Annotated in this window: 49 protein-coding genes, 2 tRNA genes, 2 pseudogenes and 1 riboswitch (1 of these 54 running past the window's edge); of the genes and pseudogenes, 14 read left to right on the top strand and 39 right to left on the bottom strand. The window is 68.7% G+C overall.

Annotated elements, in window-relative coordinates; genetic code table 11:
- The 6 genes from AC37TH_RS15630 to ribH all read left to right on the top strand — a co-directional run.
- Positions 1-391: the 3' end of a sugar-binding transcriptional regulator gene (locus tag AC37TH_RS15630; RefSeq protein WP_490765275.1), read on the top strand. It extends 587 nt beyond the left edge of the window; the window shows 391 of its 978 coding nt (coding positions 588-978); its start codon lies beyond the left edge, outside the window; it ends in the stop codon at positions 389-391.
- Between the two features lie 4 nt (positions 392-395).
- A complete protein-coding gene (locus AC37TH_RS15625) occupies positions 396-1247 on the top strand; it encodes an SDR family oxidoreductase (RefSeq protein WP_490765274.1) in 852 nt (283 codons plus the stop codon).
- 52 nt (positions 1248-1299) lie between these two features.
- A riboswitch (FMN riboswitch) is annotated at positions 1300-1457 on the top strand.
- A gap of 90 nt (positions 1458-1547) precedes the next feature.
- Positions 1548-2570: a bifunctional diaminohydroxyphosphoribosylaminopyrimidine deaminase/5-amino-6-(5-phosphoribosylamino)uracil reductase RibD gene (ribD, locus tag AC37TH_RS15620; RefSeq protein WP_490765273.1), complete on the top strand. Its 1023-nt coding sequence runs from the start codon at positions 1548-1550 to the stop codon at positions 2568-2570.
- 2 nt (positions 2571-2572) lie between these two features.
- On the top strand, positions 2573-3253 hold the full coding sequence (locus tag AC37TH_RS15615) for a riboflavin synthase (RefSeq protein WP_490765272.1): 681 nt from the start codon (positions 2573-2575) through the stop codon (positions 3251-3253).
- Complete coding sequence (ribA, locus tag AC37TH_RS15610) at positions 3250-4518, top strand: GTP cyclohydrolase II (RefSeq protein WP_490765271.1); 1269 nt, start codon at positions 3250-3252, stop codon at positions 4516-4518. Before AC37TH_RS15615 ends, ribA begins: the two co-directional genes overlap by 4 nt.
- Positions 4515-4991 carry a 6,7-dimethyl-8-ribityllumazine synthase gene (gene ribH / locus AC37TH_RS15605; RefSeq protein ID WP_490765270.1) on the top strand — a complete coding sequence of 159 codons (477 nt, stop codon included), beginning with the start codon at positions 4515-4517 and terminating at the stop codon, positions 4989-4991. Before ribA ends, ribH begins: the two co-directional genes overlap by 4 nt.
- A 41-nt stretch (positions 4992-5032) precedes the next feature.
- Here ribH and AC37TH_RS15600 read toward each other — a convergent pair whose 3' ends face one another.
- Positions 5033-5527 (bottom strand): DUF2269 family protein, encoded by a 495-nt coding sequence (locus tag AC37TH_RS15600; protein ID WP_490765269.1) that lies wholly within the window; start codon positions 5525-5527, stop codon positions 5033-5035.
- A gap of 193 nt (positions 5528-5720) precedes the next feature.
- Between AC37TH_RS15600 and AC37TH_RS15595 the strand changes: the two genes are divergently transcribed.
- Complete coding sequence (locus tag AC37TH_RS15595; RefSeq protein WP_490765268.1) at positions 5721-7103, top strand: MFS transporter; 1383 nt, start codon at positions 5721-5723, stop codon at positions 7101-7103.
- 223 nt (positions 7104-7326) lie between these two features.
- Positions 7327-9324, top strand: coding sequence for an ABC transporter ATP-binding protein (locus AC37TH_RS15590; RefSeq protein ID WP_490765267.1), 1998 nt, complete (start codon positions 7327-7329; stop codon positions 9322-9324).
- A 124-nt stretch (positions 9325-9448) separates the two neighbouring features.
- Here the strand turns inward: AC37TH_RS15590 and AC37TH_RS15585 are convergent, their stop codons facing one another.
- Entirely contained in the window at positions 9449-11284 is a 1836-nt protein-coding gene (locus tag AC37TH_RS15585; RefSeq protein ID WP_490765266.1) for a phosphoenolpyruvate carboxykinase (GTP), read from the bottom strand.
- A 114-nt stretch (positions 11285-11398) separates the two neighbouring features.
- Between AC37TH_RS15585 and AC37TH_RS15580 the strand changes: the two genes are divergently transcribed.
- Positions 11399-12841, top strand: coding sequence for a helix-turn-helix domain-containing protein (locus AC37TH_RS15580; protein ID WP_490765265.1), 1443 nt, complete (start codon positions 11399-11401; stop codon positions 12839-12841).
- 56 nt (positions 12842-12897) lie between these two features.
- Here AC37TH_RS15580 and AC37TH_RS15575 read toward each other — a convergent pair whose 3' ends face one another.
- The 21 genes and pseudogenes from AC37TH_RS15575 to topA all read right to left on the bottom strand — a co-directional run bounded on the left by AC37TH_RS15575 (position 12898) and on the right by topA (position 37085).
- Complete coding sequence (locus tag AC37TH_RS15575; RefSeq protein WP_490765264.1) at positions 12898-13659, bottom strand: 3-hydroxyacyl-CoA dehydrogenase; 762 nt, start codon at positions 13657-13659, stop codon at positions 12898-12900.
- 26 nt (positions 13660-13685) lie between these two features.
- Positions 13686-14873 (bottom strand): thiolase family protein, encoded by a 1188-nt coding sequence (locus AC37TH_RS15570; protein WP_490765263.1) that lies wholly within the window; start codon positions 14871-14873, stop codon positions 13686-13688.
- Position 14874: 1 nt separating this feature from the next.
- Positions 14875-16341, bottom strand: a complete 1467-nt coding sequence (locus tag AC37TH_RS15565; protein ID WP_490765262.1) for an NAD-dependent succinate-semialdehyde dehydrogenase — start codon at positions 16339-16341, stop codon at positions 14875-14877.
- A 65-nt stretch (positions 16342-16406) separates the two neighbouring features.
- Positions 16407-16887: pseudogene (locus tag AC37TH_RS15560) on the bottom strand (Lrp/AsnC family transcriptional regulator).
- Between the two features lie 49 nt (positions 16888-16936).
- Positions 16937-17698, bottom strand: a complete 762-nt coding sequence (locus tag AC37TH_RS15555) for an alpha/beta fold hydrolase (protein ID WP_490765261.1) — start codon at positions 17696-17698, stop codon at positions 16937-16939.
- A gap of 5 nt (positions 17699-17703) precedes the next feature.
- Positions 17704-18027 carry a biotin/lipoyl-containing protein gene (locus AC37TH_RS15550; protein WP_490765260.1) on the bottom strand — a complete coding sequence of 108 codons (324 nt, stop codon included), beginning with the start codon at positions 18025-18027 and terminating at the stop codon, positions 17704-17706.
- Positions 18020-19045 (bottom strand): alpha-ketoacid dehydrogenase subunit beta, encoded by a 1026-nt coding sequence (locus AC37TH_RS15545; protein WP_490765259.1) that lies wholly within the window; start codon positions 19043-19045, stop codon positions 18020-18022. Before AC37TH_RS15545 ends, AC37TH_RS15550 begins: the two co-directional genes overlap by 8 nt.
- Complete coding sequence (locus AC37TH_RS15540; protein ID WP_490765258.1) at positions 19038-20069, bottom strand: thiamine pyrophosphate-dependent enzyme; 1032 nt, start codon at positions 20067-20069, stop codon at positions 19038-19040. Before AC37TH_RS15540 ends, AC37TH_RS15545 begins: the two co-directional genes overlap by 8 nt.
- 143 nt (positions 20070-20212) lie before the next feature.
- Complete coding sequence (locus AC37TH_RS15535) at positions 20213-22450, bottom strand: MMPL family transporter (protein WP_490765257.1); 2238 nt, start codon at positions 22448-22450, stop codon at positions 20213-20215.
- Positions 22451-22548: 98 nt separating this feature from the next.
- The gene (locus AC37TH_RS15530; RefSeq protein WP_490765256.1) at positions 22549-23463 is read right to left on the bottom strand and encodes a hypothetical protein; all 915 of its coding nucleotides are present in this window, start codon (positions 23461-23463) and stop codon (positions 22549-22551) included.
- 71 nt (positions 23464-23534) lie between these two features.
- Positions 23535-24116 (bottom strand): isochorismatase family protein, encoded by a 582-nt coding sequence (locus AC37TH_RS15525; RefSeq protein WP_490765255.1) that lies wholly within the window; start codon positions 24114-24116, stop codon positions 23535-23537.
- 11 nt (positions 24117-24127) lie between these two features.
- On the bottom strand, positions 24128-25066 hold the full coding sequence (locus AC37TH_RS15520) for a D-alanyl-D-alanine carboxypeptidase (RefSeq protein WP_490765254.1): 939 nt from the start codon (positions 25064-25066) through the stop codon (positions 24128-24130).
- Positions 25063-25752 (bottom strand): D-alanyl-D-alanine carboxypeptidase, encoded by a 690-nt coding sequence (locus tag AC37TH_RS15515; RefSeq protein WP_490765253.1) that lies wholly within the window; start codon positions 25750-25752, stop codon positions 25063-25065. Before AC37TH_RS15515 ends, AC37TH_RS15520 begins: the two co-directional genes overlap by 4 nt.
- A 51-nt stretch (positions 25753-25803) precedes the next feature.
- A complete protein-coding gene (locus AC37TH_RS15510; RefSeq protein WP_490765252.1) occupies positions 25804-28359 on the bottom strand; it encodes a PKD domain-containing protein in 2556 nt (851 codons plus the stop codon).
- A 264-nt stretch (positions 28360-28623) separates the two neighbouring features.
- A complete protein-coding gene (locus AC37TH_RS15505; protein ID WP_490765251.1) occupies positions 28624-29736 on the bottom strand; it encodes an acyltransferase family protein in 1113 nt (370 codons plus the stop codon).
- Positions 29737-29824: 88 nt separating this feature from the next.
- A tRNA-Thr gene (locus AC37TH_RS15500) sits at positions 29825-29900 on the bottom strand.
- 84 nt (positions 29901-29984) lie between these two features.
- A complete protein-coding gene (locus tag AC37TH_RS15495; RefSeq protein WP_490765250.1) occupies positions 29985-30665 on the bottom strand; it encodes a TetR family transcriptional regulator in 681 nt (226 codons plus the stop codon).
- A 51-nt stretch (positions 30666-30716) separates the two neighbouring features.
- Entirely contained in the window at positions 30717-32306 is a 1590-nt protein-coding gene (locus AC37TH_RS15490) for an alpha/beta hydrolase (RefSeq protein ID WP_490765249.1), read from the bottom strand.
- A complete protein-coding gene (locus AC37TH_RS15485) occupies positions 32303-33523 on the bottom strand; it encodes a DNA polymerase III subunit delta' (RefSeq protein ID WP_490765248.1) in 1221 nt (406 codons plus the stop codon). Before AC37TH_RS15485 ends, AC37TH_RS15490 begins: the two co-directional genes overlap by 4 nt.
- Before the next feature lie 59 nt (positions 33524-33582).
- Positions 33583-34227, bottom strand: coding sequence for a dTMP kinase (tmk, locus tag AC37TH_RS15480; RefSeq protein ID WP_490765247.1), 645 nt, complete (start codon positions 34225-34227; stop codon positions 33583-33585).
- Positions 34224-37085 carry a type I DNA topoisomerase gene (gene topA / locus AC37TH_RS15475; RefSeq protein ID WP_490765246.1) on the bottom strand — a complete coding sequence of 954 codons (2862 nt, stop codon included), beginning with the start codon at positions 37083-37085 and terminating at the stop codon, positions 34224-34226. Before topA ends, tmk begins: the two co-directional genes overlap by 4 nt.
- 209 nt (positions 37086-37294) lie before the next feature.
- Between topA and AC37TH_RS15470 the strand changes: the two genes are divergently transcribed.
- Complete coding sequence (locus AC37TH_RS15470) at positions 37295-37540, top strand: hypothetical protein (protein ID WP_490765245.1); 246 nt, start codon at positions 37295-37297, stop codon at positions 37538-37540.
- A 33-nt stretch (positions 37541-37573) separates the two neighbouring features.
- On the opposite strand, the gene AC37TH_RS15465 is transcribed toward AC37TH_RS15470, so the two are convergent.
- The 5 genes from AC37TH_RS15465 to AC37TH_RS15445 all read right to left on the bottom strand — a co-directional run bounded on the left by AC37TH_RS15465 (position 37574) and on the right by AC37TH_RS15445 (position 40771).
- The gene (locus tag AC37TH_RS15465; protein ID WP_490765244.1) at positions 37574-37924 is read right to left on the bottom strand and encodes an Rv3654c family TadE-like protein; all 351 of its coding nucleotides are present in this window, start codon (positions 37922-37924) and stop codon (positions 37574-37576) included.
- Between the two features lie 44 nt (positions 37925-37968).
- On the bottom strand, positions 37969-38268 hold the full coding sequence (locus AC37TH_RS15460) for a TadE family type IV pilus minor pilin (RefSeq protein WP_490765243.1): 300 nt from the start codon (positions 38266-38268) through the stop codon (positions 37969-37971).
- Between the two features lie 16 nt (positions 38269-38284).
- Positions 38285-38464, bottom strand: a complete 180-nt coding sequence (locus tag AC37TH_RS15455; protein ID WP_490765242.1) for a DUF4244 domain-containing protein — start codon at positions 38462-38464, stop codon at positions 38285-38287.
- Between the two features lie 110 nt (positions 38465-38574).
- A complete protein-coding gene (locus tag AC37TH_RS15450) occupies positions 38575-39723 on the bottom strand; it encodes a type II secretion system F family protein (RefSeq protein WP_490765241.1) in 1149 nt (382 codons plus the stop codon).
- On the bottom strand, positions 39701-40771 hold the full coding sequence (locus tag AC37TH_RS15445; RefSeq protein ID WP_490765240.1) for a TadA family conjugal transfer-associated ATPase: 1071 nt from the start codon (positions 40769-40771) through the stop codon (positions 39701-39703). Before AC37TH_RS15445 ends, AC37TH_RS15450 begins: the two co-directional genes overlap by 23 nt.
- 352 nt (positions 40772-41123) lie before the next feature.
- On the opposite strand from AC37TH_RS15445, the gene acs reads away from it, so the two are divergent.
- The gene (acs, locus tag AC37TH_RS15440) at positions 41124-43073 is read left to right on the top strand and encodes an acetate--CoA ligase (protein WP_490765239.1); all 1950 of its coding nucleotides are present in this window, start codon (positions 41124-41126) and stop codon (positions 43071-43073) included.
- 82 nt (positions 43074-43155) lie between these two features.
- Here acs and AC37TH_RS15435 read toward each other — a convergent pair whose 3' ends face one another.
- The gene (locus AC37TH_RS15435; RefSeq protein ID WP_490765238.1) at positions 43156-43626 is read right to left on the bottom strand and encodes a RidA family protein; all 471 of its coding nucleotides are present in this window, start codon (positions 43624-43626) and stop codon (positions 43156-43158) included.
- Positions 43626-43793, bottom strand: a complete 168-nt coding sequence (sp36, locus tag AC37TH_RS15430) for a Sp36 family protein (RefSeq protein WP_490765237.1) — start codon at positions 43791-43793, stop codon at positions 43626-43628. Before sp36 ends, AC37TH_RS15435 begins: the two co-directional genes overlap by 1 nt.
- A gap of 52 nt (positions 43794-43845) precedes the next feature.
- Between sp36 and AC37TH_RS15425 the strand changes: the two genes are divergently transcribed.
- The 3 genes from AC37TH_RS15425 to AC37TH_RS15415 all read left to right on the top strand — a co-directional run bounded on the left by AC37TH_RS15425 (position 43846) and on the right by AC37TH_RS15415 (position 47530).
- Positions 43846-46389 (top strand): transglycosylase domain-containing protein, encoded by a 2544-nt coding sequence (locus AC37TH_RS15425; RefSeq protein ID WP_490765236.1) that lies wholly within the window; start codon positions 43846-43848, stop codon positions 46387-46389.
- Positions 46389-47372 carry a metallophosphoesterase gene (locus tag AC37TH_RS15420; RefSeq protein WP_490765235.1) on the top strand — a complete coding sequence of 328 codons (984 nt, stop codon included), beginning with the start codon at positions 46389-46391 and terminating at the stop codon, positions 47370-47372. Before AC37TH_RS15425 ends, AC37TH_RS15420 begins: the two co-directional genes overlap by 1 nt.
- An 84-nt stretch (positions 47373-47456) precedes the next feature.
- Positions 47457-47530, top strand: a tRNA-Pro gene (locus AC37TH_RS15415).
- A 73-nt stretch (positions 47531-47603) separates the two neighbouring features.
- Here the strand turns inward: AC37TH_RS15415 and msuE are convergent.
- The 9 genes and pseudogenes from msuE to AC37TH_RS15370 all read right to left on the bottom strand — a co-directional run.
- Positions 47604-48200: an FMN reductase gene (gene msuE, locus AC37TH_RS15410; protein ID WP_490765234.1), complete on the bottom strand. Its 597-nt coding sequence runs from the start codon at positions 48198-48200 to the stop codon at positions 47604-47606.
- Positions 48200-49624: an LLM class flavin-dependent oxidoreductase gene (locus tag AC37TH_RS15405; RefSeq protein WP_490765233.1), complete on the bottom strand. Its 1425-nt coding sequence runs from the start codon at positions 49622-49624 to the stop codon at positions 48200-48202. The genes msuE and AC37TH_RS15405 overlap by 1 nt, the downstream gene beginning before the upstream one ends.
- Before the next feature lie 4 nt (positions 49625-49628).
- On the bottom strand, positions 49629-51380 hold the full coding sequence (locus AC37TH_RS15400; RefSeq protein WP_490765232.1) for a dipeptide ABC transporter ATP-binding protein: 1752 nt from the start codon (positions 51378-51380) through the stop codon (positions 49629-49631).
- On the bottom strand, positions 51380-52261 hold the full coding sequence (locus tag AC37TH_RS15395) for an ABC transporter permease (RefSeq protein ID WP_490765231.1): 882 nt from the start codon (positions 52259-52261) through the stop codon (positions 51380-51382). The genes AC37TH_RS15400 and AC37TH_RS15395 overlap by 1 nt, the downstream gene beginning before the upstream one ends.
- Positions 52258-53280, bottom strand: coding sequence for an ABC transporter permease (locus AC37TH_RS15390; protein WP_490765230.1), 1023 nt, complete (start codon positions 53278-53280; stop codon positions 52258-52260). The genes AC37TH_RS15395 and AC37TH_RS15390 overlap by 4 nt, the downstream gene beginning before the upstream one ends.
- The gene (locus AC37TH_RS15385; RefSeq protein ID WP_490765229.1) at positions 53258-54904 is read right to left on the bottom strand and encodes an ABC transporter substrate-binding protein; all 1647 of its coding nucleotides are present in this window, start codon (positions 54902-54904) and stop codon (positions 53258-53260) included. The genes AC37TH_RS15390 and AC37TH_RS15385 overlap by 23 nt, the downstream gene beginning before the upstream one ends.
- A 172-nt stretch (positions 54905-55076) precedes the next feature.
- Positions 55077-56102 carry an LLM class flavin-dependent oxidoreductase gene (locus AC37TH_RS15380; RefSeq protein WP_490765228.1) on the bottom strand — a complete coding sequence of 342 codons (1026 nt, stop codon included), beginning with the start codon at positions 56100-56102 and terminating at the stop codon, positions 55077-55079.
- A 170-nt stretch (positions 56103-56272) separates the two neighbouring features.
- A complete protein-coding gene (locus tag AC37TH_RS15375) occupies positions 56273-56755 on the bottom strand; it encodes a hypothetical protein (RefSeq protein WP_490765227.1) in 483 nt (160 codons plus the stop codon).
- Positions 56756-56814: 59 nt separating this feature from the next.
- Positions 56815-57446 (bottom strand): annotated as a pseudogene (locus AC37TH_RS15370) (DUF4012 domain-containing protein); the annotation flags it as partial.

Genomic DNA, 57446 nt, shown 5'->3' with positions numbered 1-57446 from the left:
CGAACGCAGCACCCGGCGCATCCTGGACATCCAGGAGCGGATGGACGTGGCGATCTTCGGACTCGGCTCCCCCTTCTCCGAGGTGCGCTCGCACGTCTACGCCGGCGGGTACCTCGATCAGGCCGACTACGCGTCGCTCGACGACTCCGGCGTGGTCGGCGACGTCGCCACCGTGTTCTTCCGCGAAGACGGCAGTCACCACGGCATCCCGCTCAACGAGCGCGCTAGCGGACCGGACATCGACTTGATCAAGCGCGTGCCGCGTCGGGTCTGCGTCGTCTCGGGCCCGTCGAAGGTGCACAGCCTCCGCGGCGCCCTCGCCGCCGAGCTGATCACCGACCTGATCGTGGACGAGGGTACTGCGCGCGCACTGGTGTCACTGCGAGACTGAGCGCATGACAGCATCCGTTCTCCTCATCACCGGAACCTCGACGGGGATCGGCCGCGTCGCCGCGATCGCCGCCGCCCGCGCAGGGCACACCGTGGTCGCCACGATGCGCGACCTCGCCAAACGAGGGCCCCTCGACGACGCAGCACGGGATGCGGGCGTCGCCCTGGACGTGCACGCGCTGGATGTGACGGACCCCGCCTCCATCGAGGCCTGCTTCGCGCACATCCGGTCGGCGCACGGACGACTGGATGCGCTGCTCAACAACGCGGGCTCCGGTCATGTCGGCACGATCGAGGACGAGACCGTGCAGGACGTGCGTGACGTCATGGAGGTCAACTTCTTCGGCGTCGTCGCCGTCAGCAAGGCCGCGCTGCCGCTGCTGCGCGAGAGCGGCGGCAGGCTGCTGACCGTCTCCAGCGTCGGCGGCGTGGTCGGCCAGCCGTTCAACGAGGCGTACTGCGCCGCGAAGTTCGCGGTCGAAGGCTTTCTCGAATCGCTCACGCCGGTCGCCGCAGCGCTCGGCGTGCGGGTGACGGTCATCGAGCCCGGCGCCGTGACGACCGAGTTCGTCGCGAACGTCGGCGCTGACAGCTCCGCCTCCGCGGAGGACTCGCCGTACCGCCCGCTGTTCGATGCGTACCTGGCGCGCACCGCCGCTGCGTTCGATCCGGCCAACGCGCAGACCCCGGAGGGCGTGGCCGACGTGATCGTCGGGCTGCTCGCCGACGAGCATCCCGCCGCCAGGGTGCAGACGTCGGAGGCTGCCAGGCGGTTCGCCGCCGTCAAGCTCGCCGACCTCGACGGCTCGACCGTGCAGCACGTCACCTCTGGATGGATCTCGGCCCAGACGCCGTAACAAACAGGCGGGAATAGTCTGCGCACAGGGGCGTTGACTAGACTCAGAACACAAACGTGCTCCGGGGTCGGTGAAAGTCCGAACCGGCGGTGACAGTCCGCGAGCGGGGCTGCGTGAGAGCGCAGCACTGTTGAGCCGGTGAAACTCCGGCACCGACGGTAATGGGGTCAGGCAACTGACAACTCAGTCCGGATGGGAGGCAGCACGGGTGGCGGTCGCCTGCGACCGTCGGCCACGCGACCCCGGCACACGTCTCGCTTCGAGAGACAGGACCGATCTGGGATGACGTGGGACGCGGCGATGAGAACCGCCATCGAGCTCGCTCACAACGGGCCGGCAACGGGTGTGAACCCGCGGGTCGGCTGCGTGATCCTCTCCGCCGACGGCTCGACCATCGCGGAAGGCTGGCACCGCGGCGTCGGCACCCCGCACGCCGAAGTGGATGCGCTCTCCAAGCTCGGAGAGGGAGAGGCCCGCGGCGCGACCGCGGTCGTGACCCTCGAACCGTGCAACCACTGGGGCCACACCGGCCCGTGCTCCGAGGCCCTGATCGACGCGGGCGTCGCTCGCGTCGTCTACGCGGTCAGCGACCCAGGCCACGCCTCCGGCGGCGGCGCAGAGCGGCTCCGCTCCGCCGGCGTCGAGGTGCACGGCGGCGTCCTCGCGGACGAAGTCGGCGCCTTCTTGGACGACTGGCTCACCGCCGCACGCCTCGGCCGCCCGCACATCACCGTCAAGTGGGCGAGCAGCCTCGACGGCCGAGCGGCCGCCGACGACGGCACCAGCACCTGGATCACCGGAGCCGCCGCCCGGCAGCGCGTGCACGAGCAGCGCGAAGCCTCTGACGCGATCGTGGTCGGCACCGGCACCGTGCTCGCCGACGACCCCAGCCTCACCGCCCGCGGAGACGCGGGAGAGCTGATGCGTACGCAGCCGACGCCCGTCGTCGTCGGGATCCGCGCGGTCCCCAAAGACGCGGCGGTGTTCCGCCACCCCCACCCGGTGATCTTCGAGGGAACGCACGACGTGCACGAGGTCGTCGCCGACCTCTACCAGCGCGGCTTCCGCCGGGTCTACGTCGAGGGAGGCCCGACGCTCGCGAGCGCGTTCGTCGAAGCCGGACTCGTCGACCGATTCGCGATCTACCTCGCGCCGACGCTCCTCGGCGGCAGCAAGCTCGCACTGGGCGACATCGGGGTCGCGACCATCGGCGAGCAACGGCTGCTGCGCATCCAGTCGGTGGAACGCCTCGGGGCAGACCTGCTGATCCTCGCCATTCCCGAAACGCCACAGGGCGAACAGCCCCAGAAAGAAGGCAACTGAGCATGTTCACCGGAATCATCGAAGAGCTCGGCGAGATCGTCGCCGTCGACCTCACCGACGACGCCGCCCGTATCACCGTGCGCGGCCCGCTCGCGGTCAGCGACGCGAAACACGGCGACTCGATCTCGGTCAGCGGCGTCTGCCTCACGGTCATCGACCAGGACGCGGAGACGTTCACGGCCGATGTGATGGCCGAGACCCTCGCGATGAGCACGCTCGACGGCGTCCAGCCCGGCCGCACGGTGAACCTGGAGCGGGCGGCGCAGGTGGGCGACCGCCTCGGCGGGCACATCGTGCAGGGCCACATCGACGGCACCGCCCGCGTACTCGCCGTCACCGACGGCAGCGCCTGGCGCGTCGTGCGCCTCAGCCTCGACCCTGAGCACGCCCCGCTGGTCGCCCGCAAGGGCTCGATCGCCATCGACGGCGTCTCCCTCACGGTGAGCGATGTCGGAGGAAGCATCGACGACGGCTGGTTCGAGGTCTCGCTCATCCCCGAGACGCTCACTGCCACCACGCTCGGCGCCCGCGTCGTCGGCGACCTCGTCAACATCGAGACAGACATCCTGGCCAGGCACGTCGAACGGATGCTCGGCCTCGGCTACGCGGGACGCGAGACCGTCCTCCCGTCCTCCATCGCAGAACCACTCATCGCAGCAGAATCCGAACGGAGCGCATCATGAGCCTCGCCACCATCCCCCAGGCTCTCAGCGAGCTCCGCGCCGGTCGTCCGGTGATCGTCGCGGACAACGAGAGCCGCGAGAACGAGGGCGACGTGATCCTCGCCGCCGAGCTGGCCAGCCAGGAGTGGATCGCCTGGACAGTCAAGAACTCGTCCGGCTTCATCTGCGCGCCGATGACCAACGAGATCGCCGACCGGCTCGACCTGCCGGTGATGGTCGCGAACAACGAGGACTCGCGCGGCACCAACTACACGGTCAGCGTGGATGCGGCGGACCGGCTCAGCACCGGCATCAGCGCCGCCGACCGCGCCCACACGCTGCGGGTGCTCGCCGACCTCGACTCCGTGCCCTCTAGCCTGCACCGGCCGGGGCACATCCTGCCGTTGCGTGCGGTAGACGGCGGAGTGCGGGAGCGCGACGGGCACACGGAGGCGGCCGTCGACCTGCTGAAGCTGGCCGGCCTCACCCCCGTCGGCGCCATCGCGGAGATCGTCGCCGACGACGGAGAGATGATGCGTCTCCCCGGGCTGATCGAGCTGGGCGACCGCGAAGGCGTGCTCGTCATCACGATCGAGGCGCTGATCGCCTACCTGCAGGAGTTCCATTGCGACCAGCAGCTGGAGACGGTGACGCCCATCCCAGAGACGTCGCGCGTGATCTTCGAGGTGGAGACCACCGTGCCGACCACCCACGGGTCGTTCCAACTGCGCGCATACCGCGACAGGATGACGGGCGCCGACCACGTGGCGATCGTGTCCGGCCGGGTGGAGGCACAGAGCACCCTGGTGCGCGTGCACTCGGAGTGCCTGACCGGCGAGGCTTTCGGCTCGCTCAAGTGCGAGTGCGGTCCCCAGCTGGACGCGGCGCTCGACACGATCCAGCGCGAGGGCGGCGTCGTCGTCTACCTGCGCGGGCACGAGGGCCGCGGCATCGGACTCATCAACAAGCTCCGGGCGTACAAGCTGCAGGAGGAGGGCCTCGACACTCTGGATGCGAACCTCGCCCTCGGCCTGCCGATCGACGCCCGCGACTACGGGGCGGCCTCGGCCATCCTGCAGGATCTCGGCATCGAGTCGGTGCGCCTGCTGACCAACAACCCGGAGAAGGTGCGCCAGCTCGAAGAGCACGGCATCGGGGTGGAGGAGCGCGTGCCGCTCGTCGTCGGCGTCGGAACTTTCAACGAGGGCTACCTCGAAACCAAGCGTGACCGCATGGGTCACCTCTTCACCCCTGCTGAGCAGACAGCGGAAAGGACAGCACGATGAGCGGAGCGGGAGCCCCGAACGCCGAGGAGACCGTCGACGGAAGCGGCCTGAACGTCGTGATCGTGGCGGGGACCTGGCACGACCAGATCACCGACGGCCTGATCGCGGGCGCGCAGCGCACCCTGGAGGCGTCCGGAGCCCGCTTCTCGCTGGTGCGCGTGCCCGGCAGCTTCGAGCTTCCCGTCGTCAGCAAGGTCGCGCTCGACTCCGGCGCGGACGCGGTGGTCGCCCTCGGCGTCATCATCCGCGGTGGAACACCTCACTTCGAGTACGTGTCGTCGGCTGCGACCGACGGGCTCACCCGGGTCGCCATCGACACAGGCAAGCCGGTCGGCTTCGGCGTGCTGACGCTCGACGACGAGGCGCAGGGCATCGACAGGGCCGGGCTGCCCGGCTCGCGCGAGGACAAGGGTGCAGAGGCGGCGCACGCCGCGCTCAGCACCGCGGTGACCCTGCGGGCGCTGCGGGGCTGACAGCCCCGCAGCCGGCAGGCGGATGGCGGATGGTCTGGAAGTTACGGCTTCCAGACCATCAGCACGACCACGAGCACCAGCAGCAGGGAGGCGACTCCCGAGCCGGCCGCGATGGCCGGGTAGCCGCGCGACGACAGGTCGGCGGCCTCGCCGGCCGGGGTCTGACCAGCGGCGACGGTGGCCGGTGCGCCGGAGGCGCTGCGCACTTCGAGCGCCTCTGCCGCCCTCTTCATCGCGGGCACGACCACGAAGAGCGTCAGGCCGAGGGCGATGACGTACGCGATGATCGACCACAGGATCCAGGGCGTCGTGACCGACATCTTGTACTTGGGGTCGGCCATGCCCATCACGCCGAACCCGAACACCACGACGAGCAGCGACAGCAGCGAGAAGAGGTTGGTCGACTTCGCCAGCGTGCTGACCTGACCGGCGTTTCCTGCGCGGACGGCGCGCATCGCGGTCATCGGCAGAATGGCCATCGGGCCGACGATGAAGACGGCCGACACGACGTGCAGAACTGCGAACAGAGTATCCATGTATCCAGCGTAGCGATGGGCGACGTCTGCCCCGGATTCGGGGCTGCCCCTAGCGCCGACGTATGGTGTTAGAGCGCCACAAGCGCCAACCACACCACCTTCTTCTGCTCACGAGTCCGCGAGACGCCCGACCGACGCCCGCCTCCATCAGCATCGTCCTCTGTTCGTCCTGCACCCCGGAAGTAGCACTCCCATGTCTTCGACGGCCTCCGTCACCCCACCGACCGCACCCGTGAACACTCGCGGCCGCGTCATCCTCGCCAGCCTCATCGGCACCTCGATCGAGTTCTACGACTTCTACGTCTACGCGACCGCCGCCGTCCTGGTGTTCCCCTCCCTGTTCTTCACGAACGCCGACCCGACAACGGCGCTCCTCGCCTCGTTCGCGGTCTTCGGCGTCGCGTTCATCGCACGCCCGGTCGGCTCGATCCTGTTCGGGCATTTCGGCGACCGCATCGGCCGCAAGGGCACCCTCGTCGGCTCGCTCCTCACCATGGGCGTCGCGACTGTGCTGATCGGCTGCCTGCCGACCGCGCAGGTTCCCGGCTGGGAGTTCTGGGCGCCGTTCCTGCTCGTGGTGATGCGGTTCTGCCAGGGCCTCGGGCTCGGCGGCGAGTGGAGCGGAGCAGCGCTCCTCGCCACCGAGAACGCCCCGGCAGGCAAACGCGCGATCTACGGCACGTTCCCGCAGCTCGGTGCGCCGATCGGCTTCATCATCGCCAACCTGCTCTTCCTCGCCCTCAACCTGTCGATGAGCCCGGAGGCGTTCACCGCGTGGGGCTGGCGCGTCCCGTTCCTGCTCAGCGCCATCCTGGTCATCGTCGGACTCTACGTGCGACTCAAGCTCGTCGAGACGCCGTCGTTCCAGAAGGTCGTCGACACCGGCGAGGTCGCCAAGCTGCCGCTCGCGCGTGTGTTCAAGACCAGCTGGCGCCAGATCGTCCTCGGCACGTTCATCATGCTCGCCACCTACGTGCTGTTCTACCTGATGACCGCGTTCACCCTCACATACGGCACGACGGCCGCGAACGAGGCCAGTGCCCGCGCCGCCGCGGAGAAGGCCGGCAAGGCGTTCGACCCGAGCACGTTCGTGCCAGGGCTCGGGTACAACCGCAACGAGTTCCTGATCATGCTCATCGTCGGTGTCGTCTTCTTCGGGATCTTCACCCTCGTCGCCGGGCCGCTCGCCGAGCGCTACGGGCGCCGCAAGACGCTGATCTGGGTGACACTCGGGATCATCGTCTTCGGGCTGCTGTTCGTGCCGCTGTTCGGCGGCGGCTTCGTCGGCACGATGGCGCTGCTCATCGTCGGCTTCACGCTGATGGGGCTCACGTTCGGGCCGATGGGCGCCGAACTGCCCGAGCTGTTCCCGACCAACGTTCGATACACCGGCTCGGCGATCAGCTACAACCTGTCGAGCGTGCTCGGCGCCGCCGTCGCTCCCACGATCGCCGTGTGGCTCTGGACGGTGGCGAACGGCTCGACCCTCTGGGTCGGCATCTACCTGTCCGCCGCCGGTGTGATCACCCTCATCGCGCTGCTGCTGAGCAAAGAGACGAAAGACGTCGACTTCTAGCGCGGCACGACTCGTGTGAAAAGTGCGGTCCGGCCATCCCGGACCGCACTTTTTGCACGAGTGGCGCTCGTTGCCAGGGCAATTCGGGACCACTGGATGCGCTGGGCGGGGTGAACACGCAGCCCGCAGGAAGTACGGTCGAAGTAGCATTCCTGGGGCCGCGCCTCCCGAAGACGCGCGCGATGCACCCGACCCCGAACGAACACGACGAACGAAGACGGCCATGACCACCGAACAGACCAGCCAACCGCGCCGACGCTTCGGCCGAAGGGGCGCCGAAGCCGACGACGGCCCTCGCGCGAAGTTCAGCCAGCTCCTGCCATACCTGTTCGAGCACAAGGCCGTGCTCAGCGTCGTGATCGTGCTCAGCATCCTGGGTGCCGCGGCGAGCCTCGCCCAGCCGCTGCTGGTCAGCCAGGTGATCAACGTCGTCGGCAAGCAGGAGCCGCTCGGCGGGCTGGTCTGGCTGCTGGTGATCCTCGTCGTCGTCTCCGCGCTCATCTCCGGCTACCAGCACTACCTGCTGCAGCGCACGGGCGAAGGCGTCGTGCTCTCCTCCCGCCGCCGCCTGGTGGCCAGGATGCTCAACCTCCCGATCAGCGAGTTCGACACACGCCGGACAGGCGACCTGGTCTCCCGCGTCGGCTCGGACACCACCCTGCTGCGCGCGGTGCTCACCCAGGGCCTCGTCGAGGCCATCGGCGGCGCGCTCACGTTCGTCGGTGCGCTGATCGCCATGCTCATCATCGACCCCGTGCTGCTCGGGCTGACCGTGCTGGTGATCGCGGTGTCGATCATCGTCGTCACGCTGCTGTCGGGGCGCATCCGGGTCGCCAGCCAGCGGGCGCAGACCAAGGTCGGCGACCTGGCCGCCTCCGTCGAGCGGGCCATCAGCTCCGTGCGCACCATCCGCGCCGCCAACGCGACCGAACGCGAGATCGCGGCCATCGACGCCGACGCGACCGGCGCGTGGAAGATGGGCATCCAGGTCGCGAAGATCTCGGCGCTCGTCGTGCCCGTCGCGGGGATCGCGATGCAGGTGTCGTTCCTGGTCGTGCTCGGCGTCGGCGGATTCCGCGTGGCGAGCGGCGCGATCACGGTGGCGAACCTGGTGGCGTTCATCCTGTTCCTGTTCATGATGATCCTGCCGCTCGGCCAGGCGTTCGGCGCCATCACGGCCGTCAACTCCGCGCTCGGTGCGCTGGGGCGCATCCAGGAGATCATCGACCTGCCGACCGAAGACCAGCACGACCGCGAGATCGCGCCCCTCGGCATGACCATCGGCGCCGCCAACGAAGGCCTCGCACCGGATGCGCCGGCGATCGAGTTCGCGGGTGTGCACTTCTCCTACCCTGACTCGTCGGTGAAGGAGGAGCCGACGCCCGGCTCGTCGGCCGTGGGGGACGCCTCCACGGAGGGGGCAGCCAGCATGGAGCGGCTCGCGTTCGAGGCGATGGGCGGAACCGACATCGTCGCCGAGGCGGAGGTCGCTGCCGGCCGCGGAGACGGCGACGGTGATGCCGCAGGCAAGCACCGGATGTCCGGGGTGCTGCACGGCGTGAGCTTCTCGGCGCCGCGCGGCAAGCGCACGGCGCTCGTCGGGCCGTCCGGCGCAGGCAAGTCGACCATCCTGGCCCTGATCGAGCGCTTCTACGACCCGACGGACGGCGAGGTGCGCTTCGGCGGCCTCGACGTCCGCACTCTCGACCGCACCGCCCTGCGCGGCCAGATCGGTTACGTGGAGCAGGACGCGCCCGTGCTCGCCGGCTCGCTGCGCGACAACCTCAAGCTGGCAGCACCGGATGCGACGGACGCCGCCTGCATCGAGGTCCTGCACGCCGTCAACCTCACCGAGGTACTCGAGCGCGACGACAAGGGCCTGGATGCGCCGGTCGGCGAAGACGGCATCATGCTCTCCGGCGGCGAGCGTCAGCGCCTCGCCATCGGTCGCGCGCTGCTCGCAGCCCCTCCCGTGCTGCTGCTCGACGAGTCCACGTCGAGCCTCGACGGCCGCAACGAACAACTCATGCGCGAGGCCATCGACGCGGTGGCGGAGGACCGGACGCTCATCGTCATCGCCCACCGCCTCTCGACGGTCGTCGACTCCGACCAGATCGTCGTCCTCGATCACGGCCGCGTCCTCAACACGGGCACCCACTCCGAGCTCGTCCAGTCCACGCCGCTCTACCGCGACCTGGCCAAGCACCAGCTCCTCGTCTGAAAATCATCGAGTCCGGACTTATGCACGCGACACGCCGGGGAGCGGTGTGCACAAGTCCGGACTCGATTTTGTACCCGCGGTCAGGCGCGGGGGTCCGGGGGCTGGAGCGGGCTGAGAGGCCCGGTCAGTCGCGCAGGTGGTAGCGGAGCGAAGCGAGCTCGGCGCGCAGCGCGGGAGGAACGCGGTCTCCGAAACGGGAGAAGAACTCCTCCGTGAGGTCGCACTCGGCCAGCCAGGAGTCCCTGTCGACGTCGAACAGCGCATCCACGTCGGCGTCGGGGATGTCGAGGCCGTCGAGGTCGAGCTCTGCCGTGATCGGGAGGCGCCCGATCGGAGCGTCGACCGCTCCGGCGCTGCCATCCACGCGGCGCACGATCCACTCGATCACGCGCGCGTTCTCGCTGAAGCCTGGCCAGAGGAACCGGCCGCCCTCGCCCTTGCGGAACCAGTTGACCTGGAAGATGGCGGGAGCGTTCGACCCCAGCTTCTCCCCCATCTTGAGCCAGTGGCCCCAGTAGTCGGCCATGTTGTATCCGCAGAACGGCAGCATCGCGAACGGGTCGCGGCGCAGCTCGCCGACGGTGCCCTCGGCCGCGGCCGTCTTCTCGGACGAGATGGTCGCACCGAGGAAGACGCCGTGATTCCAGTCGCGGGACTGGGCCACCAGCGGCACGTTCGTGGCGCGGCGGCCGCCGAACAGGATCGCGTCGATCGGCACACCGTCGAACGCGTCCCAGTCGTCGGAGATCGCCGGGCACTGCGCGGCCGACACCGTGAACCGGGAGTTCGGGTGCGCGGCCGGTCGTCCGCTCTGCGGCGTCCAGTCCTCCCCGCGCCAGTCGATCAGGTGCGCCGGCGGCTCGTCGGTGAGGCCCTCCCACCACACGTCGCCGTCGTCACGCAGGGCGACGTTCGTGAAGATCGTGTTGCCCCAGAGCGTGTCGACGGCTGTGGCGTTCGTGGACGGACCCGTGCCGGGAGCGACACCGAAGAAGCCGGCCTCCGGGTTGATCGCCCGCAGGCGCCCGTCCGGTCCCTGGCGCAGCCAGGCGATGTCGTCGCCGACCGTCTCGACCGTCCAGCCCGGGATGCTCGGACGCAGCATGGCGAGGTTCGTCTTGCCGCACGCCGACGGGAACGCCGCAGCGATGTGGAACGCCTTGCCCTCCGGCGACGTGACCTTGACGATCAGCATGTGCTCGGCCAGCCAGCCCTCGTCACGCGCCATCACCGAGGCGATGCGCAGTGCGAAGCACTTCTTGGCCAGGATCGCGTTGCCGCCGTAGCCGGAGCCGTACGACCAGATCTCCCTGGTCTCCGGGAACTGCACGATGTACTTGGTCTCGTTGCACGGCCAGGCGACGTCGTCGTGGCGGGTGCCCCGCGCATCCACCAGGGGGGCGCCGACGCTGTGCACGGTGGCGACCCACGGCTGGCCGGCCTCGATGAGGGTGAGGACCGTGGAGGTGACGCGGGTCATCATCCCGAGGCTGACGGCGACGTATGCGGAGTCGGTGAGCTGAACGCCGACCTGCGAGATCGGGCCGCCGACCGGGCCCATCGAGAACGGGACGACGTACATCGTGCGGCCGCGCATACTGCCGGTGAAGACCTCGCGGAGCTCGGCGCGCATCCCCTCGGGTTCGCGCCAGTTGTTGGTGGGGCCGGCGTCGGTCTCGTCGACGGAGCAGATGAAGGTGCGGTCCTCGACCCGGGCGACGTCGCCGGGGTCGGTGCGGGCCAGGAAGCTGTTCGGGCGCCATTCCGGGTTCAGGCGGATCAGCTTGCCCTCGGCGACGAGCTGCTTGGTGAGGCGGTCGGACTCTGCGAGGGAGCCGTCGCACCAGACCACGTCGTCCGGCTGGGTGATGGCGGCGATGTCGTCGACCCAGGCACGCAGGGCGTCGAGGCCGTCACGCTGGTCGTCGAGGTCGGAGAGCGGGAGTTCGGCGAGTGTCATTCCGGAGTCCTCTCGGTTGAAAGTTTGGGTGTGAATCCAGCATCTGAGAGTTTTCGGGCTTAAACATCCGGAAAGGGCTGGAAAGAATCGCGATTCTTTCGCTATCGTGAAGGGATGGAGCAGTCCACCGCCGACGTTGCGACACTCGGCCACCGCATCAGGCATTTCCGCACCCAGCGCGGGCTCACCCTCGACGAACTGGGGACGGCGACCGGCGTGGCGGCGAGCCAGCTGTCCCTGATCGAGAACGGCAAACGCGAGCCGCGCATCACACTGCTGACAACGCTCGCGAGCGCGCTCGGCGTGCAACTGGCCGACCTGCTCTCCGCCGAGCCACCGGATGAACGCGCCGCCCTCGAGATCGAACTCGCCAGGGCGCAGCGCGGCACCCTCTACGGCTCACTCGGGCTGCCGACGGTGAAGCCGACCAAGGGCACGCCGACCGAGACGCTGGAAGCCCTGGTCGGGATGCACAGGGAGCTCGGCCGGCGCGCGACGGAGGCCATCGCGACGCCGGAGGAGGCCCGCCGCGCCAACACCGAGCTGCGCGAGCGGATGCGCGCGCAGAACAACTACATCCCGGAGATCGAGGAGCTGGCGGAGGCGCGCGTCCGTGCGTCTGGCCACACCCACGGCGCGCTCACGCACCGCGAGGTCAGCATCATGGCCGAGCAGCTCGGCTTCGACCTGATCTACGTGAACGACCTGCCGCACTCGGCCCGCTCCATCACCGACCTCGCGAACGGGCGGATCTACCTGCCGCCGGCGAGCATCCCGGGCGGGCACGGCCTGCGCTCGATGGCGTTGCAGGCGATGGCGCACCGGCTGCTCGGGCACGAACGCCCGCAGAGCTACGCCGACTTCCTGCGGCAGCGGCTGGAGATCAACTACTTCGCCGCCAGCTGCCTGATGCCCCGGGACGCGGCGGTCGGCTTCCTGCAGCAGGCCAAGCAGGACAAAGACATCGCCGTCGAGGACTTCCGGGACGCGTTCGGCGTCACCCACGAGGCGGCGGCGCTCCGGCTGACCAACCTGGCGACCACACACCTCGACATGACGCTGCACTTCCTCCGCGTCGGCGACGACGGCGCGCTCTACAAGGGCTACGAGAACGACGGTCTTCCGCTGCCGACGGACGTGACGGGCTCCATCGAGGGCCAGATCGTCTGCCGCAAGTGGGGAGCGCGGTCGGCGTTCACACACACCAACCGCACTACGGAGATGTACCAGTACACCGACACCCCGGCAGGAACGTACTGGTGCGCGACGCAGACAGGGACGACGTCGGCAGGCGGGTTCTCGATCAGCGTCGGCGTGCCGTTCGACCAGGCCAAGTGGTTCCGCGGGCGCGAGACGGCGGCGCGGGCCGAGTCGCGCTGCCCGGACGAGTCGTGCTGCAAGCGTCCTGCAGCCGGCCTGGAGTCCCGCTGGGCCGGCCAGGCCTGGCCGAGCGCGCGGCTGCACGCGCACATCCTGTCGCCGCTCCCCTCCGGCTCGTTCCCCGGCGTCGACGACTCCGACGTCTTCACGTTCCTCGAGGCCCACTCCGCCTCCTGACCCGTCGTCCGATAGGCGGCTGCGGGCGAGGGCGATGGCGACGGCGACGGCGACGGCTAGCGGGGCTGCATGCGGATGGCCCCGTCGAGGCGGATGGTCTCGCCGTTGAGCATGGGGTTGGCGACGATGTGCAGGGCGAGGGCCGCGTATTCGGACGGGCGGCCGAGGCGGGAGGGGTGCGGCACCTGGGCGGCGAGCGAGTCCTGGGCCGGCTGCGGGAGCCCGGCCATCATCGGCGTCTCGAAGATGCCGGGTGCGATCGTGACCACCCGGATGAGGTCGCGGGCGAACTCGCGCGCGAGCGGCAGTGTCATGGCGGCCACCCCGCCCTTCGACGCCGAGTACGCCGACTGCCCGATCTGCCCGTCGAATGCGGCGACGGAGGCGGTGTTCACGATCACGCCGCGCTCCTCGCCCACCGCGTCGGTCTGCACCATCGCTGCCCCGGCCAGCCGCACCACATTGAATGTGCCGATGAGGTTGACCCTGATCACCCGCTCGAACTGCTCCAGCGGCAGCACGCCGTCGCGCCCGAGCACTTTGGCCGCCGTTGCGATCCCCGCGCAGTTGACGACCACGCGCAGCGGACCGAGCGACGCGGCGACGTCGACCGCCGCCTGCACCTGGTCCTCATTGGCGACGTCCGCCGCGACGAACCGCGCCGTCGGGCCGAGCGCCGTCGCCGCTTTCTCGCCCTCCGAGCTGGGCAGATCGAGCACGACGACGTGCGCGCCCGCCTCGGTGAGTGCGCGCGCGGTGGCGTTGCCGAGCCCGCTGGCGGCGCCGGTGACGATGGCCGAGCATCCGTCGATCTGCATGGTGTTCCCTCTCGAAATGGTTGCGGTCAGTGGAGGACTTCGATGATGGTCGCGTTGGCGGTCCCGCCGCCCTCGCACATGGTCTGCAAGCCGTAGCGGCCACCGGATGCTTCCAGCTCGCTCAGCAGTGTGGCCAGCAGCCGGGTGCCGGACGAGCCGAGCGCGTGCCCGAGCGCGATCGCGCCGCCGTGCGGGTTGAGCTTGGCCGCGTCCGCGTCGAACTCGCGCTGCCACAGCAACGGGATGGGCGCGAACGCCTCGTTCACCTCGTACGCGTCGATCTCGTCCAGCCGCAGCCCGCTGCGGTCGAGCACCTTCCGCGTCGCCGGAAGCACCCCGGTGAGCATCAGCAGCGGATCGCTCCCGGCGACCGCAAAGGTGTGGAACCGCGCACGCGGCCGCAGCCCCAGCCGCTCCGCCGCCTCCGCGCTCATGATGAGCGCGGCGGACGCCCCATCGGTGAGCGGGGACGAGTTGCCCGGCGTGATCCGCCAGTCGAGCTGCGGGAAGCGCTCGGCGAGCGCGCCGGTGCGGAACGACGGTTTCAGGCCGGCCAGCGCATCCACTGTCGTTCCCGGCCGGATGGTCTCGTCGGCCGTGACGCTGCCGCTGTCCGGGGTCGGCACGGCCACCAGCTCGCCCGCGAACGCGCCCGACGCCGCCGCCTCCGCGGCGAGAGCGTGCGAGCGCGCAGCGAAGTCGTCCAGCTCCGCCCGCCCGATCCCCCACTGCTGCGCGATCAGCTCGGCCGACACGCCCTGGTTGACCAGCCCGTCCGGGTAGCGCTGTTTCAGCAGTGCACCGCCGATGGATGCGTCACCCACGTTCGACCCCATCGGCGCGCGGCTCATCGACTCCACCCCGCATGCCACGACGATGTCGTACGCCCCGGAGAGGACCCCCTGCGCCGCGAACGCCGCCGCCTGCTGGCTCGACCCGCACTGCCGGTCGACAGTCACCGCCGGGACGCTGTCGGGGAACCCGGCGCTCAACACGGCCGTCCTGGTGATGTTCCCCGCCTGCTCTCCGGACTGGGTGACGCAGCCGCCGATCACGTCGTCGACGAGCGCAGGGTCGAGTCCGTTGCGGTGCAGGAGTTCGGCGAGCACCCCGGCGAGGAGGTCGGCCGGGTGGATGTCCGAGAGCGCGCCGCCCGGCTTGCCGCGCCCCGACGGAGTGCGGATGACGTCGACGATGACCGCTTCGGTGGCCATGTCAGGCTCCGAACGGGTCGGGGGTGAGCGTGTACTTGGTCGACAGGTATTCGTGGATGCCCTCCAGGCCGCCTTCGCGTCCGAGCCCGGACTGTTTCACCCCGCCGAACGGCGCCGCCGCGTTGGAGACGACGCCGACGTTCAGCCCCATCATCCCGGTCTGCAGCCGGTCGATCATCCGCTGGCCGCGCGCGAGGTCCTTCGTGAAGACGTAGGAGACCAGCCCGAATTCGGTGTCGTTGGCGATCCGCACGGCTTCGTCCTCGTCGCGGAAGCGCACGATCGAGAGGACGGGTCCGAAGATCTCCTCGCGCAGGATGTCGCTGCCCGCCGCAACATCGGTGACGACGGTGGGCTCGAAGAACGTGCCGACCCCCTCCACGCGGTTGCCGCCCGCGAGCACCGTCGCGCCGCGGGAGACCGCATCCTGGAGCAGTGCAGCGGCCTTGTCCACCGCATCCTGGTCGATCAGCGGCCCGATGGTCACGCCCTCCTCCGTGCCGCGGCCGACGCGCATCCCGCGCACCCGCTCCGTGACACGGGCGGCGAACTCGTCGGCGACGGCCTCGTGCACGATGAACCGGTTGGCGGCCGTGCACGCCTCGCCGATGTTGCGGAACTTGGCGAGCATCGCGCCCTCGACCGCCTTGTCGAGGTCGGCGTCCTCGAACACGACGAACGGCGCGTTGCCGCCGAGTTCCATCGAGGTGCGCAGCACGTTCTGCGCCGACTGCTTCAGCAGCGACCTGCCGACTTCCGTCGACCCGGTGAACGACAGCTTCCGGAGGCGCGGGTCGGCGATGATCGGCCCGGACACCTTCCCCGAGGTGGAGGTGGTGATCACGTTCACCACGCCGGCCGGGAGCCCTGCGTCCTCCAACATCTTGGCGAAGTAGAGCGTGGTCAACGGCGTGAGCGATGCGGGCTTCACGACCACCGTGCATCCGGCGGCCAGGGCGGGCGCGATCTTGCGCGTCGCCATCGCTAGCGGGAAGTTCCACGGCGTGATCAGGAAGCACGGACCCACCGGATGCTGGGACACGATCATCCGTCCGGTGCCTTCCGGGCTGGTCGCGTACCGCCCGGAGATGCGCACGGCCTCCTCGCCGAACCAGCGGAGGAACTCGCCGCCATAGGTCACCTCGCCGTTGGCCTCCGCCAGCGGTTTGCCCATCTCCAGCGTCATCAGCAGCGCGAACTCGCCGCGGCGCTCCTGCAGCAGGTCGAACGCTCGCCGCAGGATCTCCCCCCGGACACGCGGTGCGGTGGCCGCCCAGGCGTCGGCGGCCGCGACCGCCGCATCCAGGGCAGCAGCGCCGTCCTGCTCGGAGGCGTCGGCGATGGTCTTGATCGTGTCGCCGGTCGCGGGATCGGTCACCGCGATGGTGCGCCCGGAGGTGCCGTCCCGCCACTCGCCGCCGATGTACAACCCGCCCGGCACCTTCGACAGCAGTTCCTGCTCGTTCATGCGCGTCTCTCCCACGTCACAGCCCTCTCATCCGTCGTCACTCGCTGCCCGTTCAGCCGAAACCGTCAGCCGACGGCCTCTTCCACCGATGCCACCACGAGCGGCACCGCACGATGGTCGATCCTGGTCGCCAGCGCGATCACGGTCGACGTCCTGGTGATCCCCGGATCGCTCACGATCCGGTCGATCACCCGTTGCAGGTCGGCGTTCGACCGGGCGACGGCCCTGATCATCAGGTCGCCAGCTCCGGTGATCGTGTGGACCTCCAGCACTTCGGGGATCGCCTGCAGGTGTTCGAGCACCGACTTGTCGCTGTCGCCCTGCGAGATCTCCGCCGTCACGAACGCCGTCACCGGATAGCCGAGCCGCTCACTGTCGATGGTCGGTGCGAAATCCTTGACGATGCCGGAGCGCTGCAGCCGGTCGAGCCTGGCCTGCACCGTGCCCCTGGCGACGCCGAGCCGGCGGGACGCCTCGAAGACGCCGAAGCCTCGGCTCGGCGGTGAGCAGCGCGATCAGCTCGGCATCCAGCTTGTCGATCGACATCCGGCCTCCTTCGGTCCCCGCACATCGTACGACTGGAAAGTGCGATCGCCTACACGCTGACGACAGCTCCCAGGAACGGCAGAGCAGCCTGCTTGAACGCGCGCGCGCTCAAGGTCGTCACGTGGTTGCGTCGGGGCAGGACCACCAGTTCGGCGCCGAGCGCCTCTGCCGCCTCGTCGCGTCCCTCGGTCACCGGATCGACCTCGCCGACCACCAGCATCGTCGGCGCACTCGACGCCAACGGCAGCGGATGCGCGGCCATCCCGGACACGCACGCGGCGAGCGCCACCGTGTCGACGCCGGGCGCCTGGCGGAGTGACGACAGCAGCGGCGCGAGCGGCGACTCCTGCGGCACCGAATCCGCGTCGTCGAGCAGTGCGGAGCGGACAGCGTCCACGCCCCAGCGGGCGAACTGTTCCACCGTGCCGATGCCGCCGACGACCACCCGGTGGATGCGCTGCGGCGCCATCCCGACGAGCGCGAGCGTCACCCAGCTGCCCATCGAATAGCCGACGACGTCCACACGGTCGAGACCCTCCGCATCCAGCACGGCCAGCAGGTCGCCGGCGAGCAGCTGCGGCGAGTACGCAGCGGGATCGTGCGGCGCGGAGCTCGCACCGTGACCGCGCAGGTCGGGCACGATGGCGCCGCGGCCGGCCTCGGCGAGCGCCCGCACCCACCCGGTGGCCTCCCAGGTGAGGGAGCCGGTGGTGGCGAAGCCGTGCACCAGGAGCACCGGGTCGTCGCCGGGATGGCGTTCGTATGCGATGCGCATCCCGGTCGGTGTCGTCGCGGTGCTGATGCTGGTCACGGGTGTCAGTCCTCCGGCAGTTGCAGGCGCACGCGGCGCGCTGGCGCCTCCTCGACAGGCACGGTTCCGACGATACCCGCGGTGTCGTCGGCGACGGTGAACGTGATGAGCGACGCCCCCACCTCCAGGGTGTCCCCCTCCGCCGCGTGGAACCGGGTCACGGTCCCCGCCTGCGGCGACGGCAGTTCGACGGCCGACTTCGTCGTCTCGACCTCGACCAGCGGCGCGTTGCGCTCGACGAAGTCCCCTTCGGCGACCAGCCATTCCAGCACGGTCGCTTCCTGCAGGCCCTCGCCCAGGTCGGGCAGGGCGAACGTGATCTCAGCCACGGCGGTACTCCAAGGTCTTCTGGACGGCGTCCAGGATGCGGTCGATGCTCGGCAGGTACTCGTCCTCCAGCACCGGGGACGGGTACGGCACGTCCCAGCCGGTGACGCGCTGCACGGGGGCGCGCAGGTCGCCGAAGCAGCGTTCGGTGATGAGCGTGCTGACCTCGGCGCCGAGACCGGCGGTGAGCGGGGCCTCGTGCACGACGACGGCGCGCTTTGTCTTGGCGACGGAGGCGGCGAGCCCGTCGGCGTCGATCGGCTTCAGCCAGCGCAGGTCGACCACCTCGATCTCCACGCCGTCCTCCGCGCCGAGTTCGGCGGCCTGCAGGCAGCGGGAGACCATCGCACCCCACGCGACGAGAGTGACGTGCTTGCCCTGCCTGACCACCCGGGATGCGCCGACCGGCAGCCGCTCGGACAGCTCGGCCTCCTGCACGGCGGCCTTGTGCCAGTAGCGCGACTTCGGTTCGAGGAAGATCACGGGGTCGGGGTCGTCGATGGCTTGGCGCAGCAGCGTGTACGCCTCCGCCGGGGTGGACGGGGAGACCACCTTGAGCCCCGGCACGTGCGCGAACAGCGCTTCCAGGCTCTCGCCGTGGTGCTCAGGGGCGCGGATGCCGCCGAAGCTGGGGAGCCGCAGCGTGATCGGCATGGTGAACGCCCCGCGGCTGCGGTAGTGCATCCTGGCGACCTGGTTGACGATCTGGTCGATGGCCGGGTACGAGAACCCGTCGAACTGGATCTCCGGAACCGGACGCCAGCCTGCCATCGCGAGGCCGACGGCCATGCCCATGATCCCCGACTCCGCGAGGGTGGTGTCGAAGACGCGGTCGTCGCCGTACTTGGCGTTGAGCCCGTCGGTGACGCGGAACACGCCGCCGAGGGTGCCGACGTCCTCCCCGAAGACCAGGGTGCGGTCGTCGGCGGCGAGGGCGTCGTCGAGCGCGCGGTTGAGGGCACGCTGCATCGTCGTTAGTGTTGCCGCTCCGGTTGCCGTGGCGGTTGCAGTGTCAGACATGGCGCGACTCCTCCCAGGCCCGCTTCTGCCCGAGCAGGGCGGCGGGTGCATCGGCGAACACGAAATCGAACATCTCCTCGCCCGGCCGGCCGCCGAGCGCCGCGACATCGGCGCGGACGCGGTCGGTGAGCTCGTTGGCGGTGTCGGAGACTTCGGCGAAGAAGTCGTCGCCGACCGTCCCTGTGGCACGCAGCCGCTCCTCGCACAGCGACAGCGGGTCGCGGGCGAGCCAGCTCTGCTCCTCGTCCAGGCTGCGATAGCGTCCAGGATCGTCCGAGGTGGAGTGCGGGCCGAGCCGGTAGGTCATCGCCTCGATGACCGTCGGGCCTCCGCCTGCACGAGCGCGGTCGAGGGCGTCGCGGGTCGCTTCGTAGACGGCGACGACGTCGTTCCCGTCGATGCGCACCCCTGGCATTCCGTAGCCGGCCGCACGGGCGGCGACCGAGCCGCCCGCGACCTGCTTGGCGGTCGGCACGGAAATCGCCCAGCCGTTGTTCTGGCAGAAGAAGACGACCGGCAGCTGCGAGACGCCCGCGGTGTTCATCGCCTCGTGGATGTCGCCCTGCGAACTGGCTCCGTCCCCGAAGTATGCGATCGCGCATCCGCCGTTGCGGTCGAGCTTCGCGCCGAGCGCCCAGCCGACCGCGTGGGTGACGGCTCCGCCGACGACAGCGTTGATCGGCGCGAGCCGCGCGGCTGCCGCATCCCAGAGCCCGCCGTGCCAGGCGCCCTGGTGCGATGCGAGGTAGGCGACGGGGTCGACGCCCATGGCGACGGCGACGCCGAGCTCACGGTAGGTCGGGAAGGCGAAGTCACGCTCCAGGTCGAGCGCGGCGGCACTGCCCACCTGGGCGGCCTCCTGCCCGCGCATCGGTGCATAGCCGGGCACGATGCCCTGCCGCTGCATGGCGACGCCGTCGAGGTCGAGCCGCCGAACGGTCACCATCGTGCGATACAGCCGCCGCAGAAGGGCGGCATCGTCGCCGCGCGCGCTCACGGCGCTCTCGGAAGTGGTCAAGGTCATCTCGCCACTGTCGCAGGGGTGGATGCGGTGGGCAACACGCACAGCACAGGCTACTCACTCTGCTCATGGCGACGGTGAGCGCGACACCTTCACTGTGCATTCTGTGCAGTGAAGCGGCCGAGTGCGCGGCGGCCTGCTGGGTGCTACTCGACCGGCTCCACGACCGGCGCCGCCGCTTCCGCACCGCGCCGCTCAGGATGCGACGCATCCCGCCACAGCTTCGACGGCCACCAGATCGCACGCCCGATGTCGTAGGCGGCTGCTGGCACCAGCAGCGAGCGCACGATCACCGTGTCGAGGAGCACGCCGAACGCCACGATGAACGCGATCTGCACCAGGAACAGGATCGGGATCACCGCGAGCGCGGCGAAGGTCGCCGCCAGCACGACACCGGCTGAGGTGATGACGCTTCCCGTCACGCCGAGTCCGCGCAGGATGCCCGGCCGCGTCCCGATGCGGATGGACTCCTCCCGCACGCGCGTCATCAGGAAGATGTTGTAGTCCACCCCGAGCGCGACCAGGAACACGAACCCGAACAACGGAACCGACGCATCCGCCCCTGGGAAGTGGAACAGCCCGTTGAAGACGAGCGCTGAGACGCCGAGAGCGGCGGTGTATGACAGCACCACACTCGCGATCAGCAGGATCGGCGCAAGGATCGAGCGGAGCAACAGCATCAGGATCAGCAGGATGACCGAGAGCACGATCGGGATGATCTTGATCAGGTCGCTCTGCGCCGTGTCGTTGGTGTCGAGCGCGATGGCGGTGACACCGCCGACGAGCACGGTCGAGTCGGTCTTCGGCAGCGTCGCCCGCAGAGCGCGCACGGTCTGCTCGGCCGCGTCGGAGTCCGCCTCGGACGACAGGATCGCGTTGATGAGGACGCGGCCGTCCTTGACGATGGGGTCGGGCGAGAGCGAGCCCACCTGCTCACCGGGAAGGGTCGGCCTCGTGTTCCCGATGAAGATGGTCGCCCCGGCGATGCCATCAGTGCCCTGCACCGCCGAGAGCACCGCGTAGTCTCGGCCCTCCTTCGCCACGATGACGACGGGGCTGCCGGAGCCTGCATCGAAGTGCTTGGCGAGGATCTTCTGGCCGTCTGCCGCGTCCGACTGGGTGAGCACCAGCTGCGACTGCTCGACGCCGTTCGCCTTCAGTTGCGTCACACCGGCCGCACACGCGGCGAGCACGACGAAGGCGACGATCCAGGTCGCGCGCGGCCTGGTCGCGATGAGCGTCCCGACCCGGCGCCAGAGCCCTCCGATGCCTTCGAGCCCGGCGATCCGTCGCCCGTCCCGGTGAGTGTGCTCCATCGGTCGTTCGCCGACGAATTTCGGACGGAACGGCCAGAACGAGGCGCGGCCGAACACCACGAGCAGCATGGGCAGCAGTGTGAGAGCTGACAGCAGGGAGAACACGATGCCGATGGCCGCGATCGGGCCGAGGCTCTTGTTGGAGTTGAGGTCGGAGAACAGCAGGCAGAGCAGCGCCAGGATCACCGTGGCACCGGAGGCCGCGATGGGCTCCCACGCGGCACGCCAGGCGCGCCCGATGGCCGCCCAGCGCGATTCGACGTGTTCGAGCGACTCCCGGTAGCGGGCGACCAGCAGCAGCGAGTAGTCGGTGGCGGCGCCGATCACCAGGATCGACAGGATGCCCTGGCTCTGCCCGCTGAGCTTGATCCAGCCCCACAGCGCGAACAGATAGACCACCAGGATCGCGGCGCAGAGGGCGAAGATCGAGGTGAACAGCACGAGGAACGGCAGCACCAGCGACCGGTAGACCAGCAGCAGGATGACGAACACGGCGCCCACGGCCACGAGCAGCAGGATGCCGTCGATCCCGCCGAACGCGTTGACCAGGTCGGCGGTGAGACCGGCCGGCCCTGTCACCCAGCCCTGGGTGCCGTCCGGCAGGTTGTCCGCGACCACCGTTCGCAGATCGGCGACCACCGTTTTGACGTTGTTGGAGTCGGCGATCGGCACGATGAACTCGACCGCCTTGCCGTCATCCGACGGGATTGGGCCGGCGACGCTGGTCTGCGCAACCCCCTCCGGCTTCTGGACGCCGTCGACCTGGCCGAGCTTCACGCCCAGCGCGGCGTACTCCGCCAGCTGCGATGACGGGATGCTCGCGCCGGACTGCACGACGACGATCGCCGGGATCGCGTTCGAGTCCGTGAACTTCTGCTGCCAGTCCTGCACCTCGGTCGACTCCGCGCTCGCGGGGAGGAACGCGGCCTGGCCGTTCTCGGAGACGGACGAGAGCTTGCCGAACGTCGGCCCGCCGACGCCGGCGGCGATCAGCCAGATCACGATGACAACGGCGGGCAGCACGATCCGCAGCCAGCGCGCCGGAGTCCAGTCGGATCGGGTCTTCATCTGCGCCTCCGCGAATTAGCTAGCTAAGTTAGTAATCAGCTTAGCGCGGATAGCCTCCGCGACACCACCGGACCGTGGCTAGTCAATATCCTTGAAAACTACTTGACCTCGACCTTGCCGTCGACGATCTCCGCGCGCAGAGACGAACGGTAGGGCTTCACATCGACGGTTTCGCTCACCGGAGTGCCCTGATAGTTGAAGCCCGTGAGCGCTGCGCTCATCGCTCCTCCCTCGACAGTGAAGTCCTTCAGCGAGCCATCCACCGTCGGGATCACCGCGGGGTATTCAGCAATGGTGACTGCGAGGCTTTCGGTATCGGAGGACACCCACGCCTCGGGATAGTCGGCCGCGAGCCCGCAGTCCCGCAACGCGTCGCGACTCGTATTGACCCGGCATTCGTCGATTCGCGCCTTGAGCACTGCGGCGACAGCGTCGAGGTAGGCCCGGCTGGGGGTAACCTTCACGCCCTTTGGCTGCCCGGCACCGGATGCGACGGTCAGCCAGGCACCCTCCGAAACCGTGAGGAATTCGGTCGCGCTGTCGAGCTTGTACACAGCGGGATACGCGACCTGGGTGAACGTGCTTGGATCAAGGCTTCCTTCGAGTCCTGGCACGCTGAATTCAGCCCCGGACGCGTACGGCACGGAAACCCGGGGCGTCAGAGCCGTGGCCACATACCAACCATGGTCGTCCTTTTCGAGCGCGATGTATTGCTGGTAGCCACGTGAACCCAATTTGAACCTGACTTGAGCGCTCGCTGCGTCGCCGCGGCCCACCACGCCCCTGACGGAGAACTCCCGGATGCGTTCCGCCTTCGACAGCACCGCCTCAGTCAACATGATGTTGTTCTCGTCGGTCATATCGGTCCGCGCGATTTCGTTCGCGCGCTTCGCGTCGCCGTCTGCGATCGCCTGCACGTACTCTTTCGCAAGTGATTCCGCACCGCTGACGTCGCCGCTTCCACCCCCATCGTCGTCCCGCGCCGAGTTCACGAGCAGGACGACGGTGATCACCGCACCGCCCCAAATCTTGTGAACAGATAGCGTCAAGCCTACCGCACAAGAATGAAGGATCTAAAATACAGTCAGTCGGTCTCGACCAGCTCTGCCCCCGCGTGCGCCAGCTCGGCCAGCGCCGCTTCCGACGACTCCGGTGCGACCCCGGCGACCAAATCGGTGAGCACGCGCACGCGCTGACCGTGACCGAGCGCGTCCAGTGCCGACGCACGCACGCAATAGTCGGTCGCGATGCCGACGACGTCGATCTGGTCGATGCCGTGCTCGTCGAGCAGGTTGTGCACGCTCGACCCGGCCTCCGTATGCCCCTCGAAGATCGAGTACGCTGGCACGCCCTGCCCCTTCCGGATGTGGAACGTCACCGCGGAGGTGTCGAGCGCCGGGTGGTACTCCGCACCGGTCGTCCCCGCGACGCAATGCCGCGGCCAGGTGCTGACGAAGTCCGGAGCAGCATCCGTCGCGAAGTGGCCGCCGTTGTCGTTGCCGGCGTCATGCCAGTCGCGGCTGGCGAAGATCTGCGCGTACTCACCGGCGTGGGAGGCGAGATACCGGCTGATCCCCGCCGCGACCGCCGCGCCTCCTGTGACACCGAGCGCACCGCCCTCGGTGAAGTCGTTCTGCACGTCGATGATGAACAGGGCCTTGCCCATGGTCGCCTCCGTCACTGATTGGAGAGGTTGCCACCGCAGTTGTAGAAGCCGGTGACGAGCGTGTCGATCGCCTGCTTGGCATTGTCCCCCACATTGCCGAGAGCGAACACGGCGAAGGTCAGCGGAGTGCCGTCCGCGGCGTTCACGATCCCGGACAGCGTGTATCCGTTGTTGATCCAGCCGGTCTTCGCGAGCACGGCGCCCCTGGCGACCGCGTTGGCTCCGGTGAACCTGCTGTAGCCAGGGCCGAGTGTTCCAGACTGCCCGGAGACGGGCAGGCCGTCGTAGACGACGCCGAGGCCGTTCTGTTTGTTGAGAACCTTGATGAACAGCTGCGTCAGATACGACGGCGGCACGGCGTTGTCGCCGCTCAGCCCGGACCCGTCGGCGATGTGGATGCCCGTGGTGTCGATCCCGTACGGCTTCAGCGCAGCGAGCACCCCGGCGTTCTCGGCGTCGAAGGTGTTGCCGGCGCCCGTCTTGATCGCGACGAGCCTGGCGAGCTCCTCCATGATCGTGTTGTCGGAGACGCTCATCGCCTGGTCGATCAGCGTCGTGACGGGCTGGGACTGCACGGCCGCGAGCTGCTGGGCGCCAGCAGGGGCCGTGCCGGAGCTGACAGGGACGTTGGTGCCGAGGTACTGCTGGAAGTACTGCACGGCGCGGGCGACGGGGTCCGTGCTGCGCGGGGACTCGACGGCAGTGGGATCGTCCCTGTCGCCGTCGACCTGCAGCGCCGTCATGTACGGCGTCGAACCCTCGACCACGCGCTCCTCGCGTTCGTCCCAGCTCGGCTGCCAGACCGGTCCGCCGAACAGCGACGTGTCTGTGACGATCGAGGTGATCGGCTGGCCGCCCATCGCCTGGGTGACCTGAGTGGCGAGATCCTGGATCTTCGGGGCGTCCGTGTAGAAGGAGGCCTGTCCGTCCGGAAGGCGGGACAGTGTCACGTCCCCTCCCCGACGAGCACGATCTGGCCGGGAACACTGCCCTTCACGACAGTCGTGGACACGCGGTAGTCGGGTCCGAGCACCTGCAGAGCCGCGGCGGAGGTGAGCGTCTTCAGCACGCTCGCGGTCGGGCCCGGCGTGGTTCCATTGCGGTCGAACAGCACCTCGCCGGTGCGCGCATCCACCACCTGCGCTTCGAGGTTGCCGAGTCTGCCATCCTGCGAAAGCGAGGCGACCGAACAGGTGCGCACGCGGCTCGCGGCCGGTTGATTGGCCGGGACGGGACGAACGGGATCGGCCGTCTTGATCGGTGTCGGAGTGGGCGACGGGCTCGCGCTGTGAGTCGGAGCGCCTGCCGCCTCGGCCGGCGAGCCGACGGTCGCACCGAGAGCGACCGAGCCGGCGCCGAGGATGACGAACGCGGCGGACGCCCCGGCGATGATCCACGCCTTGGGGTGCTTCCTGATGGCCGTCAGCACTCCGCCGAGGCCAGCGCCCAGGCCAGCACCGAGTCCGGCACCGCCGCTCGTGCGCTCCTCCGACCGGCGCGCGGCGCGGGTCGACGAGGTGGCGGGCTCGCTCGTGTCGAGGGAGTCCGTCCGGGGGACGATGGTGGCGGGGGTGTCGGTCGAGTCAGGCTCAGAGCCGTTCGACATGCCAATATCGGGCTGGTCCGATTCGCGCATCCGGGTATATTACCTGCGTTTACTGGGAGCGCGACATCCGGCCGCCCTCGATCACGGCACGACGACCACCAGGTAGTCGTCGAATTTCACCGTCACCGGCGTGAGCGTCGCCGACGCCGACACGTACGAGCGGAGCCCGACGGAGCCGGATGCCTGCAGCGCGGCGGTGGCGTCTGTCACGCTCACCTGCCATGCCGCCGGTTCGGCCTGGATGGCCGGCCAGACCTTGGCGCTCACGGTGGTCGGCGACGTGCCGGACACCTGGACGCGCAGGTTCAGCTGCTGACCGGCCACGTACGTGAGTCCGGAGACGGGTACGGCTGCGATGGCGTTGCCGCTCTGCAGAAGCTGGACCTGCACAGCCCCGCTCGCGCTGATCCAGGCGCGTCCCTCGTAGCCGACCGATCCCACCTGCCGCCCGATCGCCGAGACGAAGATCCCGCCTCCGGATGGCGCGACATCGGTGGTGAAGGTCACCGTGGTGTCCGTGCGGTTCGCCGACACCGCGTTCAGCGTCTCCGTCTTGGTGAGACCGGCCGGGTCGATCATCTGACCCGTCCCCGATCCGACGACGTACGCCGTCGCGACCCCGGCGCCGGTCCACGCTCCCCCGGTGACCGCCGACCCCCAGCCATTCGCGACCGATCGCTCGAAAGCGTCTTTCGCCACGGTGCTGCCCGTGGTCGCAGTCACGGTGACCGGCTTGCTCGTGGTGGCTTGTCCACCGCGGTTGTCTGTGACATTGAGGGTGACGGTGTATGTGCCGGCCGCCGCGTATGCGTGACCAGCGGTGGCTCCCGTCGCCGTCCCTCCGTCGCCGAAGGTCCACGCATATGCCGCGATCGACCCGTCCGGATCACTGGATGCGCTGCCGTCGACAGAGACGGACAGACCGCTCGGCGTCGCCACGAACGAGGCGGTCGGGTTCTGGTTCGCCCCGCCGCCAACGATGGTGACGGTGTTGCCCGCGCGGTTGATCTGGTTGCCGTCCGGGTCCGTCACGTACAGCCGATAGGTGTGCTGGCTGCCTCCGGCGAGCCCGCTGTCTGTGAAGCCCATGGCCGGAGTGTTCCAGAAGGTGGAGAGCTGATTGGCCTGGTAGATCGGGCTGGCGGTGTTGCCGTCACGGACCAGCTTGTATGTGAGGTTCGTGTTGTCCTGGTCGTAGGTCGACGTCCAGGTGACCCTGGCCTGGCCTGCCGTCGTCGACGTGGCATTCGGTGTCATGGCCGTGTTGTTGTTCGGCCCCACCGTGCTGCGCACGACGTTGTCGAATGCGTACCGGGCGAGCCCGTATTGCGCGACCCCGTTCACGAACGGGAACTCGCCGCCGACGACGAGGTACTGGCTGTTGCCCGCCAGACTCCAGGCCGCCTGCCCCTGACCCGTGAACGACCCTGTCACGTAAGCGGGGTACCAGTTGAGCTGTGTCGGCGACGGCTGTCCGCTGAAGTTGAAGTAGCTACGGTTGCCGTCGTTCGTGAGCCTGCCGGTCGTCGCCTTCGAGAAGGCGATGGAGTGGTGGTACGAGCGCGGATTCGTCTCGGGGAAGGCGCCGACGTTGCGGCAGTCGTGCGGATGGCCGACCGCATAGAGCGCGTTCCCGAGCGGATAGACCGAGTACGTGTCGCCGTGGCAGTCTTCGAGCCAGATCAGCGCCCCCGTGTTCGCGTCCGCCGAGAAGCTGCCCTCCAGATTGCCCCCGGAGCCGTAGACGTATCCGGCGCCGTAGATTCGGTCGGATGTTGCAGCGAGCGTGGTGATGCCGGCCTGAACGCCCGCATCCCGGACGACCGAGTTGGCGGGGAACGGCAGGTTCGCCCCTGTCGTGCCGTTCAGCATGGCGAGACCGTAGTGGGCACTGCCGTTCATGTTCTGGAATCGACCCCCCGCGTACACCTTGGTGCCATCGGGGCTGACGGCCAGTGCGTCCACGACGTAGTCCGCACTGGCGGCCCACGTGGTGATCAACGACCCGGTGGCCGCATCGATCTTGGCGATATAGCCGCGGGTCGTTCCGTTCACGCTCGAGAACGTTCCTCCGGCGTAAACGGCTGTGTTGGTCGCTGCGAGCGCGCGCACTTCGCTCTCCATGATCGGCCGGAAGGAACTCACCACCTGCCCGGTCGCCGTACTGATCGCGACGATGCGGTAGTAGTTGCCGCCACCGGCCGTGGTGAAGTCACCCCCGACGTAGACGCGCGAGCCGTCCGGGGTGGCCGCGATGGCCAGTCCCTGCGCGTTCAGCGGCACATTGAAGCTGGAAAGGAGGGCGCCGGTGGTGACGTCGTACGCGAGCAGGTTGCTGCGCGGCGTGGTGTTCGACCCTGCCGGTGATCCTGCGGGTCGCGCCGTCGTGAACTTGCCGGCGACATAGACGGTGTTGCCGACCACGACCTGCGCCCAGGCGACGCCGTCGATCTGCGTAGTGGGGAGGGCGGCTGCGCTGACCGTCGGAGGGGTGGCCGGGTTGTTCGGATCGGGCGGCATGGTGTCGGCGCTGGCCGGGCCGGCGATCGCCAGTCCTCCGAAGACGAGACCGATGGCGGCCGCGATGGACGCAGCGACGCCGAGTCCACGGGACCGTGACAGGCGGAAAATACTCATGACAACCTCTGGCAGGCACGTCGTCGCACGGAATACGTGCGGGATGCGCGCCGAGGGCTCTGCGCTGCGGGTCACTGGTGTGCTGCGTGTCGCAGGCCTCAGGCGCTGTGTGAAGTTCCGGTTCGCGCTGTGGTCCCCGCTCCTGCTTACGAGTTCCGGCCGCGAGTCCGGCCGGTGTCAGCCCGACCAAACCTGAATGATTCTCAACTTGTGACCAGAGTACGCCTCAGACCGCCCTGTCGACCCCGTGCTGGCACGGATTAATCATGAGCCGTCGGGCGAGGGCGCGAGACGCGCTGGAGCCGCCACCGCCGGTGACGCCGTGACGCGCCCCCTGTTCCTCAGCCGCATTGCGGGCTTCTCGATCGCGTACCAGCTTCCCGTTGCGACAGCGAGGGTGATCACCGTTGCGACGATCGCGAACACGGGCACACCGACGACGGCGAGGCCGGCAGAGGCGAGTACCTGCTGGACAGGAAACGCGTAGATGTACGTGCCGTACGACACATCGTTCTGAAGACGCAGTCGGCGGATCTTCGTCAGAGCGCCGGCACCGATCAACCCGAACGCCAGTGGAATGGCGGCAACCACGCGATAGTCGGGCAGGAGGGCGGCCAGGGCGACGACCACGAACGCCCCGCCGATCAGCCACCCGTTGACGGGTATCAGGCGCCTGAACTGGTAGACCAGCGCACCGGCCGCGAACATCAGACCGAAGCGGGCCCCGTTCACCAGATAGAAGTTGCCTGCGGCGCCCAGATCCGTGGCGACCACCACGGCGAGACAGGCGAGGAAGACGGCCGGGATGGTGAGCCTGAACCTGAGCAGCCGCGTGAGCCCCAGCGCGAGAACGCCGAGATAGCACAGGAACTCCCACCACAGCGTCCAGAGGGAACCGTTCCAGACGCCCGGGTACGGAACGCCGGTCGGCGTCTCGCCGATGCCCGTCTCCGTGATGAGCAGCCCAGCGTTGTGCGTCACGTAGGTCACGGCGTCGGCGACGTAGCTGTCCGGGAACTGCTGCCTGGCCAGCAGGATGCCAAGGGGCGCGAGACCGACCGCGGTCACCAGAAGGCACACCCAGAACGCCGGCACGATGCGCAAGAACCGGGCCTTCAGATACGGCCACCAGCGCGGGCGGCGCATCCAGCTGGAGACGATCAGGAACCCTGAGATGGCGAAGAAGCCGTCCACGCCCCCTTCGCCCAGCAGTTGCGTGACAACAGTCCCCGGATGCGGCGCTCCCGTGATCGGGAAGGAGTGCCAGACGATGACACTGATCGCGAGCGTCAATCGGACAGCATTGAGAGCGTTCAGTTTCGGGTCGAACGCCTGGTCGAGTGTGCGCCCCGATCCTCTGAGGTGAGTAATGCTCATGTTGGCTGAGAGTACTCTCAATCAGTCCAACCGTTCTACCCCTTCCGAGGATGGAAACGAGAAAAGCCCCGTCCGGAGACGGGGCTGATGGAGCCGCCCAAGGGAATCGAACCCTTGACCTTCTCATTACGAGTGAGATGCTCTGCCGACTGAGCTAGGGCGGCGTGGGCCTTGCCCGAGGGGCGTGACGCACAGTCAGATAGCTTACCCGATCCTGGAGGGTGCCACTGACCATCTGAGATTGTCTGTCAGCGAACCTGGTTCCCGAGCGCCTGAAGCTGAGCGAACGAACTGCGGAGGCGATCGGCAAGCGGTTCGACGCCGCCGTGGTCCGCCCAGCACGACCAGGCGTGACGCATCCCGGCGAACGAGACATAGGTGACCAGGCGCGCACGCTGGTGAAGCGATTCCTGGTCTTCGGCGAGTTGCGGGTCGTCGTGGGCGAGGCGGCGCTGCACGATGGCGCTCAGGGCGTCCTCGAACTGGTGCATGCTCGCCATGCGCTGCGCGAAGAGCTCCGGGTTGTCTTTGAGGAGGGCACGGCGCAGGTTGTGGAGTTCGTGGACGCTCCTGCCGGAGTCTGCGGCCGCCGTCGGGTCGTCGTCCGTCAGCTCCACCGTATCGATCGCCGCCACGAGCAGTTCGCCGATGCCGTCGAGGATGGGTTCGCCTGGGCCGGCGTCGATGAACCGCTCGATGCGCTCCTCGTCCGGTAGCTCGGGGAGTTCGCCGATGATGGCGGACTCCTTGGACGGGAAGTAGTTGAAGAACGTGCGCGGCGACACGTTGGCGGCGTGGCTGATCTCGTCGATCGTGACGCGGTCGAAGCCGCGTTCGCTGGCGAGTTCGAGTGCCGCCAGCTGGATCGCGCGCCTGGTCGCGAGGCGCTTCCGCTCCCGCAGCCCGAGTTCCTCCTGCACCATGCTCATGGGACGATTATTTCATCGTCTGCAAAATTGCACCACTCCAGAACGGCATGTTCAGCAGGTCTTTCCGGCTTCCGGGATCGTGCCCTTCACGAGGAAGTCGTCGACCGTGCCGTTCACGCACGAGTTGGACTTGTTGTACGCCGTGTGACCCTCGCCCTTGTAGGTCAGCAGGTGACCGTTCTCCAGCTCGCCCGCGAGGTTCTTCGCCCACACGTACGGCGTCGCCGGGTCGTTCGTGGTGCCGACGACCAGGATGGGCGCCGACCCCTTCGCAGCGATCGGACCGCGCTCGACAGTCGAGGTGTACGGCCAGTTCGCGCAGCCGATGTCGCCGTATGCCATGTACTGGCCGATCACCGGCGCGGCCTTCGCCAGCTCCGCTGCTTGGGCGCGCATCAGCGTCGGGTCGGCGTCGTAGGTGTAGTCGAGGCAGTTGATCGCCATGAACGCCTCGGTGGAGTTGTCGCCGTACGTGCCGTCCTGCTGCCGGTTGTTGTACGCGTCGGCCAAGGTGAACGCCGTGGAGGCGCTCCCCTTCATCACCGAGGTGAACATGTCCGACAGGTACGACCAGGCCGTCGCGTCGTAGAGCGGGTAGATGATTGCGGTGACGAGCGTGTTCGCCCCGAGTTCACGGCCGTCCGAGTTGCGGATGGGGCTCTTCTCGACCGAGGCGAGCAGCTGGCTGATGGTCGTCATCGCGTCGTCGACCGACCCGCTGAACGGACATCCCTTCTGCGTCAGGCAGTCCTTGAGGTAGGCACGAAGCGCGCTCTCAAAGCCCTCGGACTGCACCTTGGTCACATCGAAGTTGCTCGCGGCAGGGTCGAGCGCGCCGTCGAGGACGAGACGGCCGGTCTTGCCGGGGTAGAGGTCGGCGTAGACGGCGCCGAGGTACGTGCCGTATGAGTATCCGAGGTAGTTCAGCTTCTTGTCGCCGAGGACGGCACGGAGCAGGTCGAGGTCGCGCGCTGCACTGACCGTGTCGACGTGCTGGAGCAACGCACCGGTGTTCGTGGAGCACGCCGAGCCGAAGGCTTTCGAGCTGGTCGCGTTCTCGGCGATCCACTGATCTGAGCCGCGGGTGCCCGGCGTGATGTCGTAGAGGTATGCGTCCATCTGTTTGGCGTCGTAGCACTTCACCGCCGTGGAGTGGCCGACACCGCGAGGGTCGAACCCGACCACGTCGAAATGCTGCTGCAGGGTGCTGTCCGTCGCATAGTCGACGGAGTCCCTCACGAAGTCGTAGCCTGAGCCGCCAGGGCCCCCGGGATTCACCAGCAGCGACCCCTGCTTCGTGCCCTTGGCCGTCTGACGGATGAGTGCGAGTTCAATCTCGCCCGCCGACGGGTTCTTCCAGTCGAGCGGCGCCTTGGCCGTCGCACACTGTTTGCCGGAGGCGCAGCTCTTCCAGGTGAGCACCTGGCTGTAGAAGGGCTGCAGGTCGGCGGCCACCTGCTCTGCGGCCGGTGTCGATGTCTGCGCCGTCTTCGCCGGGATGAACCAGGTGACGCATCCAGTGAGGGTGAGGGCCACGATCGCGGCGACGGCGACGAGAGCGGTGCGGGTACTGCGGCGACGCGCTCCGCGGCGGGAACCGGTTGCGTCAGAAGCGATGGTGCGGCCAGGGCGGGTGGTCACTGGTCGTTCCCCTTTCGAGCGGCACCGCCGCGCAGGATGGTCGTGAGCATGGCCTCGATCGCCAGTGCTGGGGCGACGTTGCCGTCGATCCTCTGCCGGGCGGTGGCGATCGCATCCATCGCCGCGAGCGTAGCCGCGGGAGTCGTGTGAGTGCTGAGAGCATCCAGCCTGTCGCGCAACTCCCTGTTGACGAGTTCGCTCGCGCTGCCGAGCTGCAGCATCATCACGTCGCGGAACAGCGAGAGCAGATCGACGAGGATGCGGTCGATCCCGTCGCGCAGGCTGCGCGTCGCCCGTCGTTTCTGGTCCTCTTCGAGCTGGCGGAGCTGCGAGCGCAGGGCGGGAGGGATGGTCCCGCCCGGTTCGATGCCGAGCGAGCGCAGCGCGTGCTCGCGCTCCTCGGCGTCCCGCTCCTCGGTGATCGCCTTGGCGTCGGCGCCCGCGATCTCGAGCAGGCTGGCCGCCGTGATCACCGCGTCGGACACCGACCGGATACGCAGCACCAGCTCCAGTGTGTCGTCGCGCCTGCGTCTGGCTTCATCGTTGGTCGCCAGCCGGTGCGCCATGCCGATGTGGCTCTGGGCGTGCCTCGCAGCACGCTCGGCGGTCACGGGATCGACGCCGTCTCTGCGCTCGATCAGGGCGGCGACGTCGGAGACGCCGGGGACTCGCAGCCGCACGGTGCGCACGCGCGAGCGGATGGTCGGGATCAGGTCGGCGTCGCTCGGAGCGCAGAGGATCCACACGGTGCGCTCCGGCGGCTCTTCGAGCGCTTTGAGGAGCACGTTGGAGGTGCGCTCGCTCATCCGGTCGGCGTCTTCGATGATCATCACGCGGTAGCGGCCGACCGACGGGGAGAACTGCGAGCTGGAGACGAGCGTCCGCACCTCCTCGATGGAGATGATCACGCGCTCCGTGCTGAGGACGGCCAGGTCGGGGTGGGTCCGCGCGTCCACCTGACGCTGCGTCGCCAGGTCGCCCTCCGGCGTGCCCGGGCTGAGCAGCGCCGTGGCGAAGGCGAAAGCAAGGTTGGACCGACCGGAGCCGGGAGGCCCGGTGATCAGCCAGGAGTGGGTCATGCTGCGGCTCATCGAGGAGCCGGTGGCCGCCGCTGCGCCCTCACCAGTGGATGCGCTGGGCGCCGACCCGCCCTCTGCTGCGGCGTTGAAGATGGCGATCGCGTCGTCCTGACCCGTCAGGTCGTCCCACACTGCCATGCCTCCCAGGCTAGCGGTCGCCACAGACACCGCCCGACGTGGGAGGAACGGGAGGCCGGTCAGACATGCGGTTCGAGCCGCGCACGGATGTCCGCCGCGATCTCGTCGACTGGACGCGACGCATCCACCACCAGGAACCGCTCGGGCTCGGCCTCGGCAAGGCCCAGGTATGCGGCTCGCACGCGCGCGTGGAAGTCCGACTTCTCGGCCTCCAGCCTGTCGTAGCGCGTGCGGGAGGAGTCGAGCCTGGCGCGCGCGGTGGTCTCGTCGAGGTCGAGGAGGATGGTCAGGTCGGGGAGCAGGCCCTGCGCCGCCCACAGGGAGAGGTTGCGGATCTCGACGGGGTCGAGAACACGGCCGGCCCCTTGGTAGGCGACGGACGAGTCGAGGTAGCGGTCCTGCAGCACGACCTCCCCGCGCTCCAGTGCCGGTCGCACGAACGTTTCGATGTGATGCGCACGGTCGGCCGCGTAGAGCAGCGCCTCGGCGCGCGCCGCGATGTCACCGCGGTGGTGGAGCACGATCTCGCGGATCTCGACGCCGACCTCCGTCCCGCCCGGCTCACGGGTGCGCACGACGGTGCGGCCGCGGCCCGCGAGCCACTCCTCGATCAGCTTCGCCTGCGTGGACTTGCCGGTTCCGTCGCCGCCCTCGATGGTGATGAAGAGCCCGCGACCGTCCCGCTCCGCGTCGGTCCCGCTCACTCGGCAGCCGGCTTCGTGGCCGCCGCCTTGCGCGTGGTGGTGGTCTTGGCCGCGGTGGTCTTCGCGGCAGTGGTCTTCGCAGCAGTCGTCTTCGCCGCCGTGGTCTTCGCCGGCGCCTTCTTGGCTGGGGCCTTCTTCGCGGGTGCCTTCTTGGCGGGAGCCTTCTTGGCGGGAGCCTTCTTGGCCGGTCCCTTCGCGCGCTTGTCGGCGAGCAGCTGCACGGCGCGCTCGAAGTCGACTTCCTCGACCGTCTCGCCGCGCGGGATGGTGGCGTTCGTCTCTCCGTCGGTCACGTATGGACCGAAACGGCCGTCTTTGACCTTGATCGGCTTGCCACTGACCGGGTCGGCGTCGAACTCTTTGAGAGCGCTGGAGGCACGGCGGTTGCCGTACTTCGGCTGCGCGAACAGTTCGAGGGCACCTGCGAGGTCCATCCCGAAGATGTCGTCCTCGCTCGGCAGTGAACGTGTGTCGGTGCCCTTTTTCAGGTAGGGACCGTATCGCCCGTTCTGCGCCTGGATCTCTTCGCCGCTTTCCGGGTCGAGCCCGACGGTGCGCGGGAGATCGAGAAGCTGCAGCGCTGTTCCGAGGTCGAGGGTCGCGAGGTCCATGGTTTTGAAAAGGGAGGCCGTGCGCGGCTTGACGGCCGCAGCCTTCTTCGTCGTCTTCTTGGCGGGGGCGGCGACGACTTCTCCGGTGGCCTGGTCGACGGTCTCCGCCGCAGACTCCGCGGCGGGCTCCTCAGGGTCGACCTCGGTGACGTACGGACCGAACCGGCCGTCCTTCGCCACGATGTTCTTGCCGTTCTCCGGGTTGACGCCGAGAACCCTGTCCGTGAGGACGGGCGCTTCGATGAGCTCGTGCGCCTTGGCGGGCGTCAGCTCGTCGGGGGCGAGCTCCGGCGGGATGTTCACCCGGCGCGGGGTCGCGCCTTCTGCTGCGCTCTCCTCTGCGACCTCGAGGTATGGACCGTACTTGCCGATGCGCAGTGTCACGTCGTCGTCGATCGCGATCGAGTTGATGCTGCGTGCGTCGATCTCGCCGAGGTTGTCGATGACCCGGCGGAGGCCGGTGTGCTTGTCGCTGCCGAAGTAGAAGCTGTTGAGCCAGTCGACGCGCTCCGCTTCGCCGTCGGCGATGCGGTCGAGGTCGTTCTCCATCTCTGCGGTGAAGTCGTACTGGACGAGGTCGCCGAAGTAGTCCTCGAGCAGACGGACGACGGAGAACGCCACCCAGCTCGGCACGAGAGCTTGGCCTCTGGGCGTCACATAGCCGCGGTCGACGATCGTGGAGATGATGCTGGCGAATGTCGACGGCCGGCCGATGCCGAGCTCTTCGAGCGCCTTGACGAGGCTGGCCTCCGTGTAGCGCGGCGGCGGGGTCGTCTCGTGGCCGTCTGCTTCGACGTCTTGAACGCTCAGCCCCTGGCCGGGCTGCAGCGGCGGAAGCTTCGCGTCGGCGGCGTCGGCCGAGTTTCGTTCCTCGTCCTTGCTCTCCTCGTAGGCGTTGAGGAATCCGCGGAACGTGATGACCGTACCACTCGCCGTGAACTCGCCGACGGTGCCCTCGTGGGCGCCTTCGGTGATCTTCGTCTCGACGGTGACGGACGCCGTCTGGCCTTTCGCGTCCGCCATCTGCGAGGCGACGGTGCGCTTCCAGATCAGGTCGTACAGCCGGAACTCGTTGCCACGAAGGACCTTCTCGAGCTCGGACGGCGTGCGGAAGACCTCACCGGACGGACGGATCGCCTCGTGCGCCTCCTGCGCGTTCTTGCTCTTCGACGCGTAGGTGCGCGGCTTCTCGGGCACCGTCTCTGGGCCGTAGAGTTTGGCCGCCTGGTTGCGGGCGGCGTTCGTCGCCTGCTGCGAGAGCGACGCGGAGTCGGTTCGCATATAGGTGATGTAGCCGCTCTCGTACAGCGACTGGGCGACGCTCATCGTCTGCTTCGCGGAGAAGCGCAGCTTGCGCGCCGCTTCCTGCTGCATGGTCGAAGTGGTGAACGGCGCCGCGGGACGACGAGAGTACGGCTTGGAGTCGACCTTGCTGACGCTCACGACAGTGCTCGGCAGCGAGATCGCCGCGGCCAGGCTGGTCGCCGTCTCCTCGTCGAGGGTGCGGGCGGACGAGGTGAGCTTGCCGTGGTCGTCGAAGTCGCGGCCGGTGGCGACGCGCTCTCCGGAGAGCCTGGCGAGCCTGGCTTCGAATCCGTTCGCCTCTTCCGGGGTGAAGTGCGCCGTGAGCCCCCAGTACGAAGCGGGAACGAACGCGAGACGCTCGCGCTCTCGATCGACGACGAGCCTCGTCGCCGCGGACTGCACTCGACCGGCAGACAGGCCGGGACCGACCTTGCGCCAGAGGACGGGCGACACTTCGTAGCCGTACAACCGGTCCAGGATGCGCCTGGTCTCCTGGGCGTCGACGAGTGCTGTGTCGATCTCTCTGGTGTTGTCGCGCGCCTTCTCGATGGCGTCCTTGGTGATCTCGTGGAACACCATCCGCTTCACGGGGACCTTCGGCTGCAGCACCTCGACGAGGTGCCACGCGATGGCCTCTCCTTCGCGGTCCTCATCAGTGGCGAGCAGGAGTTCGTCGGCGTTCTTCAGTGCACGTTTGAGGTCGGCGACCGTCTTCTTCTTCTGGTCGGAGACGACGTAGTAGGGCTCGAAGCCCTTCTCGACGTCGACCGAGAACTTGCCGAGGGACCCCTTCTTGAGCTCCGGCGGCAGGTTCTTGGGCTCGATGAGGTCGCGGATGTGCCCCACGGACGCCATCACTTCGTAGCCTTCGCCCAGATACTGAGCGATCGACTTCACCTTGTTCGGTGACTCGACGATGACGAGTTTCTTCGTGCCAGACACCTGACTCCTCTTATATGTACGCACTGTGTTGCAACAGTTAGACGTTCGTAGCGCGCTCCCCCGGCGCCGCACCCCTGCGGCGAGCGTGGGCCACACGGCCCGACAGGCAAACCATACACACCCGAGCCGCTTGTCTGCCTAATCGCCCGATCTTCGTTCGCCGAGGGCGCAGCCCTTGCGGTGGCCGGGGGCGGGAGGAAAATGAGGTCATGGCTACCACTTCAACGACGACGTATACCGCCAAACTGACCGACGGCCCCCTCGAGGGCAAGACCATCGCAACCGAGTACCTCGGCACGGGCGACCCGCGCCCCCGCCTCGAGATCCCCTCGCACACCGCTGGCAAGCGCTACCTCTATATCCGCTCCTCCTCCATCGAGTTCGCCTCCGACGACGCCCTGGACCGCCGTCCGAGCGCCGTGGAGTATCGCTATCTGGAGGCCATCTTCGACTGAACGGCGCGCGGGGCCCGCTCGGGTTGCGTCCGGCTAGGGCGTTCCCGGTGGTCCTGCGCGTGCGGTCGAGCGCGCTGGCAGCCCGAGATACCACACAGATGTCGTGACGACGGCGACGACCCCGTCGATCATGCACGCCTCCACCCGTGCTGCGTTGACCTCGGCGACCCTCGCCGCCTCTACACACGGACTCCCCGGCCGCAGCCCCGATGCGATGTCTGCCGCAGCGAGCGCCGCACCATCGGCGGCGACCGCTGCGACGCGCCGCGCCCCGAACGCGCCGGCCAGCCCGACCGCTACCGTCGTCGCGCAGACCAGCACCCCGATCACCGCCACCGCGAGCACTCCAGCCGCGCCACGCTCATCACGAGTCAGGCCGCACACCCCGGCCGCGCCACGACCGATCCAGCGCCCGATCCACCGCCCGGCTACTCGTCCAGCGCACACGCCCGGGCAGCGACGGTCAGCCCCAGCGCTCCGAGCCCTGTCACGGCGCTCGCGCTCGTCGCGTTCACACACACCATTCCTCCTTCTCTTTCGACGTCCAGCTGCACATTCGCTGCCGGCCCTCCGGCCGCGGCCGGGTCGTCGCCACGGGCGAGCAGTCTCGCCGACTGCGCTGCCGCATCCACCATTCGCGTTTGTTGCGTCGCCGCCTGCACCGCCCCAAGGCACAGCGCCAGGCAGGCGAGCACCGCGGGGAGCGCCACCGCGAACTCGGCGGTCACGCTCCCCCGCTCGCCTTCACCCACCGGTGGTGAGCGCACGCGTGACCAGATCCGTGAGGATCGCCTTGACCTCGTCACCCCGCAGCAGCACGACCAGCAGCCCGGCGAACCCGACCGCCCCCATCGTCGCGACCGCATACTCCGCCGTGGCCGACCCTCTCTCTTCAGTGATGACCCGTCTGATGAATCCAGCCATGGTTCTCTCTCCTTCGTGTGTCCCGGATCGGCCGCGGGCTGCGACCTCTTTCCCAGCCTCGTCGGATGCCCTCCCGGCCGCCGCGTGTTCTGCAGATCGGTGGAGAACCTTCAGAAGGCGCCGACTGTGGAGGAGACGATCGACAACACGATCGGCGCCACCCCGAGGAGCATGAAGCTCGGGAGCACGCACGCCCCGAGGGGAAGCATCGACCGGACGGCGAGTGCTGCGGCATCGCTTCGCCCCTCCAGGCGCCGTCGGCGCCTCGCCTGGGCTGCCGCGCTCCTCAGCAGGTCGACGGCGGGCGCACCGGCGCGCTGCGCCAGGGCGAGGATGCGGACCGCATCCAGCCTGTCATCCTCGTCCGTCCCGCCGGCCCGGGCCGCCTCACCCGACCGGCCTGTCCCAGCTGCCCGGAGGCCCCCGCCGAGCCCTGAGCCCTCCGGGCCGGACCACGCTTCGTCGCAGAGCATCAGAGCGCTCTGCACGCCGAGCCCTCCGCTCAGCGCGACCGCAATGAGGTCGTGCCGCAGACCAGGCACATCCGAGCCGGGCTGAGCACGACGCATCAGCACCTGCATCCACTGCCGGCCGAGGACGAGCAGCAGGACGCCGCCGCCCGACAGACCCCAGCCGACCGCCGATCCGATCATCGTTCCGACCAGGTCGACTCCCATCGCCACGGCGAGGACCATGCCGACGACCGGCAGCCAGGAGACCAGCCGCGCCGTGGCGCGCGGTCCTGCCAAGGCGACCTGGATCTCGCGCTCGGTTTCTGCTCTGTCTCGGAGCGCTCGCGCGAGTGAGCGCAGCGTGGCGCCCAGAGGAGCGCCTGCCGCATCGGCGACGTGCCAGACCGCGGCAAGCACCCGGACGGAGCCGTCTGCGGGCGACCTCGCCCGCGCCGCCACCCCCGTCCGCGCTCCGGGCCGTGACCGCGCTCCGGGGCGTGACTGCGACCGCGCCAGCGCCCGCGAGGGCTCAACAGCCGCCGCGCCAGCCGCCTGCGTCAGCGCCTCCCCGATCCGCTCGCCTGCCGCGATCCCTCCGGCCACCCGCCCGACCAGTGGATGCGCGGAGAACTCCCGCAGGTACCCCCACGCCGCTTCCGGCGTCACTCCCGCCTCCGTCAGCGCGACCAGCTCTTCGACAACCTCCGCGAGCCGCTCGGCATCGTCACCCGGCTGCGCCCGCGCACCGCGCGCACCGCGCGCACCACGCGCACCACCGCGACGCTCATCCCACCTGGGCCACCGCATCCCTCACCTCCAGGCCCTCCGTCACGACGGCGAGCCTTCCGTCGCCGCCAAGGGTCAGCCGCCCGAAGCCGGCCACCCGGCGCACGTCGCCGACGCGTTCGACGTGCACGAGCATCCCGATGCCGCTCACGGCCTGTCTGGCGAGCGCGTGCTCGCTCAGTCCTGCCAGCGCGCCCAGCGCTTCGAGCCGGGCGGGGACGTCGCCGATGGAGTTGGCGTGCAGCGTCCCCGCTCCCCCGTCGTGCCCGGTGTTGAGCGCGGCGAGGAGGTCGGTGATCTCGGCACCCCGGCACTCTCCGAGGACGAGCCGATCCGGACGCATCCGGAGCGCCTCCCGGACGAGCCGCCGGAGGTCGACCCCGCCAGCGCCCTCCAGGTTGGGTTGTCTGGACTGCAGGCCGACGACGTGCGGGTGGGCGATCCGGAGCTCGGCGACATCCTCGATCGTGACGATCCGCTCCGTCGGCGGCGCGTGCGACAGTAGCGCTCCCAGCAGGGTGGTCTTGCCCGCACCGCCCGCTCCAGTGATGAGCAGGTTGGCGCGCTCCTCGATCGCCAGCAGCAGGGTGTCCGCGTAGGCGCGGGAGATCGCCCCGCCGGCGAGCAGGTCGGGCAGCCGCAACACCTGCCGGCTCGGGATGCGCACCGACAGGAGTGTCCCGGTCGTCGAGACGGGAGGGAGAACGGCGTGGACCCGGATGCCGTCGAGGAGCCGTACGTCGACGAACGGGGTCGCCTCGTCGATGTGCCGGCCGCCGGCCGCGATCAGACGGACGGCGAGGTCTCTGCTGGCGCGCTCGTCCGAATGCCACCCGTCGACGCGGCGGAGACCGTGCGCTCCGCCGTCCGCCCAGAGCTCACCGCGCGCGGTGATGAAGAGGTCGGTGATGTCGTCGCGAAGAAGATACGGTGCGAGCGGCCCGAAGGTCTGCCAGAGACCGGGGTGCGCAGACGGCGAGCGAGGTCCAGCACGCGCGACCGTCGCATCCGCTGCACCAGCCACGTCACGCCAAGCACCGACGCCCGAACCCACACGTTTCTTTCTCATACCGCGACGCTACGGAAGGCCCAACACGCGCGAGCTTGAGAGCAAGAACCGGTGGAAAGTCCCTGGAAGCGTCCGCCCTGTGGAGGGCTGCGACCGGTGTCCGGGCTCGACCGGCCGGTTAAAAAAAGGGGGGCCGCACCTATTGGGGGGAACAGGTGCGGCCACTGCGGCGCATGATTGGGGGGAATCGTTTGCGCCGCACGCCAGAATTAATATTCGGCCGAGAGTTAGTTTACGCAGAATCAATGCAAACGCAAGTCTTCATCCCGAGGTCACTGCCAGGTTGTAGAGTCATCCATTGTCGCGCCACGACTTGACCATTCAGCATCGCAAAGGAGCGAACAGACTCCCCATGAGCAACACAATCGACAATCTGCTTCACGAAGCACGACGCTTCGCGCCGAGCCAGGAGTTCGCGGCGAACGCGGTCGCGACAGCCGAACTCTACGAGCGGGCCGCCGAAGACCGCCCCGGATTCTGGGCCGACCAGTCCCGGGAACTCCTCCACTGGCACAAGCCGTTCACGCGCACGCTCGACTGGACCAACCCGCCGTTCGCGAAATGGTTCGACGACGGTGAACTCAACGTGGCATACAACTGCCTCGACAGGCATGTGCTCGCCGGAAACGGCGACCGCGTCGCGATCCACTGGGAGGGCGAGCCAGGCGACAGCCGTTCGATCACGTACGCCGAGCTCACGGCGGAGGTCAAGAAGGCGGCCAACCTGCTGACCAGCCTCGGCATCACAGCGGGCGACCGTGTCGCGATCTACCTGCCGATGATCCCGGAGGCCGTCATCGCCATGCTGGCCGTCGCCCGCATCGGCGCCGTGCACTCCGTCGTCTTCGGCGGTTTCAGCGCTGAGAGCCTGCGGTCGCGCATCGACGACGCCTCGGCCAAGCTGGTCATCACCGCCGACGGCGGGTGGCGCAAGGGCAAGGTCTTCCCCCTCAAGAACGCCGTGGATGCGGCGCTCGCGTCCGGCGAGACAACCGTCGAGCACGTCCTCGTGGTCAAGCGCGGCGAGAACGACGTGGAGTGGACGACCGGCCGCGACCTCTGGTGGCACGACGAGATCGCCCAGGTCGACGCCGATCACGTCGCCAAGTCGTTCGAGGCCGAGCAGCCGCTGTTCATCCTGTACACCTCCGGCACCACCGGCAAGCCGAAGGGCATCCTGCACACGTCGGGCGGGTACCTCACGCAGACGGCGTTCACCCACAAGAACGTCTTCGACCTGCACCCGGAGTCCGACGTCTACTGGTGCACGGCCGACGTCGGCTGGATCACCGGCCACAGCTACGTCGTCTACGGCCCGCTCGCCAACGGAGCGACGCAGGTGCTCTACGAGGGCACGCCGGAGACGCCGCACCCCGGTCGCTGGTGGGAGATCATCGAGAAGTACAAGGTCTCGATCTTCTACACGGCGCCGACCGCGATCCGCTCGTTCATGAAGATCGGCCGTCAGCACCCCCAGAAGTTCGATCTGTCGAGCCTGCGCGTGCTCGGCTCGGTCGGTGAGCCGATCAACCCAGAGGCGTGGATGTGGTACCGCGACGTCATCGGCGGGGACAGGACGCCGATCGTCGACACCTGGTGGCAGACCGAGACGGGCGCGATCATGGTGTCTGCCCTCCCCGGCGTGACCACCCTGAAGCCAGGGTCCGCCCAAGTTCCGCTCCCCGGCATCTCGATCGACATCCTCGATGAGGCCGGCGTGCCCGTCGGCAAAGACCAGGGCGGCCTGCTGGTCGTCACCGAGCCGTGGCCGAGCATGTTGCGCGGCATCTGGGGAGACCCGGAACGGTTCAAAGAGACGTACTGGGAGAAGTTCGGCGACAAGTACTTCGCCGGCGACGGAGCCCGCTACGACATGGACGGCGAGATCTGGCTGATGGGCCGTGTCGACGACGTGATGAACGTCTCCGGCCACCGCCTGTCGACGGCGGAGATCGAGTCGGCGCTCGTCGCGCATCCCCTGACGGCGGAGGCTGCGGTCGTCGGCGCGGCGGACGAGACCACCGGCCAGGCCGTCGTGGCGTTCGTCATCATCAAGCAGAACCAGCTCGAGAACGCCGAGTCGATGGATGTGGCAGCCGAGCTGCGCAAGCACGTCACCGAGCAGATCGGGGCCATCGCCCGTCCGCGCGAGATCTTCATCGTCAACGAGCTGCCGAAGACGCGCTCCGGCAAGATCATGCGGCGTCTGCTGCGCGACGTGGCCGAGGGCCGCGAGGTCGGCGACACCACCACGCTCGCCGACACCGCCGTGATGAGCTCGATTCAGAGCAAGCTCTCCTAGCGGCCTCGACGCGCCCTGCTGAACGCGAAATGCCCGCATCCACTGTGGATGCGGGCATTTCCGTGAACGGCGGAGCGCTCGGCTACTCGAACGACAGGATCAGTTCGACCTCGACCGGTGAGTCGAGCGGAAGCACGGAGACCCCGACGGCGGACCTGGCGTGGACGCCGCTGTCGCCGAAGATCTCGCCGAGCACTTCGGACGCCCCGTTGATGACGCCCGGCTGCCCGGTGAAGGACGGGTCGGACGCGACGAAGCCGACCACCTTGACGATGCGGGTCACCCTGTCGAGCGAGCCGATGACGCTTTTGGCCGCCGCGAGGGCGTTCAGGGCGCAGATCCGGGCGTACGCCTTGGCGTCGTCGGCCGGGACGAGGCCGTGACCGTCGCCGACCTTGCCGGTGGCCGGCAGGGCGCCGGAAACCATCGGGAGCTGGCCGGAGGTGAAGACGTGGTTGCCGTCGACCACGGCCGGCGTGTACGCGGCGACGGGGGGAACCACATCCGGAAGGGTGATCCCGAGCTCGGCGAGACGGGCTTCGACGGCGGCCATCAGGCGTCGCCCCCGTCGATGACCGGACGCTTGAGGTAGGCGACGAGGCCGCCCTCAGGACCGGTGACGACCTGCACCAGCTCCCACCCCTCGGAACCCCAGTTGTTGAGGATCGCGGCGGTGTTGTGGACGATCAGAGGCGTCGTGAGGTATTCCCAGCGCGGCATTGTGCTCCTTGCGTTCGGGGGGTTTATCAGGTTTATCACCTAACCTGATCCTATGTCTGCCAAAAAACCACGGGCTAGAGGTGTGCTCGGCGCCGTCGGCGCTTTCGTCGGCATGAGTGCCGTCGCCGGCCTCCTGGTCACGGCCGCCGTGACGCCCGCGATCGCGGTCACGGGGATGGCCGCCAACGACAGCATCGGCGTCTTCGAGGGCCTTCCCGAGTATCTCGAGGTCGGCCAGCTCGCACAGCCCACCACCATCTACGCGAAGAACGGCGACCAGGACGTCCAGCTCGCGACCTTCTACTCGCAGAACCGTCTTCCCGTCACCTTCAGCCAGATCTCCCAGGCCGCGAAAGACGCAGCCATCGCCGGAGAGGACCCCCGCTTCTACTCGCACGGCGGCGTCGACATCCAGGGCACCATGCGCGGTGTGCTGTCGACCGTCGTCGGCCACGACGTGCAGGGCGGCTCCTCCATAACGCAGCAGTACGTGAAGAACGTCCTGCTGCAGAAGTGCGAGGCGATGCCGGTCAAGTCCAAGGAGCAGAAGGCCAAGTACCAGACCTGCGTCGACGACTCCACCGGCGTCTCGCCCGACCGCAAGGTCAAGGAGATGAAGTACGCGATCGGCGTCGAGAAGAAGTACTCCAAGGACGACATCCTCGCCGGATACCTCAACATCGCCGGTTTCGGCGGCTCGGTCTATGGCATCGAGGCGGCGGCGAAGTACTACTTCAACACCACGGCCGCGGCGCTCACGCCCGCGCAGGCCGCGAGTCTGATCGCGATCGTCAACGAGCCGACCACGCTCAAGATCGACAGCCCGGACAGCAAGACCAACGGCGCGGCCAACGGCTACGCGAAGAACAAAGAGCGTCGCGACTACATCCTGCAGAAGATGTACCAGTACAAGAAGGTCACCAAGGCACAGTACGACGAAGCTGTGAAGACACCGGTCACCCCGGCGATCACTCCGTCGGAGCGCGGCTGCCAGACAGCAGGAGGGTCGGCGTACTTCTGCGACTACGTGCAGCGCATCTTCAAGAACGACCCGTCGTTCGGGCCCGATGAGGACACCCGCGTCGCGAACTTCAACCGCGGCGGATACAAGATCTACACGACGCTGGATCTGACCCTGCAGCAGACGGCCGAGGAGACCATGGCGAGCTACGTGCCGCGGTCGTACGGCGACGTGCAGCTGGGTGGCTCGCTGGTTGGTGTGCAGCCCGGCACCGGCCGCGTGCTGTACATGGCACAGAACAAGCTCTACAGCCAAGACCAGGACGTGCTCCAGAACCCCGAGTACACCTCGGTGAACTACAGCACCGACCTCGATTACGGCGGCTCCAACGGCTTCCAGGTTGGGTCGACGTACAAGGTCTTCACGCTGGCCGAGTGGTTGAAGGAAGGCCACTCGCTGTACGAGTCCGTGAACGCGAACGTGCGCACATACAACCTGTCGCAGTTCAAGAACTCCTGCGCCGATGTCGGCGGCGGAACGTGGCGCCCCACAAACGATTCGCCTGGGGAAGAGGGCTACCGCACGGCGCAGAGCGCGACGACACAGTCGATCAACACGGCGTTCGTCGCAATGGCGTCCCAACTCGACCTGTGTCAGATCAAGAACGACGCTGAGGCGTTCGGCGTCCACGACGCTGCCGGCAAGCCGCTCGCGAGCAACCCGGCTTCCGTGCTCGGCACCAACAACATTGCTCCCCTCACGATGGCGACGGCGTTCGCCGGCATCGCGAACAACGGCCTCACCTGCACGCCCGTCGCGATCGACAAGATCGTCAACGCTGTCGGCAAGGAGATCGCTCCCCCTGCCACCAAGTGCACGCAGTCGGTCGAACCGGCCGTGGCCAATGCGATGGCATACGCGCTGAAGGGGCCGATCGAGAACGGCACCGCGCAGGGAACCAACACGACCGGTGTCGACATGCTCGGCAAGACCGGTACGACGGACGACAACAAGCAGCTCTGGCTGGTCGCCGCCACGACGAAGGTCGCCGGCGCGTACTGGGTCGGCAACATCGTCGGCGGAACCGACATGCGCAGGATCTATCCCACGCACGGCACCTCCCCCGCCAGCGCTCGCACCCGAGTCATGAACGCGATGATGACCTCCGCAGTGAACAAATACGGCGGTGACGCGTTCGCGAGGCCGGACAGCAAGCTCCTCCAGGGCGTCCAGGTCACCATCCCCGACCTCACCGGCAAGTCGCCCGCCGACGCCAAGTCCATCCTGAACGGCCTCGGACTCGACGGCATCGACGGCGGCCCGGCCGACTCGGCGGCCCCCGCCGGAACCGTCGCCGGCACCGATCCTGCCGCCGGCACCGCGGTCACCAAGGGCAACGGCGTGACGATCTACACCAGCAACGGCGCACTCGTACCGCTGCCGAACGTGGTCGGCCAGAAGCTGTCCGACGCGCAGAAGGCTCTCAGCCAGTTCAGCGTGAAGGTCACCGGCGGCAACAACAAGGATGCGCTCGTCGAGGCGATGGATCCTGGCGCTGGCACCCCGGTCAAACCGGGGTCGGCGGTCACGCTCAAGGTCGCCGCGGCAGCGCCGAGCCCCGGGGTAGGGAAGTAGTGGCGCGCCGTTCCGGCCTGCACGCGGCGGGCACAGCACTCGGTGTGCTCGCCGCGGCCGGCACGGCGGCGTTCGCGTGGGGTTCGCTCGTCGAGCGACGCCTGTTCACGCTTCGGCGCGTCACGGTCCCGGTGCTTCCGGCCGGTGCAGAGTCGATCCGCGTGCTGCATCTCTCCGATCTGCACATGGCGCCCTGGCAGCGTGACAAGCAGGAGTGGGTCAGGTCGCTCGCCGACCTGAAGCCCGACCTGATCGTCGACACCGGCGACAATCTCGGCCACGCCGACGGGCAGACCGGCATCGAGTACGCCTTCCAGCGGTTCCAGGGCATCCCTGGCGTCTTCGCGCACGGCTCGAACGACTACTTCGGCCCGCAGCGGAAGAACCCGCTCAAGTACTTCGTCGGCCCGTCGACCAAGAAGCCGTCGACTGCCCCGCGCCTCGACAACGCGGCCCTCACCGCCTACTTCCGCAGCCTCGGCTGGCTCGACCTCAACAACGCGGCCGGCGCGTTGGAGGTGCGTGGCACACACCTGGAGTTCTTCGGCGTCAATGACCCGCACATCCACTTCGACCGAGTGGAAGCCATCCCCGGCGCCCTCGACGAGCTGCGCGAGAACGATCCGTACGCGGAGGACTCGCTGTGGCCGGACGACGCGGAGCGTCCCGCGCGCCCGACGGTGACGCTCGGTGTCACCCACTCGCCCTACCGCCGCGTCCTCGACGCGTTCGTCACCTACGGCGCCTCGATGATCTTCGCCGGCCACACGCATGGCGGCCAGGTCTGCGTGCCCGGCTTCGGCGCCCTGGTCACCAACTGCGACATCCCGCGCAGCCAGGTGAAGGGTCTCAGCATCTGGCGCCACGCCTTCCGTTCGGCGTTCCTCAACGTCTCCGCGGGGCTCGGCACGTCGATCTACGCGCCGGTGCGCTTCGCGTGCCGTCCTGAGGCGACGCTGGTGACGCTGACGGCGGCGCCGTAGCCGTTCTCGGCGGCGCGACCATCCACCAGGTGGTCACGAGCACCCCCGAAGCTCGTGTATTCTTATGGAGGCCTTTACGGCCATCGGGGTGTGGCGCAGCTTGGTAGCGCGCTTCGTTCGGGACGAAGAGGTCGCAGGTTCAAATCCTGTCACCCCGACAGAAAAATGCCGGAGCATGCGAATGCTCCGGCATTTCTGTTTCTCGGTCGGTCTCCGCGGTTCGCCGCCCCTCTAGAAGGCGTCCGGCCGCGCGAACTCGGCCTCGGGCGCCTGCACCCGCGGGTCGATGTGGGTGCGGATGTACGGCAGCGTCCGCGCGATCGACGTGTCGATGCGGGAGCGGAGTTCGTCGGAGCTCACCGCGTAGTCGGTGAAGTCGCGCTCGCTCGCGTAGATGCCGAGGGGAAGCGTGAGCGATTGGAAGAAGCCGAACAGGGGACGCATCTGGTGTTCGACGAGCAGCGCGTGGCGTTCGCTGCCTCCGGTCGCCGTGAGCACGATCGGCTTGTCGACCAGGGCGTATTGGCCGACATGGTCGAAGAACAGCTTGAACAGGCCGGTATAGGTCGCCCGGTAGGCCGGGGAGCCGACGACCACGATGTCGGCAGCCTCGACCGCTTCGAGGGCGGCGACCGCATCCGGGCCGAGGCTGTTGCGGAACGGGCCGAGGCTCAGCTGGCCGAGCAGCGGGGCGAGCTCGACCGTGGTGGCCGTGCCGCCGACGGCGGCAGCGAACGACTCCGTCACCTCGCGCACCAGCACCGTGGTGCGCGAAGGATGCGTCGGGCTGCCGCTGACGCCGACGACCGAAATGGGGCGGGTCGCCATCAGAACGACGCCACGTTCGCCTTGGCGAGCCGAAGTGGCTCGACCGGGTTGTCCAGGTTGGCTCCTCCCCGGTAGCGGGTGCCGATGTGCTCGTCCGGCAGGCGGCTGTTGCCCGCACCGAACAGGCGCTCGCGCAGCGTTCCAGGATGCGACCCCTCCTCCGGCAGACGGCCGCGCTTCCGCAACTCGGGCACCACCAGTTCCGCGAAGTCGCGGGCGGTGTCGAACGAGTGATACTGACGCAGGTTGATGCCGTCGAGGCCGTCCTCGTCGAGCCAGCGCTCGATTTCGTCGGCGACCGTCTTGGCCGTGCCGACCACGAGGAAGCGGTCGCCGCGGTTGCCGCCGATGAAGTCGAGGGCCTGGCCGACCGTCCTGTCCAACGGCAGGAACGGCACGCGCTCCGCGGGGAACTCCGCGCGCAACAGCGCCTCGCGCACGGTGATGTCGCGCGGGAACGCGGTGAGGTCGACCGGCAGGCTGCTGTGGGCGAGGATGCCGTCGAGGCTGGAGTGCTGCTGGTAGAGGCGCCACTTGTCGGCGGCCTCCTCCTCGGTGCGGCCGACGATCACGCCGGCCATCGCGATGAACTTGACCGCGTCGCGGCTGCGGCCGTGCCGCTCGGCGGCGGCGCGCATCCCGTCGGCGTTGCTGCGGAACTCCTCGCTGGTGCGGCCGCCCGTGAAGACGACCTCCGCGTGGCGTCCGGCGAACTCGATGCCGGCGGGCGAACCGGTCGCCTGAAACATCACGGGCGTCCGCTGCGGCGATGGATGCACGATGTGCGGCCCCGCCACGGAGAACCGATCGCCGACGTGGTCGATATAGCGCACTTTGGACGGGTCGGTGAAGATCCGGCGCTCGCGGTCGGCGACGACCGCGTCGTCGTCCCACGAGCCCTCCCAGAGCTTGTAGAGCACGTCCAGGTATTCGTCGGCGTACTGGTAGCGCAGGTCGTGCGGCACCTCGCCGTCGAGCCCGAAGTTGCGGGCGGCGTTGGGCAGGTACGACGTGACGACGTTCCAGCCGACGCGTCCCTTGGTGAGGTGGTCGAGCGTCGACATGCGCCGCGCGAACGCGAACGGCGGCTCATAGGTGGTCGAGAAGGTGACGCCGAAGCCGAGCCGCTTGGTGACGGCCGCCATCGCGGGGATCAGGAGCAGCGGGTCGATGTTCGGGCTCTGCAGGCCTTCGCGCAGCGCCGTCTCCGGGCCGCCGCGGAAGACGTCGTAGGCGCCGATCACGTCGGCGAGGAAGATGCCGTCGAAGCCGCCGTGCTCGAGGATCTGCGCGAGCTCTGTCCAGTAGTCGAGGTCGGCGAAGCGTTCCCTGTTGTTGCCGGGCAGGGGCCAGAGGCCGTGGGTGATGTGGCTCACGCAGGCCATTTCGAACAGGTTGAGGAAAAGCTGTTTGCGCTCTGGCATGGTCTCAGGCGCCTTCCTGCGCGGCTCGCGCGCTGTTGCTCTGCTGCCCGGCGAACGAGGCCGGGTCGAATTCGGGGATCGCTGCGATCAAGTCTCGCGTGTACGGGTGCTGAGGGTGGAGGAATATGTCGTCAGGTTTCCCCTGCTCGACCACGACGCCGTCCTTCATCACCAGCACGCGGTCGCTCAGATGGCTGATCACGCCGAGGTCGTGGGAGATGAACAGGTAGGCGACACCGGACTCGCGCTGGAGGACGACGAGCAGGTCGAGGATCTGCGCCTGGATGGTGACGTCGAGCGCCGAGACGGCCTCGTCGAGCACGATCACGGCGGGCCGGGGTGCAAGCGCACGTGCGATGGCGACCCTCTGTCGCTGGCCGCCGGAGAGCCGCAGCGGGAACCGGCCGAGCACTTCGGGAGGGAGCCCGACCTGGCGAAGAAGCTCGACGACCCTGGCCTTCCTGGCCGCCACGTTCGGGAATCGCTCGCCCCGCAGCGCGTCGAGCAGGATGCGCTCGACGTTCCAGCGCGGGTCGAACGAGCTCAGCGGGTCCTGGTAGACCACGGAGATGCGCGGCCGGAGTGTCCGGCGCTTCCGTTCCTTCAGGCTCGACCACGGCTGGCCGAGCAGCCGCACGTCTCCTCCGTCGAGGCTCTCCAGGCCGAGGGCGAGCCTGGCCGTCGTGCTCTTGCCGGAGCCGGACTCCCCCACGATGCCGAGGGTCTCTCCCGCTGCGAGCGTGAACGAGACGCCGTCGACGGCGCGCGTGACGGTGCCGTCTGCCGTGTGGAAGCGCTTGACGAGGTCGGTGGCCTTGATGACGGGGACCTGCGCCTCCGAAGCGGCCTGGGCATCCCGTCGCTGCGCCTCGGGGAACGGCGCAGACGCCGGGCTGAGCGGTGTGCCACGGGTCGCCTCGCTCGGGACGGCCGCGATCAGCGCCTTCGTGTACTCGTGCTCCGGGGAACCGAGCACGGAGGCGATGCTGCCCTGTTCGAGCACCTCGCCGCCGCGCATCACCAGGATGTGGTCGGCCAGCCTGGCGACGACGGAGAGGTCGTGGCTGATCAGGATGACGGACGCCCCACGGGCCTTCATGCGTTCGAGCTGGGAGAGCACCTGCGACTGCACAGTCACGTCGAGGGCCGTGGTCGGCTCGTCTGCAATCACGATGTCAGGGTCGAGCGCGATGGCGGACGCGATCAGCGCACGCTGACGGAGGCCGCCGGAGAGCTGGTCAGGGCGCTGCTTGGCGCGGATCGCGGGGAACGGAACGCCGACCCGTTCGAGCAGGTCGAGCACCCGCTGCTTCCTGGCGGCGCGGTCGCCCCAGCCGTGCAGGCGGAGCGCCTCGGCGATCTCTTTGCCGACCGGACGCAGCGGGTCGAGCGAGACCAGCGCATCCTGCAGCACGAAGCCGAGGTCACGGCCCCGGATGCGCCGCCACTGCCGCGGGCTGAACGACCGGACGTCCTCGTGGTGGATCTCCAGCACGTCCGCCTCGACGATCGCGTTGCGGCCGGCGAGACCGACGATCGAGCGCGCGGTGACGGACTTGCCGGATCCGGACTCGCCCACGATCGCCACGCACTGACCGGGGAGCAGATCGAACGAGACGCCGGAGACCACCGGGCGGACGACGCCGTCGATGCGGAACGCCGTGCTCAGGTTCTGCACGCGCAGCCGGGTGGCCGGCCAGTCCAGTTCGTCGACGACGCTGCTCTCGGCGGTCGCTGGACTCTGGGTGACGCTCATCAGCGTTCTCCCTTCTCGAGGCGGAGCTGCAGGTGGCGGCCGATGGTGGTCGCGGCGAGCGCCACGGCGACGATGACCAGTCCAGGCACCACCACGAGCCACCAGGCCTGGGTGATGTATGCGCGGCCGGCGTCGAGCAGGGCGCCCCACTCGGACGACGGCGGCGCGACGCCGAGGCCGAGGAACGACAGACTGGACGCCCAGACGATCGACTGGCCGACCGACAGCGCGAACACCGCGACCAGCGGGCGCAGCGCGTTCGGCAGGATGTGCGCCCGGATGATGCGCCAGCGCGAGTGCCCGAGGGCTGTCGCCGCCTCGACGTATCCGGAGTTCTTGGCGCCGAGGATCTGGCCGCGGATCATCCGGGCGTATCCCGGCGCCGTGCCGAGGCCGACCGCGAAGATCTCGGTGGTGGCCGACGGACCGGCGATGGCGATGAGGAGCAGAGCGAGCAGCAGGGCAGGGAACGCGAACATGACCTCGACGAACCGGTCGACCACCACAGCGGCCGGCTTCGGGCCGAGCGCGGCGATGGAGCCGAGGATCAGCGCGGTGATCACACCGACCGCTGCGGCGCCCAGGCCGATCAGCAGCGACTCCCTGGCCCCCCAGACCACCCGCGTGTAGAGGTCGCGACCGGACTCGTCGGTGCCGAACCAGTGGGCGAACGACGGCGGCTGCAGGGCTGCGCCGTAGTCGATGGCGGTCGGCGCGTGGACGGTGAGCGCCTGCGGCGCGAAGGCGGCGACTGCGAGCAGCAGCGCGAACGCGACGGCGACGTAGAGCCCCCACGGTCGGCGCGCGAGCGCTGAGGCGGCGGCACCGGCACGGGTGCCGCGTGCTCCGCTGTCGACGGACAGGGAACCGAGTGCTGTCATGACAGCTCCAAGCGGGGATCGATGATGGTGTACACGATGTCGACCAGCAGATTCGCGATCACATAGACGACGGCGACGAGAGTGACGATGCCGACGACGACCGGCAGATCCTGGTTGTTCACGGCACCGACCAGCACAGAGCCGATGCCGGGGCGGGAGAAGATCGACTCCACGATCACCGCACCGGAGAGGGTCGCACCGAGCGCCCAGCCGGAGAGCGTGATGGCCGGGATGACCGCGTGCCGGAGCACGTGACGCACCCGGATGCCCCACTCGCCCATGCCGCGCATCCTGGCGGAGAGCACGAACGGCTGTTCCAGCGCGCGCTCGAACTCCGCCCTCGTGCTCTGCGCCATGAACCCGGCGAGCGGGATGGCGAGGGTCAGCGCCGGCAGGATGAGCCCGTTCACGCCCGTCCCTCCGATGATCGGGAACCAGCGCAACCCCAGCCCGAAGACGAGCAGCAGGATGATGCCGAGCCAGTATGCGGGGAGACCGGCGGCGACGACATCCACCGTCGATCCCAGCGCGCCGGTCCGCGGACCGCGGCCGGCCGTGAGCGTCACCCAGACGACCATCAGCACCCAGGCGAAGGCGATCGCCGTCAGCGACAGGGTCACGGTGGCCCCGAGCTGTTCGCCGATGATCGCGGTGACCGGCCGGTACTGCTGGTACGACGACCCGAAGTCGCCGGCCAGCAGGCCGCGCAGATAGTCGAGGTATTGCACGATCACCGGCCGGTGCAGGCCGTACTGCTCGTTGATCTGCGCGAGCTCGGCGGGCGTGCGCTGCTGCGCCTGGCCCGCCCGGATGTTCAGGATGGCCGTGGCCCTGTCCCCCGGCAGCGCGAGCTGCGCGAAGAACGCGACGGTGGCGGCACCCCAGAGCACCACGACGGCCGACAGGACCTTGCGCCCGATCGTGAGCAGGACGCGCCTGGCGCGCTGCGGCCGGCGCGGCTCCGCCCCGACCGGGGCGGCCGCCGCGACGGTCTCGCTACTTGGTGAGGTATGCGTCATAGAACGTCGGTCCTCCCTGGGCGTGCTCCTGCCAGACGCCCTTGAGCTTCGGCGAGACGGCGAGCGTGCTGAGCCGGTCGTACACGCCGATGGAGAGGGCGTGCTCCGCGATGTAGTCCTGCGCCTTCACGTACGACGCGTTCTGCGCATCCACTGTCGTCGCCGAGTTGCCGTCGAGGATGTACTGCTCCAGCGTCGGGTCGTTATAGAAGGCCGAGTTGGAGTAGTTGGGGTCGTCGGCCGTCGACGGGCGCCAGTTGATGTAGAGGATGCCTGCGGTGACGGCCGTCCAGTATCCGACGCTCAGGTCGTGATCCTGCGGCGTGGAGTACTTGCCGGCGAAGAACTCGCTCTGCGGCACCGGGATGAGCTGCACGTCGAAGCCGACCTTCGACGCCTGCTCCTTCACGCCCTGCAGGATCGCCGCACCGTCGGAGTTGATGATGGAACCGGCGCCGTACGGCAGGATCACGCTGAGCGCCTTGCCGTCTTTGACGCGGATGCCCTTGTCGTTCTTCTGCGACCAGCCCGCCGCATCCAGGAGCGCGTTCGCCTTCTTCGTGTCGTAGGAGTACCAGTCGGCGGCCTTCGTGCTGTATCCGGGGGTCGCCTGGCTCACGCCGCCGTTTCCCTCGACCGGGATGACGCCCTGGCCGATGGTGTCGACGATCTGCTTGCGGTTCAGGCTGTACGCGAACGCCTGGCGCACCTTCTCATCGGTGAACGGGCCCTGCTGCGTGTTGAACGAGATCTGCTGCGGGCGACCGGGCGTCACGTACTTGTCCAGCTGGAACCCGCCCGCCTTGAGCGTCTTCCACTGGATGGCCGGGACGTCGTAGATCGCATCCACCTGGCCGCTCTGCAGGGCCGCGACGCGGGTGGTCGGGTCGGCGACGAACTTCCAGTCCACCTCGTCGACGTAGGCAGGGCCGGTGTGCTTCGCGTTGGCCGGCCACGACGTGTACTTGTCGTTGCGGGTGAGGATGATGTCCTGCCCGCGGTTCCACTTCTTCACCACGAACGCACCGGAACCGATCGGCGCCTCGCAGTTCTGCTCCTTGGTGCGGGTCTCCAGCGCGTGCTGCGACTGGATGCCGAAGTAGCCCTGGCTGAGATTGTCCGCCAGCCGCGGATACGGCTTGGAGAGGTTCACCTGCAGGGTCTGGTCGTCGACCGCCTTCGCCGACGAGTAGTAGCCGCCGAGCCAGACCTTGGCGGTGCTGTTGCCGCCCTTGACCCAGTAGTCGAAGTTGTACGCGACGGCGGCGGCGGTCACCGGGGTGCCGTCCGTGAAGTTCACGCCCTTCTTGAGCGTGAACGTCCAGGTGAGGCCGTCAGTGGACTGCTTCCACGCGGTGGCGAGCCACGGGACCACCTTGTGGTCCGCATCCAGTGACGTGAGGTTGTCGAGCACCTGGTACGAGAGGTATGCCTGCTCGATCCAGCCGCCGAAGACGCAGGCAGGCTCCTGCTGGTGGGCGTAGACGATCGTGCCGCCGGTGACCTTCTCACCGGACGACGCGGACGATCCGTTGGACGATCCGGCGCAAGCGGACAAGGCCAGGGCTGTGGTGAGCGCGATCGCGGTGGTCGCGATGACGGTGCGGAGGGTGCGCGAACGCATACGGAGCTCCTCGGGGGTGGCAGGACGGGTGGTGTCCGACCACGTTAGGGAAGAGGCTCACGATGCGCAGCACGGCGTGTGACGGATAGCGCAACACTCTGTCATTCGTCGACATGTGCTGGCGCAGACCGCCACGCGTGCGGTAGAAGTCGCGGCGCCGGTCGGGTGCGGCTCAGGCGGCGCGGTCGCCGAGGACCTCGCGCACCACCTCCAGCGACCGGATGCGCCCGTCGATCGTCGCCGCTCCGGACGAGATCATGAGCTCATCGGCACCGGTGGAGGCGAGCAGGGCGTCGAGCCTGGCCTTCACCTCCGGCGGCGTCCCGATCGCCTGCCTGCCGTTCCTGGCGGCGATGAACTCCTCCTCCAACGGGCTGAACTCGTACGCGAGCGCCTCCTCGACACTCACCGGCTGCGGCTTGGCGCCCATCCGCATCCGGAGGAACGACAGCTGGCCGGGGAGCGAGAGCGCGCGGACCACCTCCGGGTCGTCGTCGGAGACCACGTTCACCGCGATCATCGTGTGCGGCTCGCGGAGGGAGTCGCTCGGTTCGAAGCGTGACCGGTAGAGGTCGAGTGCCTCTTCGGTGTGGTCGCCGGCGAAGTGGTGCGCGAACGCGAACGGCAGGCCGAGGGCCGCGGCCACCTGCGCGCTGAAGCCGCTCGACCCGAGCAGCCACACCTGCGGTGCGTCGCCGAGACCGGGGATGGCGGTGATCGTGTGCAGCGGGTTCGAGTCGCTCATGCCGCCGTGGAAGAAGCCGAGCAGGTCGAGGAGCTGCTGGGGGAAGTCGTCGACCCCGAGGCCTTCTGTGCTGCGGCGGAGGGCCATCGCGGTGGCGCCGTCGGTGCCGGGCGCCCGGCCGATCCCGAGGTCGATGCGGTCGCCGTAGAGCGCCCGCAGCGTCCCGAACTGCTCGGCGACGACGAGGGGCGCGTGGTTCGGCAGCATCACGCCGCCGCTGCCCACCCGGATGCGCGAGGTCGCCGCCGCGATGCCCGCGATCAGAACGGCGGGCGCGCTGGAGGCGATGGCGGGCATACCGTGGTGCTCCGCGACCCAGAACCGCTGGTAGCCGAGCCTCTCCGCCGCTTGCGCCAGGCTGATGGTGCCGGCCACCGCGTCGGCGTTCGTGCCTCCGTACGGGCGGCTGGCGAGGTCGAGGACGTTCAGGGGGATGGCGTTGGGCGTGGTCACCTCAAGGACAACCGCGGTCGCCGTCCGGCGATTCCCTCACACGTGAAGGGGTGCGGCTCACGCCGTTGTGAGCCGCACCCGTTCCGTGCCGTTATTCAGTTGTTCGCTGTGTTCGTCGATTCAGGATTGGTGTGCGCGCCTGCGTGCCGCCGCGATCAGCGAGAGCACGATCAGTCCGAGGACGACGAGCGCTCCGCCGATCCAGGCGACGTACCAGCCGATGGTCGAGCCGGTGGAGGCGAGACCGTCAAGGCCGTGCTCGACGTGGAGGCCGGAACGTCGGCGGGCAGAACCGTGACGGTGACCGCCGAGGCCGCCTGGCTCGCCGAGCCTGTCGCCGTGACGGTGTATGCGCCGGTCGCGTCGGACGGGACGGTGATCTGGAGCTGCGATCCGCCGAGGCTGTTGGCCGTTGGATCGGAGACGACGGTGGCCTTGCCTGCATCCTTGCCGGAGACGACGTACTGCACGCCCTCGGACGGCTTGAACGTTCCGGAGGCGCACGTCATGGTGCTCGTTCCGCCTGCTGCGACGGTGGACGGGGCGATGCTGCAGTCGCCGCCGTGGGTGTACGGGACGGCGTTGGCGGCGGCGGGCGCCGCGAGGGCGATTGCTGCGCCGACGATCAGCGCTGCGAGAAGTTTCTTGGCCATTCGGGAAGCCTTTCGGGAGGCCGGCTAGGGTCACCGGGAAAGTCTAAATTGACTTTTCCTCACTTTACAGTCGCGGCACAGTCCAGGGCAATGATCGACACGCGTCCTGATGCCCCCACATCGGGGGACGTACGCGGCAGCGTCGGGGTGACGGCGACGTCCATCCCCGGCTCGGTCTGCTTCACATTCAGGAGCTCGACAGTCACCGTCTTCGACTGTCCGGGCGCGAGCTCGACCGTGAAGACGCTCACCGGGCGCTTGTCGTCCATGCCGGAGATCGTCGGATACGAGGCACCATCGCTCGTCGTCGACACGAGCAGACCGTCGGTGGCGCCGTAGACGGCGACCCGCGTGCGGATGCTGCCCGGCGGAACCCCGTACGTCCCGGCGCCCGTCACATAGTCGGGGAGGATCGCGGCTGCATCCGCCGGCGCCTTGTTGGTCAGGGTGACGCTGATCCGGCTCGTCGGCTTGCCGTCGACCCGGCAGATGGCGGTGCCCGCCTCGACCTTGGTGCTGAGGTAGTAGTCCATCTTGGCGCCGGTCGCGTCATTGAAGTAGACGCCGAGACCGGCAGTGGATGCGGTAGAGGCGGGAAGGGCGCCGGCCAGCGTCGTCGGCGCGAGCACCTTCTGCTCGGCGGGATGCGCGCTCCAGACCAGCAGGCGCCGCTGCGAGCCGGAAGCGGCGA

The organism is Leifsonia sp. McL0627 (assembly GCF_058244615.1).
The sequence above is the reverse complement of the archived record's forward strand: the minus strand, read 5'-3'. Positions and strand labels throughout refer to the sequence as shown.

What these genes read in the sequence shown, in the direction of transcription:
- AC37TH_RS15625 (WP_490765274.1), top strand. Translation starts at nt 396, where the DNA reads ATGACAGCATCCGTTCTCCTCATCACCGGAACCTCGACGGGGATCGGC.
- ribD (WP_490765273.1), top strand. Translation starts at nt 1,548, where the DNA reads ATGAGAACCGCCATCGAGCTCGCTCACAACGGGCCGGCAACGGGTGTG.
- AC37TH_RS15615 (WP_490765272.1), top strand. Translation starts at nt 2,573, where the DNA reads ATGTTCACCGGAATCATCGAAGAGCTCGGCGAGATCGTCGCCGTCGAC.
- ribA (WP_490765271.1), top strand. Translation starts at nt 3,250, where the DNA reads ATGAGCCTCGCCACCATCCCCCAGGCTCTCAGCGAGCTCCGCGCCGGT.
- ribH (WP_490765270.1), top strand. Translation starts at nt 4,515, where the DNA reads ATGAGCGGAGCGGGAGCCCCGAACGCCGAGGAGACCGTCGACGGAAGC.
- AC37TH_RS15600 (WP_490765269.1), bottom strand. Translation starts at nt 5,527, where the DNA reads ATGGATACTCTGTTCGCAGTTCTGCACGTCGTGTCGGCCGTCTTCATC.
- AC37TH_RS15595 (WP_490765268.1), top strand. Translation starts at nt 5,721, where the DNA reads ATGTCTTCGACGGCCTCCGTCACCCCACCGACCGCACCCGTGAACACT.
- AC37TH_RS15590 (WP_490765267.1), top strand. Translation starts at nt 7,327, where the DNA reads ATGACCACCGAACAGACCAGCCAACCGCGCCGACGCTTCGGCCGAAGG.
- AC37TH_RS15585 (WP_490765266.1), bottom strand. Translation starts at nt 11,284, where the DNA reads ATGACACTCGCCGAACTCCCGCTCTCCGACCTCGACGACCAGCGTGAC.
- AC37TH_RS15580 (WP_490765265.1), top strand. Translation starts at nt 11,399, where the DNA reads ATGGAGCAGTCCACCGCCGACGTTGCGACACTCGGCCACCGCATCAGG.
- AC37TH_RS15575 (WP_490765264.1), bottom strand. Translation starts at nt 13,659, where the DNA reads ATGCAGATCGACGGATGCTCGGCCATCGTCACCGGCGCCGCCAGCGGG.
- AC37TH_RS15570 (WP_490765263.1), bottom strand. Translation starts at nt 14,873, where the DNA reads ATGGCCACCGAAGCGGTCATCGTCGACGTCATCCGCACTCCGTCGGGG.
- AC37TH_RS15565 (WP_490765262.1), bottom strand. Translation starts at nt 16,341, where the DNA reads ATGAACGAGCAGGAACTGCTGTCGAAGGTGCCGGGCGGGTTGTACATC.
- AC37TH_RS15545 (WP_490765259.1), bottom strand. Translation starts at nt 19,045, where the DNA reads ATGTCTGACACTGCAACCGCCACGGCAACCGGAGCGGCAACACTAACG.
- AC37TH_RS15540 (WP_490765258.1), bottom strand. Translation starts at nt 20,069, where the DNA reads ATGACCTTGACCACTTCCGAGAGCGCCGTGAGCGCGCGCGGCGACGAT.
- AC37TH_RS15535 (WP_490765257.1), bottom strand. Translation starts at nt 22,450, where the DNA reads ATGAAGACCCGATCCGACTGGACTCCGGCGCGCTGGCTGCGGATCGTG.
- AC37TH_RS15525 (WP_490765255.1), bottom strand. Translation starts at nt 24,116, where the DNA reads ATGGGCAAGGCCCTGTTCATCATCGACGTGCAGAACGACTTCACCGAG.
- AC37TH_RS15515 (WP_490765253.1), bottom strand. Translation starts at nt 25,752, where the DNA reads ATGCGCGAATCGGACCAGCCCGATATTGGCATGTCGAACGGCTCTGAG.
- AC37TH_RS15510 (WP_490765252.1), bottom strand. Translation starts at nt 28,359, where the DNA reads ATGAGTATTTTCCGCCTGTCACGGTCCCGTGGACTCGGCGTCGCTGCG.
- AC37TH_RS15505 (WP_490765251.1), bottom strand. Translation starts at nt 29,736, where the DNA reads ATGAGCATTACTCACCTCAGAGGATCGGGGCGCACACTCGACCAGGCG.
- AC37TH_RS15495 (WP_490765250.1), bottom strand. Translation starts at nt 30,665, where the DNA reads ATGAGCATGGTGCAGGAGGAACTCGGGCTGCGGGAGCGGAAGCGCCTC.
- AC37TH_RS15485 (WP_490765248.1), bottom strand. Translation starts at nt 33,523, where the DNA reads ATGGCAGTGTGGGACGACCTGACGGGTCAGGACGACGCGATCGCCATC.
- AC37TH_RS15470 (WP_490765245.1), top strand. Translation starts at nt 37,295, where the DNA reads ATGGCTACCACTTCAACGACGACGTATACCGCCAAACTGACCGACGGC.
- AC37TH_RS15455 (WP_490765242.1), bottom strand. Translation starts at nt 38,464, where the DNA reads ATGGCTGGATTCATCAGACGGGTCATCACTGAAGAGAGAGGGTCGGCC.
- AC37TH_RS15450 (WP_490765241.1), bottom strand. Translation starts at nt 39,723, where the DNA reads ATGCGGTGGCCCAGGTGGGATGAGCGTCGCGGTGGTGCGCGTGGTGCG.
- AC37TH_RS15445 (WP_490765240.1), bottom strand. Translation starts at nt 40,771, where the DNA reads ATGAGAAAGAAACGTGTGGGTTCGGGCGTCGGTGCTTGGCGTGACGTG.
- acs (WP_490765239.1), top strand. Translation starts at nt 41,124, where the DNA reads ATGAGCAACACAATCGACAATCTGCTTCACGAAGCACGACGCTTCGCG.
- AC37TH_RS15435 (WP_490765238.1), bottom strand. Translation starts at nt 43,626, where the DNA reads ATGGCCGCCGTCGAAGCCCGTCTCGCCGAGCTCGGGATCACCCTTCCG.
- sp36 (WP_490765237.1), bottom strand. Translation starts at nt 43,793, where the DNA reads ATGCCGCGCTGGGAATACCTCACGACGCCTCTGATCGTCCACAACACC.
- AC37TH_RS15425 (WP_490765236.1), top strand. Translation starts at nt 43,846, where the DNA reads ATGTCTGCCAAAAAACCACGGGCTAGAGGTGTGCTCGGCGCCGTCGGC.
- msuE (WP_490765234.1), bottom strand. Translation starts at nt 48,200, where the DNA reads ATGGCGACCCGCCCCATTTCGGTCGTCGGCGTCAGCGGCAGCCCGACG.
- AC37TH_RS15405 (WP_490765233.1), bottom strand. Translation starts at nt 49,624, where the DNA reads ATGCCAGAGCGCAAACAGCTTTTCCTCAACCTGTTCGAAATGGCCTGC.
- AC37TH_RS15400 (WP_490765232.1), bottom strand. Translation starts at nt 51,380, where the DNA reads ATGAGCGTCACCCAGAGTCCAGCGACCGCCGAGAGCAGCGTCGTCGAC.
- AC37TH_RS15395 (WP_490765231.1), bottom strand. Translation starts at nt 52,261, where the DNA reads ATGACAGCACTCGGTTCCCTGTCCGTCGACAGCGGAGCACGCGGCACC.
- AC37TH_RS15390 (WP_490765230.1), bottom strand. Translation starts at nt 53,280, where the DNA reads ATGACGCATACCTCACCAAGTAGCGAGACCGTCGCGGCGGCCGCCCCG.
- AC37TH_RS15385 (WP_490765229.1), bottom strand. Translation starts at nt 54,904, where the DNA reads ATGCGTTCGCGCACCCTCCGCACCGTCATCGCGACCACCGCGATCGCG.
- AC37TH_RS15375 (WP_490765227.1), bottom strand. Translation starts at nt 56,755, where the DNA reads ATGGCCAAGAAACTTCTCGCAGCGCTGATCGTCGGCGCAGCAATCGCC.